39 protein-coding genes and 3 pseudogenes (1 of these 42 only partly in view) are annotated in these 57,671 nt (G+C 56.5%); 9 read left to right on the top strand and 33 right to left on the bottom strand.

Annotation, left to right across the window (positions count from 1 at the left end):
* Positions 1 to 1,133: the final stretch of an AAA family ATPase gene (locus P0D84_RS30075; protein WP_408342648.1), read on the top strand. 1,366 nt of this gene lie to the left of the window's left edge; the window shows 1,133 of its 2,499 coding nt (coding positions 1,367-2,499); its start codon lies off the left edge, out of view; the stop codon is at positions 1,131 to 1,133.
* A gap of 588 nt (positions 1,134 to 1,721) precedes the next feature.
* Here P0D84_RS30075 and P0D84_RS30080 read toward each other — a convergent pair.
* The 5 genes and pseudogenes from P0D84_RS30080 to P0D84_RS30100 form a co-directional block, all read right to left on the bottom strand.
* On the bottom strand, positions 1,722 to 2,288 hold the full coding sequence (locus tag P0D84_RS30080) for a hypothetical protein (protein WP_408342650.1): 567 nt from the start codon (positions 2,286 to 2,288) through the stop codon (positions 1,722 to 1,724).
* 257 nt (positions 2,289 to 2,545) lie between these two features.
* The gene (locus P0D84_RS30085; protein ID WP_408342652.1) at positions 2,546 to 7,459 is read right to left on the bottom strand and encodes an nSTAND1 domain-containing NTPase; all 4,914 of its coding nucleotides are present in this window, start codon (positions 7,457 to 7,459) and stop codon (positions 2,546 to 2,548) included.
* Positions 7,456 to 8,619: a hypothetical protein gene (locus tag P0D84_RS30090; RefSeq protein ID WP_408342654.1), complete on the bottom strand. Its 1,164-nt coding sequence runs from the start codon at positions 8,617 to 8,619 to the stop codon at positions 7,456 to 7,458. The genes P0D84_RS30085 and P0D84_RS30090 overlap by 4 nt, the downstream gene beginning before the upstream one ends.
* Before the next feature lie 748 nt (positions 8,620 to 9,367).
* Positions 9,368 to 9,496 (bottom strand): annotated as a pseudogene (locus P0D84_RS30095) (hypothetical protein); the annotation flags it as partial.
* Between the two features lie 24 nt (positions 9,497 to 9,520).
* A complete protein-coding gene (locus P0D84_RS30100) occupies positions 9,521 to 9,739 on the bottom strand; it encodes a hypothetical protein (RefSeq protein ID WP_408342656.1) in 219 nt (72 codons plus the stop codon).
* 81 nt (positions 9,740 to 9,820) lie between these two features.
* On the opposite strand from P0D84_RS30100, the gene P0D84_RS30105 reads away from it, so the two are divergent.
* A complete protein-coding gene (locus tag P0D84_RS30105) occupies positions 9,821 to 10,177 on the top strand; it encodes a hypothetical protein (RefSeq protein WP_408342658.1) in 357 nt (118 codons plus the stop codon).
* Here P0D84_RS30105 and P0D84_RS30110 read toward each other — a convergent pair.
* From P0D84_RS30110 to P0D84_RS30125, 4 genes are all read right to left on the bottom strand, one after another.
* Positions 10,125 to 11,876 carry an ATP-binding protein gene (locus tag P0D84_RS30110; RefSeq protein WP_408342660.1) on the bottom strand — a complete coding sequence of 584 codons (1,752 nt, stop codon included), beginning with the start codon at positions 11,874 to 11,876 and terminating at the stop codon, positions 10,125 to 10,127. The genes P0D84_RS30105 and P0D84_RS30110 overlap by 53 nt on opposite strands.
* Before the next feature lie 283 nt (positions 11,877 to 12,159).
* Positions 12,160 to 14,709 carry a hypothetical protein gene (locus P0D84_RS30115; RefSeq protein ID WP_408342662.1) on the bottom strand — a complete coding sequence of 850 codons (2,550 nt, stop codon included), beginning with the start codon at positions 14,707 to 14,709 and terminating at the stop codon, positions 12,160 to 12,162.
* The gene (locus P0D84_RS30120; protein ID WP_408342664.1) at positions 14,702 to 16,348 is read right to left on the bottom strand and encodes a hypothetical protein; all 1,647 of its coding nucleotides are present in this window, start codon (positions 16,346 to 16,348) and stop codon (positions 14,702 to 14,704) included. Before P0D84_RS30120 ends, P0D84_RS30115 begins: the two co-directional genes overlap by 8 nt.
* A gap of 176 nt (positions 16,349 to 16,524) precedes the next feature.
* Positions 16,525 to 16,698 carry a hypothetical protein gene (locus P0D84_RS30125; protein ID WP_408342666.1) on the bottom strand — a complete coding sequence of 58 codons (174 nt, stop codon included), beginning with the start codon at positions 16,696 to 16,698 and terminating at the stop codon, positions 16,525 to 16,527.
* 1,035 nt (positions 16,699 to 17,733) lie between these two features.
* On the opposite strand from P0D84_RS30125, the gene P0D84_RS30130 reads away from it, so the two are divergent.
* On the top strand, positions 17,734 to 18,729 hold the full coding sequence (locus P0D84_RS30130; protein WP_408342668.1) for a hypothetical protein: 996 nt from the start codon (positions 17,734 to 17,736) through the stop codon (positions 18,727 to 18,729).
* On the opposite strand, the gene P0D84_RS30135 is transcribed toward P0D84_RS30130, so the two are convergent.
* From P0D84_RS30135 to P0D84_RS30150, 4 genes are all read right to left on the bottom strand, one after another.
* On the bottom strand, positions 18,691 to 18,939 hold the full coding sequence (locus P0D84_RS30135; RefSeq protein WP_408342670.1) for a hypothetical protein: 249 nt from the start codon (positions 18,937 to 18,939) through the stop codon (positions 18,691 to 18,693). The two genes, P0D84_RS30130 and P0D84_RS30135, sit on opposite strands and share 39 nt — an antisense overlap.
* A 640-nt stretch (positions 18,940 to 19,579) precedes the next feature.
* Positions 19,580 to 19,855, bottom strand: coding sequence for an HU family DNA-binding protein (locus P0D84_RS30140; protein ID WP_408342672.1), 276 nt, complete (start codon positions 19,853 to 19,855; stop codon positions 19,580 to 19,582).
* A 195-nt stretch (positions 19,856 to 20,050) separates the two neighbouring features.
* Positions 20,051 to 21,982, bottom strand: coding sequence for a hypothetical protein (locus P0D84_RS30145; protein WP_408342674.1), 1,932 nt, complete (start codon positions 21,980 to 21,982; stop codon positions 20,051 to 20,053).
* A 202-nt stretch (positions 21,983 to 22,184) separates the two neighbouring features.
* Entirely contained in the window at positions 22,185 to 27,302 is a 5,118-nt protein-coding gene (locus P0D84_RS30150) for an NACHT domain-containing protein (RefSeq protein ID WP_408342676.1), read from the bottom strand.
* Positions 27,303 to 27,575: 273 nt separating this feature from the next.
* Here P0D84_RS30150 and P0D84_RS30155 point away from each other — a divergent pair.
* Positions 27,576 to 28,100 (top strand): annotated as a pseudogene (locus P0D84_RS30155) (transposase); the annotation flags it as partial.
* 23 nt (positions 28,101 to 28,123) lie between these two features.
* Here P0D84_RS30155 and P0D84_RS30160 read toward each other — a convergent pair.
* From P0D84_RS30160 to P0D84_RS30180, 5 genes are all read right to left on the bottom strand, one after another.
* Positions 28,124 to 29,044, bottom strand: coding sequence for a hypothetical protein (locus P0D84_RS30160; RefSeq protein ID WP_408342678.1), 921 nt, complete (start codon positions 29,042 to 29,044; stop codon positions 28,124 to 28,126).
* A gap of 17 nt (positions 29,045 to 29,061) precedes the next feature.
* The gene (locus P0D84_RS30165) at positions 29,062 to 29,763 is read right to left on the bottom strand and encodes a hypothetical protein (RefSeq protein ID WP_408342680.1); all 702 of its coding nucleotides are present in this window, start codon (positions 29,761 to 29,763) and stop codon (positions 29,062 to 29,064) included.
* Between the two features lie 3 nt (positions 29,764 to 29,766).
* Positions 29,767 to 29,997: a hypothetical protein gene (locus tag P0D84_RS30170; protein ID WP_408342682.1), complete on the bottom strand. Its 231-nt coding sequence runs from the start codon at positions 29,995 to 29,997 to the stop codon at positions 29,767 to 29,769.
* 598 nt (positions 29,998 to 30,595) lie between these two features.
* Positions 30,596 to 30,817: a hypothetical protein gene (locus P0D84_RS30175; RefSeq protein WP_408342684.1), complete on the bottom strand. Its 222-nt coding sequence runs from the start codon at positions 30,815 to 30,817 to the stop codon at positions 30,596 to 30,598.
* Positions 30,818 to 31,154: 337 nt separating this feature from the next.
* Positions 31,155 to 31,613 carry a hypothetical protein gene (locus tag P0D84_RS30180; RefSeq protein ID WP_408342686.1) on the bottom strand — a complete coding sequence of 153 codons (459 nt, stop codon included), beginning with the start codon at positions 31,611 to 31,613 and terminating at the stop codon, positions 31,155 to 31,157.
* 806 nt (positions 31,614 to 32,419) lie between these two features.
* Here P0D84_RS30180 and tnpB point away from each other — a divergent pair.
* Together tnpB and tnpC are read left to right on the top strand one after the other, a co-directional pair.
* Entirely contained in the window at positions 32,420 to 32,683 is a 264-nt protein-coding gene (gene tnpB / locus P0D84_RS30185) for an IS66 family insertion sequence element accessory protein TnpB (RefSeq protein WP_408342688.1), read from the top strand.
* Positions 32,684 to 32,821: 138 nt separating this feature from the next.
* Positions 32,822 to 34,395 (top strand): annotated as a pseudogene (gene tnpC / locus P0D84_RS30190) (IS66 family transposase).
* Between the two features lie 1,074 nt (positions 34,396 to 35,469).
* On the opposite strand, the gene P0D84_RS30195 reads toward tnpC, so the two are convergent.
* From P0D84_RS30195 to P0D84_RS30240, 10 genes are all read right to left on the bottom strand, one after another.
* Entirely contained in the window at positions 35,470 to 36,633 is a 1,164-nt protein-coding gene (locus P0D84_RS30195) for a DUF3800 domain-containing protein (RefSeq protein WP_408342690.1), read from the bottom strand.
* 95 nt (positions 36,634 to 36,728) lie between these two features.
* On the bottom strand, positions 36,729 to 37,211 hold the full coding sequence (locus tag P0D84_RS30200) for a hypothetical protein (protein ID WP_408342692.1): 483 nt from the start codon (positions 37,209 to 37,211) through the stop codon (positions 36,729 to 36,731).
* Positions 37,212 to 37,548: 337 nt separating this feature from the next.
* Positions 37,549 to 37,803, bottom strand: coding sequence for a BPSL0761 family protein (locus tag P0D84_RS30205; protein WP_408342694.1), 255 nt, complete (start codon positions 37,801 to 37,803; stop codon positions 37,549 to 37,551).
* Positions 37,804 to 38,174: 371 nt separating this feature from the next.
* Positions 38,175 to 38,789: a hypothetical protein gene (locus P0D84_RS30210; protein WP_408342696.1), complete on the bottom strand. Its 615-nt coding sequence runs from the start codon at positions 38,787 to 38,789 to the stop codon at positions 38,175 to 38,177.
* Positions 38,790 to 39,668 carry a hypothetical protein gene (locus P0D84_RS30215; RefSeq protein ID WP_408342698.1) on the bottom strand — a complete coding sequence of 293 codons (879 nt, stop codon included), beginning with the start codon at positions 39,666 to 39,668 and terminating at the stop codon, positions 38,790 to 38,792. It lies immediately after the preceding gene.
* 22 nt (positions 39,669 to 39,690) lie between these two features.
* Positions 39,691 to 40,473, bottom strand: a complete 783-nt coding sequence (locus P0D84_RS30220; protein ID WP_408342700.1) for a metallophosphoesterase — start codon at positions 40,471 to 40,473, stop codon at positions 39,691 to 39,693.
* Positions 40,474 to 41,873: 1,400 nt separating this feature from the next.
* Entirely contained in the window at positions 41,874 to 43,223 is a 1,350-nt protein-coding gene (locus P0D84_RS30225) for a TniQ family protein (RefSeq protein WP_408342702.1), read from the bottom strand.
* Between the two features lie 10 nt (positions 43,224 to 43,233).
* A complete protein-coding gene (locus P0D84_RS30230) occupies positions 43,234 to 44,268 on the bottom strand; it encodes a hypothetical protein (RefSeq protein ID WP_408342704.1) in 1,035 nt (344 codons plus the stop codon).
* Between the two features lie 163 nt (positions 44,269 to 44,431).
* Entirely contained in the window at positions 44,432 to 46,480 is a 2,049-nt protein-coding gene (locus tag P0D84_RS30235) for a hypothetical protein (protein ID WP_408342706.1), read from the bottom strand.
* 211 nt (positions 46,481 to 46,691) lie between these two features.
* On the bottom strand, positions 46,692 to 47,399 hold the full coding sequence (locus P0D84_RS30240; protein ID WP_408342708.1) for a hypothetical protein: 708 nt from the start codon (positions 47,397 to 47,399) through the stop codon (positions 46,692 to 46,694).
* A gap of 408 nt (positions 47,400 to 47,807) precedes the next feature.
* Between P0D84_RS30240 and P0D84_RS30245 the strand changes: the two genes are divergently transcribed.
* Positions 47,808 to 48,098, top strand: a complete 291-nt coding sequence (locus tag P0D84_RS30245) for a DUF6471 domain-containing protein (protein ID WP_408342710.1) — start codon at positions 47,808 to 47,810, stop codon at positions 48,096 to 48,098.
* 96 nt (positions 48,099 to 48,194) lie between these two features.
* Here the strand turns inward: P0D84_RS30245 and P0D84_RS30250 are convergent, their stop codons facing one another.
* Together P0D84_RS30250 and P0D84_RS30255 are read right to left on the bottom strand one after the other, a co-directional pair.
* On the bottom strand, positions 48,195 to 48,470 hold the full coding sequence (locus P0D84_RS30250) for a hypothetical protein (protein WP_408342712.1): 276 nt from the start codon (positions 48,468 to 48,470) through the stop codon (positions 48,195 to 48,197).
* Positions 48,471 to 48,549: 79 nt separating this feature from the next.
* Positions 48,550 to 49,263: a hypothetical protein gene (locus P0D84_RS30255; protein ID WP_408342714.1), complete on the bottom strand. Its 714-nt coding sequence runs from the start codon at positions 49,261 to 49,263 to the stop codon at positions 48,550 to 48,552.
* A 1,001-nt stretch (positions 49,264 to 50,264) separates the two neighbouring features.
* Here P0D84_RS30255 and P0D84_RS30260 point away from each other — a divergent pair.
* Positions 50,265 to 51,476, top strand: a complete 1,212-nt coding sequence (locus tag P0D84_RS30260; RefSeq protein WP_408342716.1) for a site-specific integrase — start codon at positions 50,265 to 50,267, stop codon at positions 51,474 to 51,476.
* A 527-nt stretch (positions 51,477 to 52,003) separates the two neighbouring features.
* Here the strand turns inward: P0D84_RS30260 and P0D84_RS30265 are convergent.
* The 3 genes from P0D84_RS30265 to P0D84_RS30275 form a co-directional block, all read right to left on the bottom strand.
* Entirely contained in the window at positions 52,004 to 53,221 is a 1,218-nt protein-coding gene (locus P0D84_RS30265; protein WP_408342718.1) for a cytochrome c, read from the bottom strand.
* 84 nt (positions 53,222 to 53,305) lie between these two features.
* The gene (locus P0D84_RS30270; protein WP_408342720.1) at positions 53,306 to 55,525 is read right to left on the bottom strand and encodes a xanthine dehydrogenase family protein molybdopterin-binding subunit; all 2,220 of its coding nucleotides are present in this window, start codon (positions 55,523 to 55,525) and stop codon (positions 53,306 to 53,308) included.
* Positions 55,525 to 56,001 carry a (2Fe-2S)-binding protein gene (locus P0D84_RS30275; RefSeq protein WP_408342722.1) on the bottom strand — a complete coding sequence of 159 codons (477 nt, stop codon included), beginning with the start codon at positions 55,999 to 56,001 and terminating at the stop codon, positions 55,525 to 55,527. Before P0D84_RS30275 ends, P0D84_RS30270 begins: the two co-directional genes overlap by 1 nt.
* Positions 56,002 to 56,812: 811 nt before the next feature.
* On the opposite strand from P0D84_RS30275, the gene P0D84_RS30280 reads away from it, so the two are divergent.
* The gene (locus P0D84_RS30280; RefSeq protein ID WP_408346143.1) at positions 56,813 to 57,640 is read left to right on the top strand and encodes a glycine betaine ABC transporter substrate-binding protein; all 828 of its coding nucleotides are present in this window, start codon (positions 56,813 to 56,815) and stop codon (positions 57,638 to 57,640) included.
* The last annotated feature ends 31 nt before the right edge of the window (positions 57,641 to 57,671 follow it).

Genomic DNA, 57,671 nt, shown 5'->3' on the forward strand with positions numbered 1-57,671 from the left:
CGTTTAACGCTCTTCTAGTCGCCACGAGAAACTGGCAACGGACCGACGCCCATTTTGACGCATGCAGAGGCTCGACTGATGACGAAGATGGCAAACTGATTGATCTCGTACAGAAAGGCCTAGAAGTGGTCTTTCGTCACGAACCAGGGCCTCAACAAGCAACCGTCAACGCCAAACCAGACGCGCGCATTACCGTTCCCTATGCGCCGTTTGGCAAGCTCAAGCTATTCGAGTCCGATGAGATTGAGAGTTTAAACAGCCTGGCAAAACTAATAGACAAGTATCTCAACAGTCCAACGTGGCGTACGCCGCTCTCTATCGCCGTCTTCGGACAACCTGGTTCTGGGAAGTCATTTTCCGTAAAGGAAGTTCTCCAGCGCGTGAGCCCTGATAGAAAGAGCGACCCCTTGACGTTTAACATGGCTCAGTTTGTGTCTGTCGATCAGTTAACAGAGGCCTTTCACAAGGTTCAGGACAAGGCGCTGGCATCGTCAGAAGTGCCCTTGGTCATCTTCGACGAGTTCGATGCTGCGGTGGACGACCGGCCACTGGGATGGCTCAAGTACTTCCTTGCTCCGATGCAGGACGGAGTGTTCATGGGCAAGAGCGAGGAGTACCGTGTTGGACGGGCAATCTTTCTATTTTCCGGCGGCATAAGCGAGCGATACGCTGACTTCAGCAAAGAGACAGGTGCGAACGCCAAATCGGCAAAACTACCGGATTTTGTGAGTCGCCTCAGAGGGCACCTCGACGTCGGCGGAATCAATCCTCTCTCGGACGAAGAGGCCAAATTGCCTGTCGCACGTCTGATTCGGCTACGCCGTGCAGTTGTCCTTCGCTCCATGCTCGATCAGCACGCCAGCGCGATCATACGGGCATCCGGTGGTGGCCAAAGAGTGGCCCGCATATCCGAAAACCTGATCAGAGCTTTCCTGCACACACGAAAGTACGTCCACGGTGTTCGTTCGATGGAAGCAGTGATACAGATGTCACGCTTCATTGACGGCCAGTTTGTTCCGGCTTCCTTGCCAACTTATCGACAACTGGAAATGCATGTTGATCAGGCGTCGTTTCTCGAGAAACTAAGAGAACCGGTGTTTTCTTCTCAAACATTGAGTGAGAAGACGCCGTGACTCAACCGCCTCCGTCACGATTGAAAACATGCCAAAAACTGCTCATTGCCCCATCGATTTGCGTGCTCACGCCCCCCTAACATCATCAACCGATGCCGGGCTGCGAACTCAGACTAGAGACATCATATTTGTAGTTACCGGGGAGTGAAGATGGTCGTCCAATTGCTTAGGAATGCGTCCTCCTGATATGAGCACGCCCCCATATTCTTTTCCATCGCGTAGCTAGATGTTTCACTCACAGGCGCCCCTTGCATCGGCCACTACACTGGAGAATTCGGAGCGCTTTTGTAGGCCCTTCAGAGCGTCCGCGAGATATGCATCTAGCGGCACGATGGAGCTGAGACCTTCGACAATCAAGGACCTTCCTGTCTCAAGACCTCTACGTCGCTCGAACCGAAATGTTGTTGCTCTATTGGCAACCACGACATCCCGGAAATCCACTGGGTGACCGACGCCAATGAGGCCGCAATATTCAGGCCTCTTGTGAATAGTCCAATTGGCATTATGGGAAAGCGAGCGTCAGGACTTCGGGTCCCGCCGTAACCTTCGATAAGAACGACTCCGCTCACACTCCAGAGGCAGCCCTCTTCAGCTGCTTGCTCGCATCCAAGCGCCCTCTGCGCAATAGCGTCCGAGTTGTTTGCGACCCAATCGGACTTTCTTCTTTCTTCGTAGCTGCCGCACCTTCTTCAGACATTCGCTCTTACGGCTGCGTACCTCTTTAGGGTCAGCCGGTGGCAAAATCCGACGAAGTTCGCATACGAGAATATGGTGCGACACCTCGTCGATCAGAAGAACGTCGATTTCCTCCTCCTTCCCTCCGCCCCTGAACGTTCTATTGACTAGCATTGCGCAGTTGGCCGGCACCGACGCCGTCGCAGCCAGTCGACCAACCACCCCCTTTTCGAAGAGACTGCTCTGAGAATTGAACTGAACTGTTTCGGTGCGGGCCATCAGGCTGAGCACGTTGCGCTCAGCATGCGAAGATAGAAAATGAATGCACGGGATAGCAAGCATTTTCGCCCCAAGAGGCACAATCGGCTGCAATGCAGGGTCAGGCCACATTGCCGACGAGACGCTGACATTCTTGCGGAAAATCAGTTTGAGTCCTATCACTACACCAGTCAGCCGACAGCACGGCGACGCGATGTCCAAAAAGATCCATCAAAATCGATGAGGAGACGTTCTCTCGTGGATACCCAAGCCCGATGCGAGAACTGCATTGCAGAATCTGGCCATCGCGTTTGACCACTACAACGGGTCGCATTCGCACAGCGCCCTGAAATACAACGCTCCGCAGGAGTTTCACCAGCACCCATCTTCACCAACTACGCGCGACCGAGCGTCCGCTTACGATAATGCTGGGGCGAGTCCACGACCGCGATTGACATATTTATCCGAGAAAGCCGGCCCTACCACTCACCATCCGAGTAGTCGGGAGGGTGACTTACGAGTACCGGCGGTCGACGACTTGCGCTACTCGCCGCCGCAACCACATTTGACGGCCAGCTCGATTTAAAGACACCGATAGTTAGCTTACTTTCGATTGGAGCAGAGCTTTCTAGAATGGCAATTGTCCGGACATCCTCGCTAACACAAACGATATTCAAGTCGTTTTTGACATGACGTATTTGACCAATCTCGCGAGCATCGGGGATGGACCAATAACGGATGCAAGAATCGTCGGAAAGCGCAGTCATGAGAACCGACTTGTCATCGCTTATACGAATGGCAGCTCGCCCCTTCAGCGATCGAAAGAGAAGAAATTTCTCTGGTTGTACTTTGCCTACACTGAAACTCTGAATCATCTCCCCCGTACTTATTTCCAGCAACTTCACCCCACCGAGGTCGCTGGCGAAACTACACCATTCGTCATCGTTAGAGAAACAAATACAGTATGCGCCGGCACCGTTATTACGGTAGACGACCTCACCGAATTCCGCATCAAGCAGCAGGAGTTTCCCCGCTGCGGTGCAAATCCCTATGTACCTGCCTGTCGCTGATAGAGATACGTCGCGAACGACATCCATCAAACTGTGTGCTGCTCCATCCAACTGGCCGATCGTAGACGAAAACAGAGGTTGGGGATGGCTTAAACTAAACATATGGCAAACAACGTTTTCAGCGTCATCGACGGAAATCGATGCCACAGATCGGCTTGCGGCTCTTGAGGCGATGCGATAGACCGTGCTGTTCGTATTGACCTCGGCCAGCTTAGTTAGGCTACGCTTTACCATATCGAATAGATAAAGAATTTCATCATTTTCAAACGCCCAAATCATCTCATGGTCGGTCAGCCAGCGTGCGGCAGATAAAGGCTGGAGATCAGAGAAGGTAAAGTGGTTTCCCGAGTCAGGAATCCGTACGACAAGTGTCCCTCCCGTTGGGCGCTGGGATATAAGCATCGCAAGTGCGCTCCCGTTGGGACTCAATTCGGCCCAAGTGATGCGGTATGGTTTTTGGGGCATGCCAAGCATTGGCCCCCTAAGCCCCATTAAATAACCTGCGTGATCCTCAAAGTGCAGTATGTCTGGTATCTCTCGAGAATCGAACCGCAGATGACCATCCACCTCTGCCAAATGAAAAATAGATGCCTCTTGCTCGTAAAACCCTAAATCCTTTGTGAAGATAAATCCTCTATCACTAGACGCTCGGATCGCAAAATATCCAAATTTGAGGCCGCTTGAGGTCAAATACACGTGAACTCCCGAGCGATTGACCAGCGCTACACACTCACCGCTCGGACTGAGTTTTGACATGGAGATCGCGGACTCAGAAACTATCGTCGTTATCGCCTTTTCAAGGAGGTTGACAATCACAACTTTATTTGGCTCAGCACGAACTAGAACATGGCTTTCATCATCACTGGAACTCGGACTGTCATGGGGCATGGCAATGTCGCAGGCGACGACATCCCGGCTGCCCGTCTTACAGCAAACGATCTCAAAGCCCGTGGGGCTAACGATAACGAAGCGACTTACATCAACGTGAAACAGCACAGCGTGTGTGCCTTCGGTAGGCGTTCGCTCCCCTTGAAAAAGCATTTTTTCTGTCACCAAATCGAAAACTCTGAGGCTTCCATCTTTTGATGTGTACATGAAGTTGCCCGCACACGATAGAGCGCCCGCCTCTTCGACTAGGACCTCCCGGCGCGTTGGCGGTTGTCCGGGGGCGCACCAGATCAGATGGTCTTTCTCGATTACCACCAGGTGATCCCCACTCAAACATGTGCAAAACTGACTTGCCCGCTCATCACAGACGACAAGCGTCGCTTCGCTTACCCCATCAAGGGGAAGACGCCACCCGATAAGCCCTGTTACGGTTTGCAATATCACCAGACCTTTCGGCGTCACGACAAACTTCGGTAATTCTCGTTGCATATTTTCGATCAAAGCGGCCAGCCCGTCGCCCACCCTGCGTTCTTCTAGGACGGGATAGCATTTTTCATCTAGCTTCGCCTGGCGTACAATTCCGGTCGATAGACATATCCACAAGAGATTGTGCTTCGTTACAGCAACAAGCCACTGCGACGTTGGAGAGAAGGCTAAATGAAGGACAGGCTCTTTCGTTTGCACCAAAACTTCTTCCCGCACAGATTGCGTGCTCCAGCAGCGGACACGTTTGTCGTTAGCGGCCGCGACGTACCTCCCATCCCCACTGCATGCGAATCGCTCAAGAGAGTCCAAATCAATGTCGATGATCGCCAACGCTGGCGGGTAAGTACGCCGCTCCCACATCGCGCGATACGCAGTAACTGTCGAATATGCCTGGTACGATGCGACAGCAAGCGCAAGGCTGCGGGCGGTGTCGATTGGATCAGTTAACTCCATCGCCTCAAGAGCCGTTTCATATGCCTTGCCCAAAACCCGGCTTGCCTTCAGCAATTCCAATCGCTGACTGTCAGCGATGCAAGCGTCGATGTACTCAATTTCAGCACCAGTCAGCGGTAGCTGCCGTTCGGTCCGCAATTCTTCGGCCGCTTGCAGCCGAACGCCCCGGTGGACCAACCGACTATCATCGTGGGGATCCTTCTGCCAATCTCTCGCTGCTTCGCCAAGATCCGCCCGGATGCGAAGGAGAGCCCGGTCTTCGTCTAGCCAAGACCGCAATTTATTCCAATGTCGGATTAGCGCTTCATGGCAGACTTCTACTTCGTTTTCGTTGGTAACACTGTTGAAACTAGTCACCAGCAGTCTCGCGACAATGAATCGGTTTACAAGATTTCGAATCACCTCGGGGGCAACGCCTTGTGGAACCAATTCAGAATAACTGAGCCTCCGGCGCGTATCACGTTGTTCCTCTGCTATGCGAGCGTCTTCATCAAGCCGGGTAAGCCGTAAAAAGATGTCCCGAACGCGAGTTTGGTCCGTCGCAGAAAGTTCTTCATACAGCCTCTCGGCAGTAGCCGCGATGGATCCTTTCACTCCGCCCAGCATGCGATACTCGTCAGCTTTCAGCCAGCATCCGCATCGGCGCTCCCAGAGCATCGACAAGGTGTACTGCAAAATCGGCATCGCACCCGGCTCGCCTGCCACCTCATCGACGATCGTGTTACTGAGCTCCGGCTCGAATCTCAGCCCGACTTTTGCTGCCTGTAGCTCGATTGCGTGTCGAAGCTCGACGGCAGTCATTGGCGCGATAAGTTCTTGCCGAGCCTGCATCCGCTCCTTCAGGACGTGATAAGGGGCGCATTCTCCCCAGAAGTCCGCGCGCATCGAAATCACTACGCGATTCTGATTGGCCCGTAGGAGGATTGCGTCGATGAAATCGTTCCGCTGTTTCTCTTCCCTGCACAGGGTGAACACCTCTTCGAACTGGTCCACAATGTACAAGACCGGACCCGCGTCTAACCCCTTCTCCTGGGCTTCCAGTTGGGACGCCGGGGTACTACCCGGGGTGAAGGTAATCACCCGGAGAGCTGAATGCTGTTCGCTTAACCGGGACGCGATTCCCGCCAGCGCGAGCGACGACTTTCCGCATCCTGACGGCCCCAATAGCGGCAAGAAATTGTCGGCGTCGAGTCTCTCTAACAGTTTCTCAACTAATTTCTCACGCCCAAAAAAGAAGTCCTTATCATCCTCTTGAAACGGGGATAAACCCTTGAATGGAGGCCGAGAATCATACGGCGGCGGAACCCCTCCTTGCGCTAGTGCATGGAAGGTAATTTCCACGGCGCGCTCACACAACTCATCCACTCGTGCCAACGCCTGCTCATGTCGATGTCTGGCTATCGAAGTCTGCGCTTCGAGATCCACTTCCATAGTCTCTTTAATCGAATGCGCTAGCTCGGCAAAACGCTCCGTCATCATCGGCGCCCTCTCGAGCAATAGATGCTCGAGTCTCTCCAATCCGTTGCGTATCTCTGGAATTGTGAGTGGCAGCTCCATCGCCAGACGTGGCTTCACTCGCAAGCGCAATAACGGAACTGAAGCTCCTTCAATCTCCGGACGGCAGAATTGGCGGTAAGCCGTTGCCTTGTTTCCTTCCTCCAACAATCTCCGGACGGTCGATGCGAGCGTTACACTGTCAACATCCCATGTCCCCGAGTCTCTATGGTGTACGCCACAATTTCCTGAAAGGGCCACCAGCAGCGCCTCTGAGAACCTTGAGGTTTTTCCCTTTTCAAGGGAAAATGCAAGCTTTCCTTCCCCCGTAGCCTCAATGAGCGAGACAGCATTGGCAATTACAGGGTCCCTCTTGACAAATGACAACAGTGCTCTCGGTTCACCACCTTCAATCGAGTTCATATCCCGCGAAATTTGCCTGCAAGCGTCTATAAAGAAGTAAAGGCTTCCTTTGGCTGCCCTCATTACCCCTCGGATAGTCCTCGATATATCAATAGCTCCGCCCCACGGATCGTCCGCGTTCTGGCCAAAGTCTTCAGCCAGTAGATAATGGCTGTTGACCATAACTCCATGACCGCAAAAATAAAAAACCCCAATGTTTGCGTCGTTGCTAATTACGTGAGAGCGCCAGCGGGCGAAAGCGGTTTGAATGTTGCTTCGAGTGGCAAGGCCAAGTTCTGCGGAACCAGTTGGGGTGTCGACTACGACGGGAGCTTCGCTCGAGGCAAGCCCCTCAAGCGATAACAATGGACTGTCGGGGTTCTCAAAGCCAGCCGCAGCTGGATCAAACAGCGGCGCAAAGCACCAATCAATGAATGCTTTCGCCGAAACAGGAGGCGAACTCAGTTGACCCAGACCCAGTGGATAATCGGCCAAAAGTCCAGGCGTCCCGTCTATTAGGTACGGGTACCTCCCAACTCCAACTACGAGGATGTGCGTACCTGCGCTGGTTGGAGTACCTCTCTCGTAGAGAATGGTCACGGGATGTCCGGCGTGCGCAGGCGCGCAGCAAGACGCGTGTAAAAGCTTGGGCGCAGAAAATACCCCCCGTGTGCCTGAACGGAGTTATAGCCCGTGTCGTACTCGACGTCCACAGCATCGGTGAAAATCGGTGCAACGAGATAACTCAGAATGTCGTTCGGGTCGAACACGTTCAGCCAGCGCTTCAGGTTGGCCGGTTTTGGCACCTTTTCTTGTGGCGGATTGCTGGGTATTTGTGTACTGCTCGCGAGGTAAAGCTTCATCTCCTCGAAAAGACCAACCTGAGACCCTACAGTTATCAGTACATCGACAGATATGCTGGGATCAAAACGGGTCAGAATGTCGTACACAATTTCGCCGCCGAAACTGTGCGCAATCACTATCAATTTGTTGTCTTGTGCAGTCCTTGCCGCGCTCGCCTTCTGCAACTCTGAAAGGACAATGGTGACAATGGGGCCCGGCGAGTCAGGGGTTCCTCTGTTGACAAGATAGGTAAAGACATCACCGGTAAATCTCGTTACCGTTGAGTTAAGCTTCTTGCGCCCCATGCGCGCCAACAGTTCTGTCCCAGCACGAGGAATTGCATCACTTAAGCGAGAAAATCCTTCTTTGAGATGATCCAACACCTCACCCGCGCCGAAACTCTCCGGGCCCTCATGGATGTGTTTGTTCAGAACGTCGGCGAAATTTCTCTCCGATACGTCGTCTAGCCACGACGGCTTTGGGTTGGCTGCGGCATAACTCGCAGCCAACAGATACGACGCTGCGATTTGCCGAGCTTCGCGCTCACTCCTTGCTCCAGCTAGTGTCGCCCCATAGATTAAATCCACGAACCCTGGAAAATTTCGGCGGGCATGCTCGAGGAGATTGCCCGTCACCGGCGACATGGCGACCAGCTCCACAGTTTCGCGAGTTGCCGCTGCATCGTCGTCCGCTCCGAATTGCTCAAAACGCGTCGATGCGTCTGGCAACACGGCCATGTTCCACGCGAACTGTGCTGCATGTGCACCCCAGTATGGACTCGCGAGGTAGAGTTCATCGGACGGTAGCTCGAGGGCCGGGGCGACTATTTCGCGAAGAAAGCCGTTGCGGCCATTCTCGTTGTCGCGGTACACATCGCCTTCACGATTATTGACACCGTGAACGAAGACAATTGGCATATTAGTTGACTCCCGTCGGATATTGACTAGCAAATGTCGGGACAGGCCGACGCCGCTTGCATGCCGAGTTATGCCCTTATCGACTCCGGGATGTTCGCGCGGCGCGGCGCTAAAACATGGTGGCCATAGATGTCGTGGAGATCGGCCTCGCAATGCCACACAGTGTATTAAGTTCCTATATCTTGCCGCGATTTTTGGCACGGAAACTGCCGCAAAGGTGACACCTGTCGAGCGCTACCAGACCACCGACGGCTAGGCAGGTGGGCGTAGTAGAAACTAATATAGTGTCTGGCTGGCGATTTGGCGAGGTCAAATGAAAGTTTGCTATAGGGCGCGCCTGATGTACACCCGCATCTAAGCCTCCCTTCGGGTTGTTCGCGCGATGCTCCTTTCTTGTCAACGGGGCGATGCCCCAGTCGCTATCAACGCAGACGGTAGGTGGTCCGAGGCAGCTTGACGTTTCATATGCTCAATCTACGATCTAACCGAATGGGTGTAGATGACTGCCCCCAAGGTTCGCCCTATGGTTCCGGTGCGTCGGCTATCACGAAGAGATAGTCAGCAGTGCTTGCCGACGGCTCTGCGCCTATCGGTGACGGCGCTGATTGAACAACCTTCCTTAAGAGAGGTGATCGCCACTCCTGTGTCAAAATTCGCGTGCCGTTGCGCAATCGCAATTATTGAGTTAGCACAATTTGACGGCACCTCATTGCGTTATGCGCTCCAATTCCCCGGCATCAGGACTGATTCAGGTGCGTAGAAATACGTCGGTCCAAGGGAGCCTGTCGCCGACAACAGGATGCCGCAATTCGTCTTCTGGTCGGCCCACCTCCCTGCGACCACACTCCAGCTCTGCTAGCAGGCGCCTGCAACTACTCGCGACGTCCCCGACGCCCTTCGCTCACAGGTAAAGCTCGGCTCGCAGTTCGTTTTGTGCCTTTGGACTGCTCTCAGTTTGTTCGTTTCCGATATCGACCTTCAACGTAACCATCTCTTTGAGTAGTCGATATGCCGGCGAATCTGCGGCATCGGCCCTTCCCGCATCAAGTGCACTCAATAGATATTTTCTAAGGATGTCGTCGCCTGCCTTCATCTGAAAAACGACGCGGCTGGCGAGCATGTCGGCCCGGCCTGATCCGGCCTTCCGGCAAGCTACCAGGAAAGCATATAAGTTCTCCTCGAGTCATTTCTCGCGTGTCGGGTGCCGGATAAGGTCGGAGAGCTGTATCAAAAGCTGCAGGGTGTTGAATACGATTCCAATAAAAAGACGAGAATTCGGCGGTTCCTGCACACCTACTCGCACTTCGACCAGATCGCACAACCGGAGCATGATCTGTCGGTCCTGGCCGAAACCCCCGCCATCTTGCGCAAAGTGCTGGACTTGATACGCCACTGCGATCCGGGGCACTTCACTAGCATGACTGCGCTGGCGACCCAGCAGACGGACGAGTATCTTATGCTCGCACGGCCGGCGATGCCGCATAGGCAAGGCATCGCTTTTGTGGTCACGTCAGTTGCCGCAATTGCCAGTCGAGTTGTCGTCTCGCCGTACCGATGACATCGAGGAAAGTAGCGGCGAAAACATTTGGCTCGAGATTGGTAGTCGGATAGTCTGGCGACCGGTCACCTCCGACGACCACGACCTTGATCGACTTGTTCATGTGCTTTGCCAGATCGTGGCGGTAATCGATAGCCTGCGCGTAGTCTTCCCTGTTCAATGAGTGCGATGGCCTCTTGAACTCAAGCAGAAGGCACTCCCCGTTCAGGTTCTCATTGAGCAGGAGGTCGGGACGCTTGCTCGCCCTTGCTCCAATGAATTTTTTCCCGAGAAAATCCTCAACCTGTCGTTGAAGCGTCTTGTTCGAACTGAAAATTGAGAATTCAGGCCCAAAAATCCAGAGATTCTTTTCGATTGCCTTATGCATCTGGGCCTCGAGCGTCTTGGCGTCCCTCGACAACGCTTCGAGATTATCGAGAAACTCCTGCCGAGCCTTCGCCTGCTCGACAAGATGCGCCATATCTGCCAAACCGAATTCGTCAAGCGCGTCAGCGAGTGCGGCAATGTCTTTCTGCCGCGCCTGTGCAAGATGGCGGACGACTGCACCATAATCTGACCGCTCAATGGCTTCGAGGAGCACGTAAACGAACGGCTCTACTTTCTCCGGCGGCTCCCGATAGAACCGCCCAAGTATCTTCTTGATTGCATTTTCTGCGTACTCGCGTCGATGCTCGGGAAGAGCAGCGAGCCTTTCGTTGATGTCGCGCCTCAGACGTGCATGCGCAAGCTGGATCTCCCTGCCGTGTGTTTCTTTGAATGCAGCAAGGACAAGGGGCGCGACCATCTCTTTTACCCGCGCCAGAAGTTCGCTGTTTTCAACAAGGCTGTCCCAACCAGCAGTCACATGGTCTCGAAGACCATCGGCGTCGATTTCACCATAAAGGCGCTTCAGTAGCTTCGGCGGAAAGTCATCCTGTTCATCAAGACCAAAAAAAGAGGGTTTCCCGACGACCTTCCCGTCCACTCGAATAACAATGCCGGGTTGGCGCGACACAGATTTGTTCTCGGCTATTGCAAACCGTAGCCTCACGTCACCAACACCCTGGACAGACAGACTGCTGTCCTTGAATGTCCCTACAACGTCGTCGACTCCAAGGGGCTTGCCGTCGACAAATATCGCGAGGCCAGCTTCCCGACCGTACTCCTGCAATAATATCTGGCGGAATCTTTGCGGGTCGGGAAACATCAGTTGCTGGTCCAGTTCACTCAGCGTAATCCTGGTGCCATGCGTCGAAGCATCGCATGGGTCAGCCGTAAGATCGATAGGCAATCGCTCAATGTCGTCTGCTTTCAGCAAATCATGGAGGCGCAACGTAAAACTCGTCCGCATGCCTCTCGCATAGGTTTCAAGCGTCATCACTGATGCAGCCATCAACCCGGCGAATTTTCCAATGCCCTTCCTGCCTTTTACGAGCCGTTGTTTTCCGGCGGTACGCTCGCCACTCCTCTCCCGCCGATCAGAAGCAATCGAGAGGTAGTGATTCTGCAACTCATCCGTGGTCATGCCCGTGCCGTCATCGAATATGACTATCGGTGTGTCGCTCATCGGCGCAGGTAGGGATATCGTCACCTTGTCAGCGTCGGCGTCCCACGCATTGTCAACGAGTTCCTTTAGAGCCTTCTCGCTAGAAGCGTATTCCTGGCTCAGTATGCGCGCGAGCCGTGAATTGACTTGGAATCGGGCCTTACTTTTCTTCATATTCTAGAACCCTAGCGTGGCGATCCGGCGAATACTGAGTGAGCCAATATGCCCAAACCTGTAGCTCACATCGGTTGGAGATTGCTCGCCCAACATATGCAATGTGAATACCGAGCCCACTACAGATTGCACTTTATACCAGAGAGGGACAAACGATACTCGACGCCTGCCGACTGCGCGATGCGCATCCCATTAGTAACTCGGACGCTGGCAGCCGCTGACATCAGTCTCCTGAGACGGCCATGTTCCATCGGTGATGGCGTGATCTTCCCGCCGACCCGCGTCAAGATGACGCCTCGGGCCACACAGGTATGACGCGCGAGGTCTGAAAAGAGCGGATGCCACCGTAATCCCAAAGCCCGACAATGCCATCCTCTGTCCTACAAATTACTTGTGGATAGCTGCCGTCTCCGACAATACAGCAGCCTCCGATTTCGATCTCTCCCGCGTCGGCCAAGTCCCTGCTCCATGCCTCGCCAAAGGCAATGACTAGCCGCATCCATCTTTCGGCTCTCGCGGCTGCTGAGGGATTCTGCCGATGAGTAAGCGCGATGTGCCGTCGAAGGTCGTTGCGCGCAACCTCGTCAACGGCAATAGGCGGCGTCAAGGCCAGGAACATAGCTTTTGCACGTACGATCTCCTGCTGGTTTCCGGCATCGAACGCGTCACCTGACGATTCCGGGACTTCGTCACCCAGGCTCCATGCGAGCCACAGCAGCAACACGCGCAATTGCAGCGCTTCCTCAGTTTCCTGATGCGTGTCATCCGACACAGCGTTGATCAGTCTGGTTTTAGAACCGAAAAGGCAACTGACAGACTCATCCAAGAGGTAGCGACGGTCATCTTCACGAACAAGAAGCTCACGCGCCGCTCGCCACCGAGGAAGTCGCTCGATTCGCAGCAATTCTTTCACAAGCGCAAGCACTGCGATTAGCTGAACAATCGCGCGCGCCTTCGCATCAGGATCCTCAGCAGCCTCCAGCTTGACGAGTATCCGGTTGACGAGTTTTCCTACTTTTCTGGCTACCCTCTTCGCGATTTCTGCATCGAGCAGGGCCTGAGCCTCGGAGTCGACGAGCTGTTTTTCGTTGGACTCGTCTGCGCCATCGTCCTGATTGACCTGCTCCTCTTCGCTCCGCCCCAAGCTGTCCACCGGCACCGGTGGCTGCGTGTCTAGGTCCTCGCCGATCTTGCGTGTTAGCAGCTCAATAAGTGTCACGATGTCTGCCGATTCAACCAGACGGCGACGCTTCTTTTTCTGACGCAGTTGGGTGACGCTAATTTCAAGTGTTTCGGGCCGACCGCCCACCGCACCTGCTTTCTCAGAACTGCGCCGGGAGCGCAATTCGTTCTCCACCTCTTCCTCGGTGGAAGCATCGAAGATTGCATTCTCAACCGCCTTGAGCATGTCCGAAATGGTCTCTCCGGACGGATCGAGAGCACCGAGCGCATCACGGACCTGCCGATGCGACGATTTGGTCGCTGCTGACAACATGTGCGGATGCGCAATCATCGCTCGCGCAACCCGCTCGCCCTCAAAAAACACGTCGCAGGAGCGCACAAACTTCATGTCGACGGCGACGGGCACGCTGAGAACGGCGCCCGTCAACGTGACGGCGATATCCGACTGGAGAATTTCCTGACCGTCAGTCAGCAGATTGACGCTGTCAACCTCCATGTCCACGCCATAAGTTGAGATTTGCAGCTCGTGTGCGCTTGTTGCGACACCTATCCAGAAGCGTTCATGCGTTTCAACAGTGTCCGTGCTTTCGGCAACACTTCGCACCGCCGTCGCCTCAAGCTCAGCCGCCGAAAGCGGCTGCAACGCGAACATAGCCGATAGCCCCAATGCCTCGGCCGTTGACTCCGCCTCTGAGCCCATACGAAAAACTACAGCCTCGACGTTTGCGCTCGTTCGCGTTCCCATCCACGCCGGTCTGCTTGGATTGGCGCTTCCGGAAATCAAAACATTTCGGTTTGCCGGCGCCTGCTCGATGTATAGCGCCTTGGCATGCAAGTACTTGTTGCCCCCTTTGTCGGATTTCGCCCAGAGAGGTCTGGCGTCGACAAAACGGGCATGCACTTCACGCGTGCTCGGCATATGCACCGTATCCGGGTCTATCCCGACGACGATGTCAGCTTGCGGCCAGCGCTCGTGCAGATGGTCTACAAAGGCCAGGTCGCTATCGAAGAAGGCCCCGGTGACGCAAATTCTGCGAACCTCTCCCTGTACTCGGCTCCCAATCTGGTCAATGAGGGAAGAACCGCCAGGCCGCTGGTGTATGGCGATGGTTTCAGCCGGCGGCTCTGACACCGACAAGGGCGCTACGCTCTGAGAGAAGGAAAGCACAGCTTCGATCAGCGAGGAAGGTACATCGCCCTGCACAAGTTCAATCCATTCGCGCACCATGCCCCAAACGGCACCCAACAACGCGCCACCTTCCTTATCCGCGCTACCGGACACCTGAACCCAGTTCGTTATCTCGCGGTTATAGCCGAATCCTGAGAGCGTCAAATTGTGGCTACCGACGAGAATTGCCGCCTTCTTTTTGCCCGCGAGGATGCAGACCTTGGGATGGAATGCGCCTGACACCTTGACAGGCAGGAGTGAGTATGCGGCACCAGCAAGCCTCGGCCGTGTCGCTTCCGACTGCCAACTGACCGCACACTGAGCGTGGTCCATCAAGACGATGTTCTGCTGGCAGCCAGCGGCCACTAGTCGGCGAAGCACAACCTCTTCGTAGAAGGGCAAACTCGCGTTGAAGGTAGTAATTAGAGATGCGTCAAAGCCGCCCTGCTTGATGACGTTGAGAAGAGATATCGGCTCAGACACTGACCGCCTCCATTAACTGCTTCCCCTCAACACTAAGCAATATCTGCCCGTCGTCATCGCGCACAACCGCTCCGATGTCGACCAGAATCTGGAACGCCTGACGGAAACGCGGCGTCGTGCGAGACGGTGCGGGTATATCCCCGTCCGTTAACTCCAAACCGCGCTCGGACGGACGGAACCGGAACGTCGCCCGACTGGTGCGATGAAGCTTACGCAATGAGACTCGCAAGTGCGTGTTCATGCACCAGGCGACGAGGTCATATACCACTTCATCAAGCGGCATTCCGCGCCACGCCGCCACTTTGCGCCGGAATGTATATAGGTTGATTGGATAGTCGTGCAGTGCCTGTGGCGTAATCGCAAGCCCTTCATACGGAGCGCGGGACAAATCGTCGCGAATTGCAAGTATGGCAACCACACGCATTGCCCGGTCCAGCAGTTCCGCATCGCCAGCGCGCCCCCACGACGAAACCAGGCTGTCAGCCAGCCACATCTCGTGCTCCTTCGATGACCACTCGCTGATAGCCGGCAGCGCTGCCTCCATGTCCGCAAGCCAAACTCCGAAGGTTGCGCAACCGACGTTGTCCACGAGAGCGGCGACCTCATTTCCCTCTTTGAACCCTTCCGCGAAAGACTCGACGGTGTCAAAAACATACTGGTCGTCAGCGGTCTGCGGCGCCAGCTTGTTTAAGGCTAGCGCGAAGATTGTCTGTGCCGCTACCGACAGCAGGTCATTGCGCACATAAATCGCCCAGTTGTCGCGAGTGGACACAAGATCTGCGGGAACGGCCCAAGGAGATGAGTCGGGTAGTGAGCTGCCATACGCTGCCGCCCGAAATACGAATTCAGAGAACTCACTCCCGGGGGGCAGGTTTTCGATCAGTCTCTGGATCAACGCCAACGAGCGCTTCCGTTGCGCTCCCTCCTCGTCGTACGCTCGTTGCCGGTCATAATAAATATCGACGAGTTGCCTCCGCTCATTCGAACCAGAACTTCGAAGGTGACAGGGACAAAACGCATGAAGCCCTTCCAAATCAGAAGCGGTTACTTCTCCCAGCTCAAGCAACTCCCAGAACGCGTCTGACGGGACTGACGCGTTAAAAGCTTCGGCCAGCGGCTTACCAACCTCTTTCGTGAACTGGAACCACGGCTTTTTGGCACCTGTGAGAATTCCGAGATCCGCCAATGTGCCGGCGTAGTACTGAGATAGCCCACCCATACGGTTCATGAAATACCGTTGGTCGGAGTCATCGGCGGTGAACGTGCGAAGGCTTATCGCCCCACCGCCGATTATGCGCTGCACCGCACCAACCAGTTTCTGCCGTCCGACCATCGCCGCGCCGTGGCGCTCGTTTATCTGGTCAGTACATCGGGCATGGTGTTCAGCAACAAGCGTGAAGAGACAGTCAGCCCGACGAAAGCGCTCGACGAAAGTAGCCTCATCAAAGTCATCCGGAAAGCGCTTGTTTATAGACCAGATTACCCAAGGATAAAAAGAGTAATATCGGGCACGGTCTGTGACGTTCGTGATGCCCGGCAATAGCTGCCCGTAGATTAGGACGCACGGTGCCTGTGCGCCAAGGTGATCCAATCCCCCGATTGAAGACGGTGGCTCAACCCACGCAGTTTCGACTTTCAATTTTCCCTCGGCGCCTTTCTATTATGTTTCTTAACCCCGACACACGCGCAGGAACTTTTGCTGCAGATACCACTGGCATCATAAATCTGAAGCCCTTGCTTGCAAACAGCGCGAAGCACAGTGCCGTGCTGCGCTGATTTTTTTCCGAATGCCGCATCCGATGAGGAAGCTCACAGTCATCGCAATTCCGATAAAGGTCTATCCATAGCATCCGCCACGAATTCCTTAGCGAACTTGTATTCATCGCGCAGACGCCCGCGCTTTCCGGTCCACAGGTCATAGAGAAACTTCACGTTTCCGGCGACACCAACGGCGACCATCGCAAGCTTGCAGAAGACTTCGATACTCATTTTCATTTATCCCATACCCCTGACCACTCGCGGCGATAGCCGCACCCCTCCCGGCGCGAGGCCAACCTGTGCATGGCTGGAATGAGCCAAGCGACACGGCGATCATGTCCAGCCGCCCGCTCTCGACGAGTCGAATGTCTTGTCTTCCTATCGATGGCCGGGGGTCACGCTAGCCTAGATAATTCCGCCGCCGAGCACGTGACCCTTGGACGGGCTTTTTGAACATGAGCTTCCGGCGCTACCAGTTGATCCGCAGTAGATGCACTTCTTAGGCCCGGCATCGACCACGTGGCCCTTCGACGGGCTTTTTGAGCAAGAACTTCCGGCACTGCCAGATGAACCACAGTAGATGCATTTCCCAGGAACATACAGGACGTGACCACCCGTTGGGCTTTTGCTGCACGAACTTCCCGCGCTACCAGATGACCCACAGTATTTGCACTTTGACATCATTTCTCCGCGTTGTTGAAGGACGTCACGATGGACGTGCTAAAAATTCAACCCATTGAAGTGTTCGCAAAATCGCTCACGCTACAAGCTGCTCTCGCCGCGCAACATACATCTGTTCCGCCCTACTTGGCGCTGATTTGAAATGATTCGGCAGGCGCATTCTCCACACGCTCAAGATAAAACTCAGTCAGTACTGCTTCGGCGGCTATCACGCCCAAGGTACACGACGACCGAGAGCCGGAACTGGCCGGCGTGCGTTACGGCGTTAGCGGCCATTAACCGTGATAACGGCACGCAACGTGAATCCTTGAGGCCGCCCGATGATTCAGGCCACGCGCGTAATGATGGCACCGGCCCGCACCGGATCGTCGCCTAGGATCCGCTTCTCAGCTGACAGGCTTCCAAAGCCCACCAGCCTTCGGATGCAGTACAGGTCTGTGCCGCTGAGGCGAAGCTGTACCGCGAGCCGCCACCGCAGCCTGCACCGGCTCTCCGCGTGATGAACTCGGTCAGGAAGCAAATGCCCGTTGTTTGATAGACTGTTTCATCGCGTCGTTGCTGGAAACCGAGAATATATTGCACCCTATGGCCGAAACTCCTTTCAGCGACCTTGAAACCGGCGATGATAGCTGCTTCCTTTGTGGAACTAAGTCCGGTGCAATTACGCAGGAACATGTCTTCCCGAAATGGCTTCAGCAGCGTTTTGGCCTGTGGAATCAACGGATCGGCTTGCTGAATGACACAAACATACAGTACCGAAGCTTGCTGATCCCATGCTGCGCTTCCTGCAACAACGAGGACTTAGCGCGACTTGAATCATTGATATCGTCTTCTGTTTTTTCCGGCCACGATGCGTGCTTGAACTTGGGCCACTGGCGTCTATATCTTTGGGTGGCCAAGCTGTTTTACGGGACACTCCGTAAGGAGATTAACTTAGCGCGCGACAGGGCTAGACCTAGCGAAGGAAACATAATTCCTTCCACCGTGTTGAACTCGTTCTCGAATTTACATTTGTTTCTTCAAGGAATTCGAGGGCGACACAGATTTTCAAGTGCTCCGCCATACTCAGTACTTGTGTGCAACCTGCATGACCTGGCTCACCCTCACAGCTTCTCCTTTGCGGACAATCCGATCTATATGACCGCAGCTATACGGATGGGGGACGTCGGCGTGATCGTAGCGCTTGAAGATGCTGGACTGACTACGCAATCTTTCGGACGTTATGTAAGTGCGGTGAAAGGTAGAAAGTTGCACCCGATTCAGTTCGACGAGCTTTACGCCAAGGTGACATATCAAGTCAGCCTTATTGAGACGACTGTTAAATACATCTCATCGCGCGTTGGTGACGACAGCAAGTCAACTCGGACCGATGTGCTTGGTGGAGGTCGCCTCCGTCAGTGGTCACAGGAAGAGTTCTCTCATGTCTTGCGCGCTCATGTCGGCTCATGGCTCAAGTCACCGCAAGCTGATGAATGGTTTGCTCCCCCGGATTTGGTTCCAACGTGGATGGTTGACGGAGCTGGAGAACTGCTGTGCCAGCCATTATCCTCTTGGGAAGGGCTCGGCGAGCTTAATCCCTAAACCGCGTCGGCGTTGCCAAGGTTCAGGCTTTGCCCCCACGCCTTGGATCTCGACGATTAGCACGAACGCCGCTGCCGCAATCTTGATGCCGTCAATCGCGGCAGCGCCGTTGTGCTTCTCCTGGTACTGGCGAATCAACCGGCGCAGTTGGTTCGCGTTCACGCCAGCTTTGAGTGCAATGCCGGCCACCGCCCCCCGGCTGCGGATCAAACTGGCATCGCCGACAACAATGCTGTGTGCTGCCGACTACAACTTGCGCTGGTTACCGCGAGCAATCGTCCGCCTGGGCCTGAGGTCTGTATTTTGCCCTGCGTTGCTGAATCGGCTCGCAAATGTCACGCCGCATCCATTGTTTCTGCATCGCGACCACTTCCAACGAGCGAGCTTCCCCTCGCCGACAGACCGCACGTTCGCCGTCGCTCATCACGCAAACTGAATTTTGCAGGTCCCACCCTGACATGACCTCAATCGCCGTGGCCAGCGCATCGCGGTCGTCGGGCAGAACAAGGTCTGGTTAGTACACGCCGACAAGCCCTTCGATGGCAATCCCCATCACCACGGTCGCGCCTGGCGAAACGTAGGTGAGCCGGCCGTCGAGATGCTCGCGCGTCCGCGTATCCATCGGACGGCACCGACCGGATCAAGTTCCTGATCAACCAATGATTCTTGGAAGAGAACGACGGGGCCCGCATCGGAACACGCAAGCCGATCACGCTGCATCCTTTCCCTACCGTCCCAGATCGGACTTCATAGGCCGAATACACTCTGGCGGTCCGCGCATTCGACCATCACTGCCCTAACGGTCGAGCGAGCATTACGCGGACGTGACCCTGGACCATACCGTCCGACCTTACGCGTTCACCAACTCCTTGAAGGATTTTCCGGCCGTGAATTTGACCGTCTTCGCTGCAGCGATGTGAATTTCCGCTCCAGTGGACGGGTTGCGGCCGACTCGCGCCGCCCGGGCACCGGTCGAGAATGAACCGAACCCGATAAGTTGCACGTTTTCGCCGTTCGCAACTGCCTTTGAAATGGTTTCGATGATGGCGTCGATGGCCTCACCCGTTGCTACCTTACTCTCGCCCGTTGTGGCCGCAACCGCGTCAATCAGTTCCTGCTTGTTCATCTCTTCTCCCTTACCCAATGAGCAGGCGCGGAGTGCGCCGCCCGGCAGCGACAGACTATCTCATCAGTAGCGCTTTTTGCAAACCAAGGCGCACCGTATCGCAGCCAGCACGACGCCGCTGATACGACTCCGACTTCGCCTCAAGCAAGGCGACGGTCGTTTGGACCCTGCATCCGATTAAGGCGTCCATTCTGTTCACCGGACTGAGAACGCGGCGCAAAGAAGGTCCTCCCTAACCCGACTCGCAATCGTTCGCAAATGGTCCGACGCATGGTCAAGTTCGGACCGTGGCAACGAGGGCATGTTTTCAACAAGCGTCAACAAACAACGAAAAGCGATGTCCAGATCAACGGCAAATCGCCCAGCTCGCAACCCCGACTTCGCCAGAGCCTCGATTTCGCTCGCCAGAGCGTCACCATCGAGGTGAAGCTTCATCGCAACAAAATGAGCACCGTCCACGTCCGCATGTTTCAGGTGCCTCTCCACAAGCAGCAAGACGTCTGAAATCATACCCGGCGGAATTTGCGCGGCACCGCGATGCACGTGAAAGTACGATTGGTAGAATCTGATGCATTCCTGCAGGTCCTTAACTGTCCCAAAGCTACCGACATCCCTCCGGTCGAGAATCGGGATAGACCACATATCACATGCAAACACCGGACGTTCCCGTCGGGGTCTCAGGCGCAGACGCGGCTGACTCTCCCGTTGTCCCCCTAGCCAATCCTCCACCCATTTGCCCAGAACGTCGAGCAGCCAGTCGTGGGTAAATTCAGCATCCCACACTCCAGATGGACCGATCTCAGATGCAAGACCACCCTTCTCGAGAGGAGCCTCCCACGCAAGAATCACCCGGCCTTCCCAAGGCAATGTCATACCTGGCTCAGAAAACGCTCTCAACAGCAGGTGATAGCCACTGCGCAAACCATGGCGTGGATGGTCGACGTAGACTTTCAACATTCCGCTTGACGCATCGAATATGTGTTGCTCACTGGTCCCTTTGCTATAGTCGTGCGCGCGGGCGAACTGAAGCATGGCAGACCATGTCTCGCGCGATGCTTTGATTATTGAAAAGCCTGCCTCAACATCCGGCAATCGCGGGAAGCGCAGGAACCTCCACTTCCGGTCCAGACTGTCAGCGCTTGCTAGGAAACGCGGCCAGGCTTTCCTTATGATCCAGTCGAGCTGCTCGACCTCATCTGAAGTAAGTGTCAATCGTACGCCGCCGGCTGCAAACACGAATTTGCCGGCGCTAACGGTCGACTTACGCGCATAAGGCCGTTCGTCGTCATCTTTCGCCCAGTTCCTCCACTGCATCCATTCCACGAGCTCCGAGCCGCTCACAGCGAACGAGACACCGGTGAGGTCGCGCCTAGCGAAACTAAGAATCGCACCACAGTAAGTAAAACGTTCACCAGGTAAGTTGATGCCCGCGTGAATCGACTGATTTTGAAGTGTCAGTTGCGAGTCGAAAATGTGTTCGGACTCTTTCTCGAACTGGGAGGGAAAGGCATCTGCGAAATAGGCGGAATGACAAAACCGCTCGGCGTAGTGCAGTCCAAAGAACCGGCTTACGATGCCTGGAAAGGTTCGCAAGCGCTTGTCCAATTCAGCTGCGTCCCAAAGCCACACGGAAACGCCTTGGACCTCCAGTCTGGACGCAAACTCGCTCCAGACATTCAGCACGCTTGGCTTGGTGACATGGGTACCGACACAGAGTATGTAAATTTCACAGCGTGGTACGGAGCTGCTATTTTCAAAGCCGGTGAGCCACTCGACCATGAGTGATGGCGTTATCGTCTGGACCCGCTTGCACTGCGCCATAACCAACTTGTCGCTCCCCTCCCGCCTCGCCAGAATGTCTATTTCGTCCTGACAGTCCCCGGAGTCACCGTATTGAAACGCCTGGGTAATCTGAAGTTCGGCAGATTCGGCCAACAGATGCGCACAAAGCTTTTCGAACTTTTGCCACGCAATTTTCGGATAAGGCAACTCGTCAACCAGAGGATCCAGAAGGGGGACTTGTGCAGGTTCGACGATGTCGAAGAGTTCTTCGACCTGCAGCTCTCGGGCGCCAACCCTCTCGAAATGCGCATCACCCGGGTGCTCGTTAGGTACTGAACCTTCCATTGCAAATCTCGCTTATCCAATGATGTTGTTGGTCCTGCAGCCGCGATCAAACCGCAGTTGCCGCCGCGAGCGTAGTAAACGCCATCAGGAATTTGTTGTACGCCGCAGGCCTCTCCGGCTCAATCTCAAGCAGCTTCCCGAGATCGTCAACGAACCGATGCAGGTCTGCCTCAGAAGTGCCGCTAATTGAGTGGATAGGGTATCAAACCGTTCGCACATCCTTGAATATCTCGCTTGTCTGGATCGCCGCCGCCCGTCGGTCACCCATGTCGACCAAAGTATCAAGAGCACGAAGCATCGCTTTGGCCATCTCTGCCGGCATTGGCTGCGTCTTCTCGGAAAACCGTTGAATGAGTCCCGATATACGACTCGGAATCATGCTCCCGCGCCACCCGGGCAGCATACCAACCTGGCGATACAGCACCGATGATAGTTGCGCCAGAAACTGTCGTGCGGGGTATGCATCGACGGACCGTTCGCAGAGCGTCAGGAATGCATTGATAACGGTTGTTGTTCCGCCGGCCTTCTGCAGGAAACGATCAATCAGTGGAAGCACCCGTCCGATTTCTGACCAGTTGCCGTTGGCGAACCGCGCAGCCCCGCCGGCATGTTCGATAGCAACGAAGAAGAGCGACTGGACAATCTGGTGTAGCGCTGTGTTATGCACGACACCGTCGTCCCAGGAGGCACGGTCCCAGTCGTCATGTTCAAGCAACCGTGGAAGTGTTGCTTCGACAATCGTATAAACAGACTCCGGAAAAACTTCCTGATCCTGCAACCGGGCAGCAAGAGCGTCGAGAAATGGCTCGGCGAGCGATTCAAAGACCTCGTCGTCTGTGCGCACAATTGGCGTGATGAACCGCGAAACAGCTTCCGCTGGGTCCATATATATGGCGACCTGGGCGAGGAACCGATACAGATGCCGGCGCCACTCATACATGTCAGTCTTTTTCCGCTTAAAGACCGCCTCCCCACTCTGCTCGTCACGTAACCATAGCGAGTCAAGGCGATCGACGGTCCACGCAACCGCACTATCACACCACGCGAGAAACATCTGGCGGTGCGGATGGCTGGCCAGCACGTCGGCAAGAGGGACCAGAGACAGAATGCCCTTGAGAAAGCGCCAGTCGACGATCACGTTCGAGTAGCCCCATTCACCTTTTTCTGAACGAATCCATGCCACAGGCAAAGACGGCAGTGGCTCAAGCTCGTCACCGGCCGAAGGGGTAGCCGACAGAGTTGAGGCCACTAGTTGCTCGATATGTCGGGCCTGGTGGTGCTCGAAGTTCTGGAAGTTCTCTTTCCCATCGGTGCGTGGCACAAGCGAAAGACCTACTCCCAGCGAAAGGCCCAACCAGGCTAGATGAGACTGGGTCTCCCACTGCAGCATAAGGCTCTCGATGGCGGCCAGCGAGATCTGGGCGTACGGGTGTCCCGCCAGCCTCATGATCTCTTTCAATACTTCCAGCGAGTTCGGTCTGATGCGAAGCGCTCCACCGAATCCGTATGCCGCAAATAGAACTGGGTGATGAGGTAAGACAGATTCGCGCATGTATATGCCACCGCCATTGCCCGGCGTGCGGCAGGCACGCATACACACATCATTCGCCCATGCGAGATCTTCGCCTGATACATCTGCGCCGAACCTCAGCACTACGGCAGCCGCGCCGGCTACGGCGCTCTGCCGCTCTCCGTCCGGCTCGATTAAATCGTGGGGAATGTCGAAGAGCCTTTTGTCGTCCAAGGCACGTGCGCGCAGGATGGCCTGCTCGATCGAAAGGTCGTTGCCAACCTGGAGCGAATCGAAGCTTTCCTTGATCCAGTTCAGCAGACGAAAGTGCTCGGCCATCTGGGCCTGTCGCCGGTTGATGGCATCAATATCTGGCCCGACTGCCTTAGGATTTTTCAGTTCGATGAGCGTGGCGCAGCCATCGTCGGTTGGTGTGGCGGTGTAGTTCGAGCGATTTCCAACCTCGGCCCAGATCTCCGCAGTGCGCTGAAGCTCGGCAACATGTTGCTCATCACTTCGTTCCTCATGGAAGTCGAACGGTAGTTCAGCGGCAAACCTGCGGATCGCAGCCGACGCGGCTTCGGAAAGGCCGCCGCCTCTGAGAATGCATATAGACGCGAGGTCGCGCAGATTGCCCCGCCGACTCGGTTTTTGATTTCCGGCCACGACTGCGTCCCGATGAGGCACGTCCGACTTTCGCATGAAGCCCATCAGGTTCGTCTGCATTCCACGGTCCGCAAGGCAGCGCGCAATGTCCCAAGCCCACAACCGTTGATTGCACAAGATTGCGAGGGTCATCGGGGAATACTGCTGAGCCTCAAGCATGATGGCGGCAACTACACCAAGAGCTGCAACGCTGTCGTGCCCTTCGAGCACCAACTTAACCACTTCGTCGGCTGGGCGCCCTGCCGATATCTGCTCCGAGGCCCAGACTTCGAGCGCCATCAATCCAGATTCAACCACGGCAGGCCCTTCCCGACCGCGCGACCAGACATAGACGCGACTGTCGCCCCAAAAAACCTGTTTCCCCCACGGGAAGGACAGGACAACAGGAATAGGCGTACCACGGCGCCGCGAGCGCGGGACCACCCGATGAAGTTGCCGCCACGCCTTGACCGCATGATTAGCAAGGTCGCGGACCAGCCTTCGGGCTTCGTCCGGAGCAACGGCGAACAATGACGCAAACGGCTCGCGCGTCGGGGCGGCCGGCGCAAAATTGTGTTCTTCGTGGATTGCTAGACGTTGCCAGTCATGGTCATGGAAACTACTGCGATATCGACCGTCGTGGCCATTTCTCAGAAGGCTCACGGGGTCGTCGTCTGGCAACTGGCCCAGAACGAAGTCCACAAGACTACTCGGCACCGCGATGGCCAGAATCCGGCTGCAGGCTACGACATGATCAAACGCGTGTTGCGGAAGTGATTCGAGGGCGCCGAGCGCATGGAGGTATGCACCGACCTGCGTCTGGTATGCCCTTGCGGCGCGTAGCACCAGTATGCGCAAACGCTGCTCGAGTTCGTGCAGTTGAGAGTAGTCGATGTCCGCCCACACTGTTCGCTCAGCTTCGGATGATTGAGCGGTCTGCAGCGAATCAAGCCATCTCGCCGAAATGAGCAGCATGCTATTTGATAGTGGCCCCGGTAGATCGCGGAAACCGTTTTGCCAGACTTCGAAGACGGTCAGAACATCAGGGCGACACGCTACCGGCAAAACCTGCTCGTGCCTGACAAGCCAGAAGCACAAGCGCGTCCAGGTCAATAAATCCGACGGCCATGCGCCAGCGTCAGCAAGCCGGATGCGCTCAAGTGCCGACAGATTCGGAAGCAGTACAACGTCGAACGCGCTCGGATTCGGCTTTGTCTTTTCGGCCTGGAACCAGAGGGCAAGCTTTGACACGCGCGTCCCCGCCTGAGCAAGCATCGCTTTGTCGAATTCGGCTGAACGAGTCGGAAAATCGGGTGCAGCAAAAACACCTGTCAGCCACGCACGCAGCCACTGCGAGCGAATGTCCTTGGCCGCCTCGAGCTCTTCCAAACGTACCGCCCAGTCCTCGTCATGTACTAACTCGCTCTGGGAAAGCAACTCGACAGCTCGCCCAAGAACTGGAGGTTCGCCCACCTGCCGGATAACGTCGAGCCACTTTTCTCCTTTGGAGACCAACGCCTGAAGGAAAGACCATTCGAAATAGATATCATGCGCGAAGCGGTACGTGTGTCCCTGTCGAACCGGGATAACGATGCCATCTTCCTGAAGTTCCGCTAGCGCATCGGGGTCGATTTCCAGTCCCGGGATCCGCCGTCCAAGCGTCATTGCACCATCGAGCGCTAACTGTAATAACGCTTTGCGGCGATGCCCTGCGCGCCCAGCAATAGCGCGGTAACCGCCGCCATTCCACCACGCGGTCGCAAGCTCTACTTCGGATTTTGGGACTGACTCCGCGCTGTTCTGGTTGCGGACGAGGACACTGGCAAAAAATGGCCTGCGTACGATTTCACGTAGCTGATGCGGTCCAAAGAGAAGCGGCTGGAGCGCGGGATGCTTTTCAGCAAGGGCTTTTGACTCACTATCGCCAAGAACACCTACTTCCACTATTGCGATCCCGCTGCCAGTACGCAGAAGCGAGAGCCACGTTCGCACCGGCTCAAGGCCATTATCGCGAACCGTCGCAACAACTTTCCAGTCAGATAGGAGCTCGGAACTGAAGATTGTCTGCACGAGATCCAGCACTACGCCCCGGCACCGAACTTCGATGCGGTCTAACCCGTCGATGAACACGGTGTTTGTGCCGACAGCACGAAGCTCGACGAGAAGTTCCTCCAGCGCGGTGGCCTCCATGCCGACGGCCGTGGCATATTGACTCCAGGACGCGCCAGCAAGGCGGTCTGCCTTGAGAAACAGCACCGCTCCGCTCTCCAGTGCCTCGTCAATCATTGACCGAAGAACAGCAGATTTACCGGTACCGGGAAGCCCACTGAGCAGGACGACGCGATGTGAGTCCAGTGCGTCCTTCGCGCTCTTTGTCCGAACGGGACGAGCGATGTGAGCGCCGCCGATCTCATTCTGGATCTCGGCTGCAGCAAATCGAGCCTCCTCGGTGAGACGCCTCAGAGTCGCCTGGAGTGACGGTGCGCCCTGGAGCCGGAACGCGCCGTTCAATCGCGCAACGAAAGTCTTGCGGTCGAAGTCGGCCGCGCGCCCCTCGGAGACACGAACCAGTGAAAGCACCCGGTGGTAGAGGTCACCGGCATGCCCCCGCTCAGACGGCTGAAGACACTGGGCAAGAGCGACTATAGTGGCCGCCGCCGTCGGCGAGCCCTCGTGCAACAGGTCGAACCGGACAAGTACAAAACAGGAAAGAAGCCGATACGCCGCTTCGGGGAGTTCGTTTGTCGGAACCTTTTCGCCGAGAATGCTGCGCACGGCATCGAGTTGCGCCCTATGCGTATTGCTCGCGACGCCTTCCGTTGCAACTTTAATGCTGAAGGACAACTCGTCTGAACTGGACCGAGCCCATTCGCACAATGCTTCGAAACTGCGCCTTGCCCCCTCGGCTATTTCGCCGGTGATTACACCAACACGGTCGCGGTCGCGGTTAAAGCCCTCAGCCGCCACTGTGGCATGGGCGCGCAGAATAGTTTCCCGGAAATCTTTGTTGGTAGCAGCATCGCTAATGGTGAGCGAGCGTTTTACCTGCAAGCTCACCCGAGCTGTCATCCCGTCAGAAGACACCCCGTCAACAATCAGGTCGTCGAGCGGCTCGCCAAATGATCCCTGCTGCACAGCAAATCGGATTACAACACGCTCCGACATGCCCGGCGCCGTAGTCTGCGATAGAAGCGCAGCAGCGTATATCGCGACGGCGCCATCCTCAAACGAAAAACCCGCGCCGCCGGTCAACTCTGGACTTGCTGGCGCTGGCTCACCTGCCGCTCTGTTGCTGCCGCCGGCAGATTGACTATCTGGCTGATTAGGATCGGTTGGAGTCGACATTATCGGGTTTGGAATTCCGCCGCATCCGTGCGCCCCGGCCGGCGATGGGTGAGCCAGGCTCAATCATACAGTCTCATGTTCTTTTCATCGGATCGCGATCGATCTGGATCAGGTGTGAAGTTCAATTCATCGATTGTGCCGCCGTATGTGAGGAAGTCGCCGCGCGTGAGTGCCGCGCTGCCGTGGCTGTATCTCAAAGGCATTTCGACCGGCGATATGAGCAAAGCGCTGAGCGTGCTGCTGGGCGAGGACGCCAAGGGGTTGTCGGCGAAGTGGTAAGCCGCCTGAAGGCGCAATGGCGCCGACGAGCATACCAGTTGAAGCCGGCGTGAACTGTCGAAGTCGCGCTACGTGTACTGGTGGGTCGACGGCATCCACACGGGGCTGCGCAGCGAGAACTCGGACGGTCAATGCCTGCTGGTCAGCATTGGCGCGACGCCCGAGGGCCGAAAGGAGGGTGTTGCGATCGGCGACGGGTACCGGGAGTCGAAGGCGTCATGGCAGGAGCTGCTGCTCGACCTGAAGGCTCCTGGCCTGCAGGCCGGACCGCTGCTGGCAGTCGGCGACGGCGCAATGGACTTCTGGGCCGCCCAGGAGGAAATGTTTCCTACGACGCGCGCCGACGCATACGCCGCGTTCGATCACTCCACCGTTGGTGTTGGCATGCCGTTATCGCTCGCCACATTCGATCGTTCGTGCTCCAGAACCGATGGCAGATGAGTGCCGACAAACGCCAACAACGAGAAAGCTTTGAGGCTGTTCATCTCTGTGCCGTAATCCCAAGACTCGCCGTGCATGACCTGATGGCGATTTAGCGCAGTGAAGGCTTCGCCAGTGGTTTGCACGGCGAGCTTACGTGCGTCAGTGCTTTTCATGAAATCCAGTTCGTGCAATTTCAGAAGCGGGTGGATCAAATCGAGCGATTCCTGATCTGCCGCGAGTTGCTCTCGTAGCGCCTTCGAAGCTTGCAGCTCTTGCTGTCCTCGTCCCTCTTTCATCAAGGCGGATCTCACCTTCGTGATCTCGGTCAGTAAGCCGTCCGCCTGTGCGATAAAGACCGGGATCGACAAAAAATATCCGTCGCCGCCGACTGTTCTGTGCGCATTTACCGCCGCCTTAATCACGGGCGCTCTGTCTGGATGGCGGCTGACCAACTCATCCGTCAAAAATTGAAGGTTCTCGCGGTAATACTGTGCCATGACCTCATCTATCGTGTGCTCTCGCGTTACGTCGAGCTTTTCAACCAGCTCCATCACACTCTGCAACGAATCGTTCCAGCCAAAGAACCAGCCTTTAGCTGCGGCAACAGTCATTGCCGCCTTAGACTTCGCCGGCAGTTCGTCTACCCGTCGCATTGCCTCAGTCCAGTCAATTTGAGCCAGTGCGCCGAAAAGTGGGGCGAGCTGCGGACCGATCTCCTGGGCGATGGTTAGCAGCTTCAGGTTGACGGAGTTCAGTATGGCCAGCCCGCGAGCAGTAGCCGGCGCATAGGTTTCCAAGCCTTGCTGAATTTGGTTTGCGGCCTCGACGATGTTCAACTTTACCGGGGTCTCTTGCGCCACTTGCTTTCCTTTAAGTGTCATTGTGCTTCGCCCACCGTCAGGTTGACGTGCTGCTGGGCTTCGCTACCAAAGCCGACAAGCCAAACCTTCTGAGGGCTTGCCGCCTCCCTCGGGTCAAGCTCGTCAGACCATTCCAAACTCACTACCGCGTGATGCCGCATGAGTTCCCGAAGAAACTGGAGGCACTTGCGAATTTCCTCGCGAGCGCCGTCATACTTGGCTCGCTCCGCGCTCACAAGCTTTGCGAAGTCTTTGCCGAGCGGGTTCTTGGCGTGCAGGAAGCCCCCGCATTTCTTGTAGATTTCGATAAGCCTGCCGTGCGTAACCGCAATGTTCGACCTATCCAAGTGCCATGTTCCCGGGCCGGTCCTGGCGATCGCCTTGATTGGTATCGGTAGAGCGTGGACGCCCATTTTGGAGAGCCGCTTCAGGATTTCCGCCGCTTCCCAAGCCTTGGTGTGATCTCCATGGTCTCGCTTCCTCTCGGTCTTCTGTATTTCTCGCAACTTCTTGTATCGAGCCTCTTCGCTCAGCGCAGCCGAAAACGTTATCAGCTCGACCATTCTCCGAATCTGGAGAAAGCAAAATTCCACGTCGAGCGCGACCAGTCCTGTCATCGGTGACTTCGACTGCGAAATACTTTCAGCCCGTTGCAGGCGCATCTTGAACTCAAGCATGTGGGTTCGATAGATTTCGTACGGAGCGATGGAGAGGGTCATGGCTCACTTCTGATCGGTCGGCGCGGTTTCCAGCTTCAGATCGGCTGCGAACTGCTTATGACGCTCGCGCAGCGTCCTGCGTTTCTCTTCTGAGCGAGTAATGTAGTCGGAAAGCTCCCTTTCGAGGTCCGAGTCTTTCGCGCCCGGCTTCCATTGCACCACACCATAGTTGCGGCGCGTCATCCGCGCCAGTTCGAGTGCTTGCTTCGCCGCCTTTGCGCATTCGAATTCCACTTCGTCGGAAATCTCGATCGGGTCGCCGTATCCCAGACGGAACCGAGGTATTCACGGGTGGAGTGAAGCGTGGCGGGGAACTCGCGAAGCCCGAAGTCCCCTTGTGCTTCAGCCACTTCCACTCAATCTTGTCGGGGAACGAGAAGTCAGGGAGCTTGACGCCGCTAATGGGTTGATAGGTATTGGTGCGCATCGCTTCATTGGACGCCCAGTCTGCGCGGTGCATCATAGCTCTACAAATGCGGGCGTAGCCCTCCAGGGAGAGCGCCACGGACAGCGCCGTATCCTTCCTGTCAGCTTTGCGCTGTCCCGCGTCCCTCCTGGCGTTCCATCCGATTGAGATGGTCGCACTGATCACGCTCGACGGGCCAACCACCTTCAGGACGTCCAGCCAACCACTCTGCTTCAGATACTCCAGCCACTGCTGCGCCATACCTCACCTCCCAAGACCAGCGTCCGTTACAGCCCGGACCCTGCATTTGCCGTTTACAGCCTCTGACCTGTTAACCCCAGCCGTCAAGATTGTATAAGGAGTCGGTGAAGGCGGAACGTTCCCGGAAATATAGGGAGTCGCCGAAGTGAAGGGCTGGACCATCCGCTAGGTCCGCAGCTTTTCACGCCTCTGCCGAAAAAGCTCAAAATCGTGCGCATATGCACACGGGCCTTCGCCGTCGATCACCGGACACTGGGCCAACCTGAGCCACGCCCGAAACTCTGTACGCACAGGTTCAGGAATTTCGTCAACCCGAACGTAGTGCACGTTATCTTCTGATACCGAGTGGTTTTGAGACAGATCGAGCAGTTGCTGGGAAAGGGTCATCGGGGTTTCCTGCCGGTTTCCGGACTCAACAAGGGGAATTTGCAAAAAAACGACCAGCAAGAACCTGGGGGGAGTCGGGCACGACTTCGCGAAATCACGATGGTTGACTGTGGGTCCGGGCATGAACCAGTTCGACTGGTCGAAACGATTCAAGAACGAGCGGCCATCGTTTTATCCGGGAAGGTTCGCGACGGCGGGAAGAGGCGGCTTCAGGTTTACATGTCACGACGAACAATCCACTGCCAGAAAAGGAACTTTGATGGCTGTTCGGGCCGACAACGCGACGACCGATTTCTAAGCTTCCCCACAGTTCGAACCGGCACGTCAGTATGCGTCGTCATCTCCTACCGGCTAGAAAATCCTCCCAGTCCCACAGATACGCACAGTCCATCGGGTCAGGATCATGATCGATTACGGGACAGGTCGAGAAGGCAATTCTCCGTTTAAATAACGTTCGGGCAGGCTCGGGAATTTCTGCGAACCTGACATAGGGTACCGAGCCGTCACCGTCGCTTTTGTGGACAGGGACGTCAGGCAAAAGAGGTCGTTCGGGCAATTGCTCCTTGCCCGTAAGCGCAACGGCGATGCCCCGGCCAACCAGATCCCAGATAGTCGTGGCCATCCGAGGATATTCTGTCAGAAGCGAGGTGCCGATATCGCCGAGCACGTCATCGAAGAGCTGGACCCGATAGCTCGCGAGGGCTCCGGGCTTAACGTTTGAAATGTCAGCATGCGCGAGGATCCGCTTGCCATTCTCGCTCCCTCCTGGAAAGAGCTCCACAGTCACACGCAACATGCTTGGCCTCCATACGTTAAACCCACTCTAGTTGCTGGCGCCGCTCGCGCGACTGGCCGCAGGCCGGCGTCTGGGTCCGGAGAAGTCCACTATCATCTGGGAGGCAGGCGAAAATCCCCAAGAACCTCTCCCATGAAAACAACCGCCAACCGCTCCGCGCTCACATTCGAATGGGGCGACGCCGCTGGATCCGGCTCCTCCAGCTAGAAAATTCGTATTGCTTTTCGCTACATAGCACACTCTCACACGTCCAGAGGTTTTCGGGCACGATGACGTCGCGGAGAACCACACCGTCGGAAAAATCGGGGTATTGCGGGAACACCAGCAACAGCGCATCAGGGTCAACTGTAAGCGCCTAGCCATCCCATCTTGAGTTGTGTTGATTGTCTTGGGAGCATCGTATCCACTAAAAATAGGTGGACACGTGAGCACTATCGAAGAAGAGGTCCCACTTGGCCGGCGTCGACGCCGTCGCTATAGCGTTGAGTTCAAAGCCGAGGTGGTAGCAGCCTGCTAGGGGCCAGGAATATCGCTCGTGGCCATCGCGTTGCACCACGAGCTGAACGCGAATCTGCTCCGACGTTGGGTAGAACAGGCCGAGGGGAACGAGCGCTTTCTCGTCGCACGTAGCGATGTGGCGGTGCAGTCGGCAGTGGCGCCGGCATTCGTACCGCTCCGCTCGACACGAAGAACGTGCGCCCGGCTGAGATCCGCGTCGAAGTGCGCCGCGCGGACCAGTCGATCACGGTTAGCTGGCCGACATCAGAGGCAGCACAATGTGCCGCCTGGCTGCGAGAGTGGCTCGCGTGATCCGCATTGATGAGGTGTGGCTGGCAGTCGACCCGCTGGACATGCGTGCCGGCTTCGATACGGCGCTGGCGCGGGTGGTCACGGTGTTCGGCGCTGCGCATCCACACCATGCCTATCTGTTCGCCAACCGGCAGGCCAACCGCCTGAACGTGCTGGTTCGCGACGGAATTGGCATCTGGCTGGCAGCGCGACAGCTGAACCTGGGGCGGTTCGTCTGGCCTCACGCTGGTAGCGAACCGAAGCATCACGGGCTTACGTAGGAACAGCTCGCAGGTCTGGTGGTGGGTTTGCCGTGGCAGCGCATCGGCCCGAGCGGTGTGATTCGCGTCGTATGAGGCTAACAGGGACGTAAACAGTTCTGCTTCCACGGTGCCAGGGGTTCTGGCAGACTGGTTTGCATGAACCTGCCTGCCGACCTCAACGCCCTCAGCCCTGAACAGTTGCGCGCACTCGCAGCGCAACTGATTGCCCAGGTGCAGGAGAGAGACCGGGGGATTGAGGAGAAGACGCGTGAGGTCGACGAGAACGAACGCGAGCTGCATTACCAGCAGACCCGTATCGAGCAACTGAGCCACGAGATCTCAATCCTCAAGCGCCAGCAGTACGGCCGGCGCAGCGAACAGCTCAGCAGCGATCAGATGAGCCTGCTGGACGAAGCGGTCGATGCGGATCTGGCCTCTATCGAACTGGAGCTCGCTTGCCGGAAACCGCCGCCGACCAGTCACGCCAGCAACGGAAACGCGCATCGCTGCCGGCACAGCTGCCGCGCACAGAGATCCACCACGAGCCGGACAGCACCGTGTGTCAGTGTTGCTGCGAGCGCGTGCGCATCGGCGAGGACATCAGCGAGAAGCTGGACTACACGCCAGGCGTGTTCACGGTCGAGCGGCATATCCGTGGCAAGTGGGTGTGCAAGAACTGCGAAACGCTGATTCAGGCGCCGGTGCCCGCACACGTCATCGACAAAGGTATCCCGACCACGGGACTGCTGGCCTCGGTGCTGGTTGCCAAATACGCGGACCATCTGCCGCTATATCGTCAGGAACAGATCTTTGCGCGGGCGGGTGTGGCAATACCACGATCGACACTGGGTGCCTGGGTCGGCACATGCGGTATGCAACTGCAGCCGCTGGTCGACGCACTCCATCAGGAAATCCTGCAGCAGGCAGTGCTGCATGCGGATGAGACACCGGTACAGATGCTCAGTCCCGGCAAGGGGAAGACACACCGGGCGTATCTGTGGGCGTATACGCCCACGCACTTCAGTGAGCTGCGCGCCGTGGTCTACGACTTCGCCGTCAGCCGTGCAGGTGAACACGCCCGCACCTTCCTTGCCGGCTGGCAGGGCAAGCTGGTGTGCGACGACTACGGCGGATACGAGGCTGGCTTCCAGCAAGGCATCACCGAAATCGGATGTGCGGCGCACGCGAGGCGCAAGTTCTTCGATCTGCGCGCCAATCACAGCAGCCAGATCGCTGGACAGGCCATGCCGTACTTCGCTGCTCTTTACGAAATCGAGCGCGACGCTGCAGTGCTGGATGCCGAGGAGCGCCGCAGGCTCCGCCAGAGCCGGGCCAAACCGGTGTGCGATGCTTTTTACGAATGGATGGTGGCGCAGCGCAAGCTGGTTTCGGAAGGTTCAGCGATTGCGAAAGCGCTGGACTACAGCCTCAAACGCTGGGAGGCGCTCACGCGCTACCTCGACGACGGGCACGTGCCCATAGATAACAACTGGGTCGAAAACCAGATACGTCCATGGGCCATCGGCAGGGCTAACTGGTTGTTCGCCGGCTCGCTACGAGCAGGCCAGCGCGCTGCCGCCAGCATGAGCCTGATACGCTCGGCTCAACTCAACGGGCACGACCCGCGCGCCTACCTGAAGGACATCCTCACGAGACTGCCGACCCACAGGGCCAGCGACATCGCGGCATTGCTGCCTCATCGCTGGCAGCCAACTGTGACCGTCGGTTAGCTGAGTCGGTCAAGACGGGTTCGCTGGCCGCTTACGAATGTGTTAAGTATGGCGTCCTATTTTATGCCATGCACGAAGCCGCTCACCTCCTTCGGTACCACGAACGTGTGGTGGAGCATCACGCGGGCAACGATGACATCCGACGATGTGCAGAGGTAGATGCGGATGTTGTCGCCGGATGCTGGCTGGGTCCTCTTTTTATGACTGAGCTAAAGATGGAAACTAGAGGGATAACACCGGATGAATTGCGCGCGATATGTTGGTGCGTTACCTACGGGATAAGCGTGTTGCTTGGAGCATTCGATGTTGACCGATATCCCTACGCACGCTTCAACGAAGACGAATATCTTCAGCCTACCGCTCGATTGATGGTCGCGACTTCGCAGATGATGCACTCCGTTGTAGCACACTTCAGCAAGGACGCCATCCAGCATATTTGCTATGAAGGGTCCACAAGTGGGGGCATGGACTATTTACACGGTATGGACGCGTACTGAATCAGGTGTGGGACCAAAATGTTTCATCGCCCTACATTGCTTTATGTGGCCGCCCCTCTTGGGACCGGAATGGAAAACCTCCCATCTAACCTAGCCAAGCTGGCACCCGAAGCTGCACAGTGGCGTGACACCTTCCAGGCTGCGCATACCCAGATGTTCCCGGCTCCGGACAAGGCGTAGGGAAGCGCCGCCAGGTTAGGCCGCGTACACCCCACCGTCTTTCTCAGTGGCACTTACTTCGGCAGAGGACATTCTCGCCGCAGGACGTTGCCGTCTGGCAGCAGGAATCCCCGTCCTTTTCGCGCCCGGCGTGACAGCCGCAGGTTGAGGTCAGGGAGAAAGTCAACTCAGACCAAAGTCACAAGCACGCCGACCATGACAAGCCCGTCCGGCCAGAGGTACAGCAGGATGTAGACGCAAAAAACAGGGGGCGATGACCGTCGCCGAAACGACCAGTCTTCAGGTCGACTGCAACGTTTATGCAATGGGAATCCACCATTTAATCCCCTCGATTCGGTCCGCCTGAAAAGTTGGGCGCAGGCGGTCCCGCACCGTCCGGAGCAACTCGTGCGATTCGCTAGCCCATGTATTCGTCCGGGAACATGAATATCCCGTGCTTTCTATGAGAACTCGCGGGCATGACATAGTGCAGGAAGTGTTGGCACTCTTGGTCGCTTTTGTCTATGACACCCCCCATCAAGCCTAATGCTTCCATCTGAAATGGGTTGAATGAATCACGCATCGCAACGAGCGTGTCGACAGAGTTGCGCTCGATAAACTCGAAGTATTTTGCAAAAAGCCCCGCCACGACGTCTGATATCTGGGTGAGTGGGCTGTTCAGCGAGTTCACAAACCGGTGACTGAATTCAATGCCTGGGTCAGCCTCATGAAGCAATGCCAGGTCATCGTCTACGGAGAACTCATCGTCAAACACGTGGGTAGAGTTTGCGAACAACTGCCCTCGATGTTGATAGAATACCGAGAGACCATCGATCAGCGCGCCGGCTTCATCGTTGACTGTCATCCCCATATCGTCGATGTCGCAGCAGGCGGTTAGCAATTCGCTGAACGCGAGGATGGGCTCTAACTGATCGTCTGCCGGCCCGGCGCTCGACCGGAGCACCCCAATTCTGCTCCGTGACAGTTCGAGCAATGCTCGAATAAATTCCCTTTCCTGACCCTCGATCGCCGGATAGTTAAATCGGCGCATCGTCGCCAGAAATCGTGCCTTGTCGCTCGCGAGCAGGCGATAAAGCGCATCTTTCTGAAGGTTGATAAAGGCCAACGCTTGTCCGTCAGGAACTCTCAGCCGGTCACTCTGAACGCAGTGGTAAATGCAATCGTCGACGATATCCAGAAACGCCCAATACTCCATGTTCAAGCTGAAATAGTGAACAAACAGATCGCCTTCAAGGATCCATTTTAGAATCTGCTTGATCCGCGCTGATTTCAGTACGAGGTCGAAACAACCCGAAGCAACCTGCTCGAACTTCAACTCTTTCGCTGTTTTTTGCAGCCGCAGGCTGGCAATCAGTTCCTGAGGATCCGCAGTGCAGGATTCCCCGTGATGCGCGAGACCTCCGAGCATGAAGTTGGTCGCAGCAACCTGCTTTCGACCTGGGTCGTTGTCGACGTTGTAGCTATCGTGACCGCTGTTGATGTAGAACTTTCTGTGATTGTTGGACTCGTCGTAGTACAGCGTGTAGGAACGCTGAGATGAGTCAAAGATTGATCGAAACAAAATGCCCCCTTGTTCTTGACAGGCTTACACTTCAACCGCAAGACAGCCGCTCACCTGATCAAACTAATCGGCAAGTCACCGGCACACCGAAGCATTCACCAGGCTATCTCTGCTTTTTTGCCGACTGTGATGCCTTTTCTTCGGCCGCGCATACCCAAAGCAATATCGACTGGCTCGAGATCAATGCGCGGTTGACCTGCCACCAGCAGGCTTGCGAACGCGCGATTTCCCTCCCGCGTCAAATCAAGGCGCGCTATTGGTTCGCCAGCATTGTCGTCAGCCGGATTCATCTGTTCGACGCATACAGTCATCGAAGAACCCACTTGCGCAAACGGTGTCAGCGGATATCTGCTGCTGCGACGGTTATTCAAATCTACGACCATTGCAAGCAAGCATCGCTGTGCCTTGTCGCTCTGGATTGGTCTGCTTGCTTCTTTAGTGATCTTGCCACTGATTTCAGCGACGAGCGGAAGGCTGGAGCCGTGCTCCAGACACTCGCCATCGTAGGCCTTGACCCGCCATATGAGCGGTCCGACTTTCCTACTCTTTCGCGTCATCGCCTGGCCCCCCTGCTTCACCTCCGACACTCCGGCCCTTCAGCCGCGTCGCTGAGGCAAGCGCATCAATAGAACGCGTAGTAGCAGATCGCTCGAATCTGGAAACGCGAGCCAACCGGTACAGAGGCTGTCTGAATAGTCGGACATGCCGTACGAGGTCAACATCAGTTTGTGCCGCCAGTTCGCCAGCAGCACGCAAACAGGTTCTCATCCGCGTGACGTCGTCGGCGACGTGGCTGTCGCTCAAGGAATGCTCTAACCATCGCTCTTTCTCAGGCAAAGCAGGGCATTCAAATCGTTCAGCCGGTGGACTCGTCGCTCTTGCAAGCGTGGGACAGTCAGTTCATGTCCCACACATCTAGTCATGCCACTTCGCGTCAGGGTCACCCCAAATGCCCGAAGCCATCGCCGCCGAAAGACGCAGATGCACAAGGTCTGGATAATGTCGGAGCAGCGTACGCGCCCTCTCCCGCAACACATCTAAATTTACGTCGTGTGGTGCGGTCGCCAACTCCGTCAAGAGGTCACGTGCTCTCAGCACCGCTCGAGTACGTTCATCCGGAACCGTCATCGTAATCCTTTTCAAATTACTTCTAGCGTGTCGATGTTCCATGCCTACACTGCCCGGCTCCTAGATGATTTGTGCCCTCGTCGAAGCCGGGACCTGCGAAAGAGCATTGATACCTGTCACTAAACGTAATATCGGCTCAACTTTGCAGGTCAAACGACATATAGGTGTGTTCGCCAGGGCATCGCGTTGAGTTAAGAAAAAAATGACATTGAACATTACGGGATTGTCAGCGTTGGGCATGTCGTCGTCTGACGCCTCGTCGCGAGCGCTGCGACACTCGAAGCGAGCAGCGCAATGCACTCTTGAATCGATGGCCTAACTCCTGATCTGACATCGCCTGGAGCGCTGAGAAAACTGGTTCGTCGACAACGATTTGTCGAACGGATCGCAAGAGTCGACGTTTCTCGCCGAAACTAAAAACTGGAATAACTTTCGGCATCGTGCTGATTTTTCTGCGGCTCAACTTCAATTCGCCCTCCGATCATGCAATGCCTCCGCGCATCGTCTTCGCATGTTAGCGACGTGGCCTCGGAAAGCTCTTTTGAACGTCCGGCGTTCCTTGCACAAGCCGGATTCCTTGGTAGTGCAAGCAAGCGGACAAACACCGACCACGCCGTGTCTCCGTCCAGCACAGAAATGGTCGACAGGAGCCTCTCAGGAGCCCCTTCCACCAAGATTCCCGCATGAGCAGCACGACCGTCGCAAATGAGGTCAAGCCGTGCGACCTGACTCCACGGATCTCCGCGTTCGCAGTCGGTTTCGTTGCGCGTTTCAATCGCGATCGTCATGAAGGGTCTTAGTGCAGTAACCGGATTGAGGTCGCTCATGGGCGAAGACTCAATCTGCACCGCGATGACGCGATGAACATGCCACACGATGCGCTCGTTGAAGCTGTCACCTGTCGACAAGTCGGGACCGAGCGCAGCCGTACCAAGGACCTCCGACACTTCGGGCGCTGGCGAGCCAGGACCGAGCACACTTCCCTGATACGCGCGTGCACGCCATATCACTAATTGATTGCGATTCATTCAATAATCCATGCGGGAAATCAAGCCAACGTCACCCCAATCTGGCAGCATCCGGAGCACTGCATCCCAGACTCCTCGTCGTCTGCGTAGTGATACGGGTCCGTAATTCAGGTCAGGATGATCCGCGATTACCATTCGTCCGCTTAAGCTTCCGTCATGGACGGTAAGATTAAGTCGGGCTACCTGCTCGCCGGTTTCATCGTTCACGCGAGACAAATTCTCGAGGATCACGGTCATGCAGGGCTGAATATGCGAAATCTCGTCGATCAACTGGGCTCGCTTCAATCTTTCCGTCAACAGAACTCGCATTGCGACCAGAAACTGCAATTTATTATTAGCGGGAACTGGGCGAAAAAACACAATTGAACCATTTCCATTAATAGTTGAAATCGGCTCGGAAGTATTCACCTTGTCACCATAGCGCCGCGTGTAGACGCTCGCTCGATATCGCACTGCATCTACTCGAAACCCGTCGTTCGATTGAGCGGGCTGGGCAGTCAGGTCCCAGTACGACAGAAGTTCGCCCTCGCTGTCCCCGTGGTCATTTCGCTTGCATTTTGGCAGCCACATGCGCCAGTCGGGCACCAACTCTGGTGTAACGTCTCTCCAGTTTTTTACCTTCCACGCTCTCGCTGCATGGCCCCACACATATTCCCCGTCGCTGTCGCGGCCGGCTCGCCCGACCAGCGTGTAGGTGCTTCCGCTTTCTGTTGTGCCCGTGCGCGAGTCTGGGTCGAAATTCACTATCGGGGTGCTGACGCGGCCCTCGTTATTCACGAGGTTAAAGCCAACGAAGTGCCTCGCACCCGTGTCGGTCTCTCTTATCGACCAACGCTCGAGCACTACATCGTCGCGGTATGTATAAACCCCAATCGTCATCGCGTGACCTCAAAGAGTGTGATTAAATCTCGACGGTCAAAGTCGGATCGAAATCTGCGTTCTTGTACGGAACGGCCGGATAGCTTCGGTTTCGCCCGGGGCGTCCTCGCGGATTGCATATGACACGACATCTGCCGAGTTGATAGTCCACGGACCAATGAACGTGTCCATGGATCCACAGATCGGCTCTCTGCACCAGGAGCTCGAGGTTGGATGCGTATGCAGGTGCAAGTTTGTGTTCCCTGTGACGGGGCTCGATGGACCGGCCGCTTGGGCAATGATGGGTGACCACAACGGTTTTGCCGGCAAATGGTGCATCCAGTCGCTCCCGTATCCAGAGCAAAGTCTCTTGCTGGTGCGCAATCGCGTCTTCGGGATGAAAAGGCCGATTATCCCCCGTTCGAATCAGCCGATAGTCGGCGACGGCGCGCCTGGCATATTCAAGCGAATCGTTGAATCGAAGCGGAAAAAGCGCGTAGTCGCTCCACATACACGCGCCCAAAAACCTGGTACCACATATGAAGGCCTCATCGTTCTGCAAGAACCTGATGGACGTTCCGTACGAACGCTCTTCCAGCTCGTCGATGAGTGCCGGATAACTGTGGTGCATCGGTTCATGATTGCCATGGACGTACACGACGGGAATTGGACAGTCCCGATAGAGGTCGATAGCGGCTGTGCCCTCATGAACGTCCCCGGCGAGTACCAAGACATCCGCGCCGCGTGCTGGAGGCAAAGGGTCTGCCAACGCAGAGGAAGTGGCTGCGAGCTCGTGATGGAGGTCCGAAGCGACTTGCAATTGCACGGTTACTCTCCTGACAACTCAAAAGATTTGGTCACATGACATGGCGACCAATCCGGCGCGTGCCACCAAACGCGTTCAAGCCACACCCGACACTGAATGAAACGGCGACCGATTTCCCGCCGAGTCGGCGGCACAGAATCGCGACTGTGAAACGTCAGGCGCAGGGCATCGAACGTATTTGTGGCAATGCATCGGCAATCTGGTCGAGGCTTACTGCTTGATTCGTTGCATCAAGAGCTCCCAAACATCGACGCTCTGCTCGCAAGAATGCCTTACGAATGCAAAAACACTTACGCGCATTGACGGGAAGCACTGCGCCTGCGACATCCCGTCGCGCCCAAGGGCATAGACAAGTATTGTACACTATTTCCAGTGTATTTTAATCAAGTGATCACTTTTCCCTGCAACGATCCTGACTCGGTACTGCTTCGTCCTACGGAATCGATAGACTGCTCGGACGCACTGAAGGCATTACCGAGCCTTTCATGGCGCTCCGTGGCGAAACGACTCGACGAAGAAAATCTATAGTGCTGCTGATGGTTTTTAAGGTGGCCCGGTTTGCCGACGCGTGTCAACCGCGAAGAGATCAAGTGGCGCTGCTTTAACGATCAGTTCGTTCAGAGCAACTGCCATTTTTGTCTCGCTCAGATCAGGCAGATGTTGGCTGTAAGGTTCAAGGCGCGCCCACGCGTCTTGAGCCGAGCGTTCAACACGCCCACGGATATCATGCAGTGGCGCCATCAGGCGTCCGGATTGCCTCGGGCACGCAGTAATTTTGTGATCGGCGGCAATTGTCCGTCTCGCTCGAACGCGCAAAGAAACCTTGCAAGTTCTTCAGCTTCCGTCAAGCCGGCAAATCCTCAGTGAAGTTCGGATTCGGTTTCGCCTGCCGTGGGCGAACCGAGAAGCCAAGGTATGCATTTTGCCGCACCGCCCAGAGAGACCCTGCACAAATATCTGCCCCTCAATTTCCGGAACGGACGACCAGTGAGCCACGACGCGGCTCGATAGGCGGGAGTCTCTCCTTGCCAAGCTGGGGAGAGATCGGCGAAGGATACGCGAGAACATACGCCCCATGCCCGGTCAGTTTCAGGGCGCTCCTGGTTTGCAAAGGAGGATGGTTCTTGGCGCGGTGGGCAACCCTTTTGCCGCAGCAGGTTTTTCGCACCCCGCACATCATCCGGTATGGCGTCTCACACGCTGAGACGAACACGAGCGAGAAGCGGGTTTATGTCGCCCTCACTTCGAACGCGGACGTTCACAATGGGAATCATCGACGCAAGCTCCCCGGCATTGACTCAAAGAAATTTGTTCCTTCGAAGGAGCTACACCGCTCAAACGTCCGTCCCCCGGGTTCGTCCAACTGACTTCCTCATGCGGGGGCGATGAAAATCGCAGGTTCACTTCAAGTGACGCATCGACGGCCACACGGTGTCCAGATTGAGGTTATGGATGGAAGGAAACATGACGAGCCCTTGGGAACGCTCGTCACCGGCGGGCGACGGATACCCTGGCTGATAGACCAGGGGCACTAGCGAGGGAATAGTTGGCCGCAGACCATCCAGATGGAACGCTTCACCGGACGCTTGCTGACGCTTGGTAATTTCGAGCATTACAGCAAACACGCCGAGCAGGATTGCCCGCGCCGGCAATCGTTGAACGTGTGCGCCGATGTGGCGCGCGCGAAGTCTTCCCGACCAGGTTGCGCGTCTCGTGTTGATCCACTCGAAAGGCGTACTGCTCGCATCTTCAAAAAGCAGTCTAAACCATGCTAACGCAAGCTGGTTGGCTTCTCGGTTTGTGCCATCTATAAATCCCTTTTCCCGAAGTGCAAGCATGTCGCCTGCACATCGGGCGCCAGCGCCATCGGGGAATGCCCAGGCGCACAAACGCGAAAGCATGCTAGCGTACAAAGCTTGGCCAACCGACGAATAGGGCAACCGCCCTCGTGAACTGTCCGTATCCCTCCACCGCGAGCTCGTAAGCCTGATATTCCACTGCAACAACGTAATCTGGCCTTGTGCGTGGGCGTCGGCAAACTGCTGAGGCATCGGTGCAAGCTCAGTTGTTGCGCGCCGGAGGAAATCCCTGGCATCGCACCAGACATACCACGTCACCAAAGTGTTCTGAACAACAAGTTGCTCAACGATATCCAGTCCGCTATTGGAGTCGCACCACCATGCTCGTAACGAACCGAACGCCTCGTCGATTTGCTTGGCCCGGCTGCGCAGGATGTCATGCGCGCTCCATGAAAACGCGCGGCCCCCGAGCGGTCGACCGCAGGCCTCGCATGCGTAAAACGCCGACGCCTTTCCTGGCAGGTCCGAATAGCCGCCAGCAAGCTGACCACAGCACTGGCATTTGTCCGCAATCGGAGTCGTATGCAATGGGCAGGTTTGCACGGATTCCAGCTGAAACCAGAAAGAATGAAAACCGCTCTCAAGACAAGTCGGGCAAAAACGCACCCGTGAAGCAAACAACCAGGGTACAAGTACGGGCCTTGACGTGAGCACAGTTTTCTCATCCCCTGGGAGCTGCCAACCCGTCTCGTGCGTAATTAAATCCTCCCGAAAACCGAAGCCTCGCGCAAAAGTGTCGGTGCTTGCATTCATCCAGAAGCCAAGCTGCTCGCGCAGCGCCCGCCGATCGATGCCATTGAGGCTGGAAAACCGCCCTATCAACGACGGCGTAGATTCGTGGGGCAATGGTCCACAATCCAGCCCGACCCATTTACTTTTGTACTCTGCCATCCTGCCCATCTCATGCCTCACCTGTTGTCGTAAATTGACCCTCGCAAGGCTCAGGCATGGAGCCATTTCTGACACCATCAAGGGCTTTGTCCTCAACCAAGTCGAAGAAGCCAGAATCGTGCAACGCTGTGGCCCAAAACGCCCTCTTCATTTCCTCGTTAATTATTCCGCCATCGTTTTCGGCAGCGCTATCCAGATAAAGCCGGACGCTATCAAAAAAGGCACCCTGCGGAATCCCCGTTGAAAAAATTCTGTTCACGTTTTCCTGGCTACCCAGGCAACCAACGAAGTTGCCAACCTCGTTCGCCAACAAAAATCCGCGTGCAGTTTGCTGAGGAAGGAAAAAAGATGTCCAGGTCTCACCAGTGTCGTCGCTTGTTGTTGTATCGATGAGCGCGAGAATTGCTTTCAAATCGGCCCTGGAAGCGATTGGAGTGAACGGCAGCTCAATCCCCGCGAGTTGCTTTCTCACGCTGGTTTCAATTCCACCGCTACTCATGTTGTCAATCCATGTCCGCATGCCGAGACTATGGCCAGCCGCTAGTACAGTCAATGAAATGCCATTTCTCGCCAGTTCGTGGCGAAGGTCGTCAACGGCTAGCACATCTTCTGGGACACTGTCCTGCACGTTATCTGCGAGGAGGATAATCAGAGGTTTGGGGCTGACTCGTCCCGCTGAAACGAAACGCTGCGACGCCCTAATCCGAAGATCTTCTGTCTTGCCAGTAAGTAACGTGCAATTGCCTGACTGCAGAAAACTCAAATATGCGTGCCGAAGCGGATCTGCGCGCTTGCCCCGGCTGAAACTGTGATAGGCCGTCACAACTCCTGGTATCGCCCGCTCAACCATGCTCTGCAATGCAAAGAGCGTGCGCGTAATTCCGTCCCTGTGTGCGCCGACGAAATACCGGCCTGACAAGCCAGTCCTCAGGGCCCTCATCGCCTGAGGAAACATACGAACCACCGCAGGTGTCGCTAATGGTTCTTTGGTGCTCTCACACAATGGATGGGCTGACCAGTCGCCACGCCAGGCCGGCTGTTGCACTTCGGCCGTTGCCGGCGAAGCAACACTGCGAAGGTCTGACGCATTCCGATTTGAAGGTCTTTCAAAGCTAGGCGTCGACTCCCGGTCTGTGTCTGAACTGCTGTGGCGACTCTCGGCTGCCGCTGTGCCCATATCAAGCCCCCATTCTCAATGCGTTGTCACTTCAGAATCCTCGTCCGCGATTGCGAACGTCGCGCTTGAGCCCAATCGGGACGGCGATAGCTGGCGTCTCGGGCATTTGAACCGGCGCCGGAGGGCGGACAATGAATGACTTAGCAGGCTGCCCGGCCGGGACGACAACCTCGTCGGTCGCGGGAATGCTGTCATCCGCTGGCATCTGCTCAATTTTTTGGTAGAGATGGGCCAGACTCAGCCCTTCGCGCCCGCCTCCATGATTCTCGGTCGATCGCATTGCCTTGACACGTTCCTCGACGTAAATACGCGTATTCCCCGGCCGCGCAAGGGCATGCCGCTGTCGACGCACAAAACTGTTGACTCGCTTGCGCAAATAGACAGGTAGTGGAAACCGACGGGCGTCCTTATCCGGGACGAGACGACCCAGATACTCGTGATCGTCTTTAGTGATAGCGCACGCGATATTTGCATTTTTGCGGTGCATGAACACGATTACGCGTTTGCCCAGGAGGTCAAATCTCCTTGAAAGAGTCGGTGACGTATAAATTGTGTTATCTATTTTGATAAATGGCCTGGTACCGCGCTTTAACGCTTTAAGCTTGCCGCCGCACTTGCTGCCGCAGATACTTGCCTCCACGGTATGAGCCATGTGAGTCCAGCTATCCCCATTTGCATCTGGCAATGGTTGTGAGAATACGCCGCTAGTCTTGTCCTTTAGCAACGCACGAATCATATCGACTGGAGTCTGACCGGCGGTCTTTTTGCTCGGCTGGCGAGTGTTGTACTCCTCCATAAAGTCCCCGTAAGTTTCAACGAGGTCATCAATCCTGATGTGCATGCGCTGCGCCATTTCGACTGGCTTATCTCTCATCGGATCCAAGGGGCTCGAGCCATATGAGCTGGGGAGCTGCTGACCGGTCTTACGCGTAAAGATGCCGAAGAAATTTTCCACCAAAGCACGCGTCCACCATTGGGCTATTGGCCCTAACTGGATGGCACAGCCGATTACGTCCATGATGTTCGAGATGGTGTCATTCGCGATATTGCTTGACCCGCTGTCCATCCTGAGAAGACTAAAGCCATTCGCCCACAATTGCTCGATTTTGGCTCCGATTACAACGTCTCCTCGTGGCGTGAGGGACATACGCGCTGAGCCCGGGAGCTTTGGATACAGACAACTTTCAACCACCTCCAGGACGGAATCGGCCGACGGCGTGGCCTCAAGGACAATGGCATAGCCAAAGACGACAGCAGGGTATTCGCTGACCATCGCGCCGAGATGAAATCTTTCAACCGGGACGCAAATTTCGGCACCATGCGGATCAGTGAACACGATGACGCAGGCGCAATCCACCTTGTGGAAATCTATTTCGCGGGCGCTGAGCGGGCGCAGGTTCTCAACAAGGCTTGGCTCACCGGTCCCCTTCCTCAGATTCTTGTAGGCCTGTCTGCCAAAGCGCGCGAGAATGTACTGCTCAGGAAACTCGTTGAGTAGGTCATGCGCCCAGCGCCTGATAACTTCGTAGCCTCCGTCCGTGCTGCATAAGGGCCATTGCGTATCCTTCAACCCCCGCTTGCGGGCCATTTCGCGCATAGTGGCGGCGAGGGACATAAATGTGATGCGCTTCTCAAACGGCCCTTTCCCGCGCTTGAGGTACAGGCGAATGAGCTCCTCCTCAATCTCAGGGAACTGGTCAAAAAAGACGAGCAACATCCCACACGGGTTGCCTTTCTTGTAGTTGCCGTTCTCGTCCGGCTTTTTCGAGAATCCCGTAAACGGCGTTCGCCGGGTGTAGGGCTTGGCACGAGCGCCAGGTACGCAGGCATGGAATCCTCGAATACCCCTCGTTTTTGGATCGGTATCGAGACAGTTCTTTATGAGGTGTCGAACTCTGCGATCCCCAACACCCGTCTCAGCGACAATCTTTGAGTACGGCTCGTTTGCGCAGTACATCTCGACGGCGGCCTTCTGCTGAAGAAATCTCATTCGCTTTGCCATCGGAACCGCAATGTCTTCCGGGCACGGCCATTGGCTTGTGTCTCTCAGCCTGAGTGGAACGCACTTGCCTGTTGACATGATTGGTCTCCTTGCTTCTGATGACTCGTTGGTCGGCGGGCGTCGAATGCCGAGGCAAACTCAAGTCGTATGTGGCCGCGATTCAGTGTAAATTTGCCGGCCTTCAATGCGAGGCCGTGTGCCACTGACTGATAGCGTTCATCGCGATATGCGGCTCGCGTTGTCTGCCGGATGCCAGGCATTCATCGATCTGTCTGTCAGACAGGCAACGTCAGGCGGTTACCCCAACTGATGTTGTCAGCGGTGTAAGAAGATGGATTGGCTCCAGATTGAGATCGGCCGTGACACGTCCTGTATGGATGGCCCGGCCAACTGACGCCAGCATTTTTGCGACATCAATGCCCCGCTTGCCCAGTAAGTCATCGAGACTGGTACATCCTTCGTCACTCAAAACGTCGTCGAGAATCCGCCGCTCGATTCGACAGGTAAAGCGATCCATTGGAACACGCTGTATGAGCGAATTGAGAAAAAGGCAGTTTTCGAAACGCACGGCAGCAGCGAGGCCATCAAGTCTCGTAAAGATGCGATGCTTCGCGCCGCTCATCGCGGCGTCAAGTTCACGGCACTTGGTTGCCGCTCGAGCCTCGCTCGATTTTGGTTGTTCCTGGATACACGTCTCCCACACACATGCGCCGTCGCGATACCTACTGATAACCGGCGCCGATGCATCGTACGCGGGATTATCGGCCGTCACCTCGCGATCTCCCTGCCCCATCCAGAATGTCTCAACCGCAGGATCCCATTCCTTGAGGACGAGGGAGACAAGCAGAAGCTGGCCGTAGATGACGAAGCGCTTAGGCACCTTTTCGAAGTCAATAAAGGTGACTGTGTTTATTCCGCGATCCTTCGAGGTAGCCGCCGCGTGACTGTTGACCCGCCGCGCAGGCCGCAGGTGCAGAAAATTCTCAACCGCACCCATTTTGGATGCCTCCTTCCCAAGATGGCCCGTCCGGCAGATTCACGCACCCCGCGACCGGCCCTCAGATGCTGCAGATGAAATGCAAGTAGCGCGAGGCCCCAAAAGGACGTGAACGCGCCCGCCTAGCAACCCGCAAGTCCAAGGCGTAAAATTACAACGGGCAGTGCAAAGGTCTCAAAAATGAGACTTTTAGTTCGAGGAGAGTTAAGTAGCCGTATGTGAGTAAGACTAGATCGAGAGTAGTTCACAACCAGGGAGGTTTCAACTCGATTTTCGGCGAATGGGCGAAAAGGAAGGACTTACCATGATAGAGGGCAAAATTTGCAAAATTTTTGCGCTGCTCGGCAACTATAACGAGAAGTTGTTTAATTCTGCGTGCATTGCGGAACGAATCGCAAAGGTGAGGTTATGACGCAAGGGCCAAGCTTGTTGGAAATAGACTGGGAATACGAATCGAAGGAGGTACTGAAAAAGGAGCTACGCAAGCAAGGAGTTACGTATCGCAGGCTCGCAGAACTGTTGCGCGAAGGTGGGCTTGACGAAACCGAACGCTCGGTGACCAACAAGATCACTCGAGGCAGTTATCGCATGGCGTTTTTCCTGCAGGTGCTCAAGATAATCGGTAGCGATAAGATAGTTTTGTTCGCTCCATTAACCTCCGATCAAGAGGCGAAAATAAAGAGAGTTGAAATAGCGTAGTCGTACTAGATTTATCTGGTTGTCCCAATCCGGTCGTGCATCGCACGGACGTGGCCGTCCTTTGCCTTACTTCAAGTCACTCTTGACTCCTGGTTCTCATTGCATCGAGCCAGAACCCAAGCCAGGCAAGCTTCTCTTCGCACGCGACAACGTGACTTGTAATTTCGGCCGCTGAGGCTGTCGGGCAAAAAAGTCAAATAACAGTGGGAAACGCTTGAATCCACGACGGTCATCCAAAAGATTTTCGAAGTTCACAAGATTGCGGATTCCCGCAACTTTAAAAGATGGAGTCATGCCCTGCTTAGTGACAGTGAAAAACCCGAATTTAGCGAACGAAATAGTTAAACGCGCTAGCGTAATAAGCGTATGCATCGTCGTGGATTTTGCTACGACATTTGGCGCGCTAAGCGTTAGCCGTCTACGTTGTCGACCGGTCCATAGTTAATTGCCTTCAGCCGTCTCCTTTTGACCAGACATCAACCCCTGGGTCGATATAGAAAACGATCCCCTCAGAGACACGACCGCTCATTGCAATGCCATCGAGCGCCGGTAGATAAGCCATCGGGACACTTCCGCCAATCCAACGCCCGCCAGCTTCAATTTCGCTTGCTTTGAACCTCGCACCGTCAGCCCGGGCAACCATCTGGACCAAAACACAAAAAGCGGCTGTGAGCGCCGCCCGCTGAGCCAGATGAGACATTCTCTTTCCCGCATAATTGCCGGGCGGCAAAGGTTTTAGAGCAATACCAGCAGGATCCGGGATTGCCCGGCTTACAAGAGGATTCCATTCAAAATAGGTCCGGAACAGAGCTAAAGCTATTTCTTGCGGTGCGCGTTGCGTTGAATCAAGGCCCTGCCTCGAGATCAGCGCAGATATGTCTCCAGACAAAGAGAAGCTGCGATTGTCACAGTACACAGCGCGTGCAAGCCGACGGAAGACGCTCGCGTAAACCGCTACATTCTGGCAAGAATTTGCGCGCCCTTTGGTCTCAAGCCTCGTATCCGCAGACGCGCAGCGAGCCTGGTGCCAATTCGCTACTTGCACCGAGACCTTCACGCGGTGAGCGACCAAGTCAGGCAGGGGATGAAGACGGTGAATAGCACCCCACAGAAACTCGGTAGGATTTGTCCACCAACCCCAGCTGGCTATGTCGTTTTGGGTCACCAGCTGCTCCACCGGCCAGAGCTTCGATTGGGCACAACGTAGCCATTGATCCAAGGGAGCGAAAGCGGCCTCAATCATCGGCGCCTGATGTCGGAATCTCACATGCCGGTCGAGGAGAAATTCCTCTCCGCACGGCGGCCCACCGCAATGCTCACATCTAAAAAGGAGTTTGCCGAACAACTCAAAGTAGCATCGACGTATATCCCGTCGACGCTCCATGGAACAAGTTAAGCAGCGTGTTGTCAGCTCTTCATCGTGGATGGGACATCGATCAAGTAGTTGAAACTGATGCCAGATGCTGTGATAGCCGCTTCGTAAGCAGCGCTGGCAGAAGCGAGGCTTGTCCGAGAACAGAAGCCCGGCAAGATTAGGAAACGCACGCGCCGCGCAGGTTTGTATATCGCTTAGCAGCATTCCCGTTTCTCGTTCAAATTCCGATACGTCAATCAGCGGAACGAGTCCGAATGGGCTCTTTTGATACCTAGTCCCGAGTCGCACAACTCGACAGTCCGGCGCCCACCCTAGAACGTTCACGTGACAAAACCTTCCATAGACCGAGTACACCGATTCGTGCGGCATTTGCTGCCAACGAGCGCCGGTCCATCGGTCAGCGGGAAGTCCGCGCGCGGTGCGTGAATCGCCAATCGGCTCTACGAACGCCGTATCGTTTCTGTCCCGCGAGTCATGGAAGCGCGAGTTCTGCAGGACGTGAGATAACTCGATGGGCGGCACAAAAGCTTCGACTATGCGCTCTTGCTGTCGGCTATCCAGCCCAGTCAACAACTCTATCTCTTCACAGGAGGCCCCCACACAAAGCAGTTCCCTGATATGCCTATTTCTTAGCAGAGTTGGCCATTCGCTAGCGGGGACGGTCCCGAGCGGGGGGTAGGGTTCGGCGAGCACGAGTTTCACATCGACCATCCGATCGAAAACTTCACCCAATACTAGCAAAAAGTCTCAAAAACGAGTAGTTTTAGTCAAATATCACGGGAGCGACATTCATGGAAACGAAACCCGATGGCCAATGGTTTCTCCCGCTACGACATCCCAAAGAAATGTCGCCACCTGACAATCTCACTGGCGAGACGGGGGTCAATCGTGCGCCGGCTAGCGGCCTGCGAATGTCGGCGAAATGCGATTGGCAGGCCGCCGAAGAGTATCTCGAATCTATAACGCACCATTGCAACGGATGGCAAGACTCTTCGCGGCGAGCCATCGAGCGCCTGTTTCTCTGGTCCTGGATCGAGGCACGCAAACCCGTATCCTCGTTGCTTTACACCGACTTTCAGGAATACGCGCAATTCCTGCGGGCCCCTCAACCGAGGGATTTCTGGTGCGGCGCAGGAAGCACATTCAAGCTAGCAGACGAGCGGTGGCGCCCGTTCTGGAACTACTCATCGGGAAAGCGGCCGGCAACGGATTCTTCGGCACTCATAGGACTGTTCAACTACTGGGTTGTCAATGGTTATATTATCGGGAATCCCATCGGCGATTGTCTTCGCGTAACGAAGAGGATCCTACGGAGGGAACGCGGGTTGCCTCAGGGGAGTTCAGACACACCGCTCCTCGACTCCGATACGTGGCGAGCGATGGCGCTGGCATTGGAAGAGCTCCGAGATGGCCGGGAGGCGAACCATTGTTTCTATGAGCGCACTCAGTTTGTTTTAAAACTAATCTATTTCCTGGCGCCGAAAGCTAATGAACTCATACTATCAACAATGAACAGTTTCCGCCGCGAGGGCAACCGCTGGTGGTGGCATGTTGGGCAGAACCTGAGGCCCGGGCAGCCGCCACTGAAGATGCCGGTGCCTGAGGACCTTCTCGCCGCATTGGAAAGATATCGAAGGTTTCGAGGACTTGAGCCGCTTCCGAGTTCCGACGATTATGCAAGTCTTATCACCAACGCGAGATCGGCTCCCCTATCAAGGCATACATTGAATACGGATGTGCAGTCGATCAGATTTCGCGCCGCAGACCGATTCGGCTCATCGCTTACGTATAAGGCCAACCACTTGCGTACTGCAACGATAGCTTCGATGCGATCCATTGCATTTCAATTCATCAACTCTTCGGGAACTCTTGTTCGTTATATCGAACGAGACTGGGCCGCCGTCGGTCCCGGTCGGACCTATAGACCCTTCATAGGAACGGAAGATGAATGTCATGACAAAGCGCAGAAGCAGAAATGGCCAGATCTGAACGCAACGCCCTAGCTGAGTGATCTATTTTTTTCGCTTGCGTGTCTCACGTGTCGGCAACCGTAGGATCGACATATCTTCGTCGACGCAAATCGTCAGCAACACCCCCTCAACGCACCCGCCTCGATTTCCGCTCTGGATTCGCTGCGGCGCCAGCTTCGCATCTCTCGCCAGACGTCAAACGACGCCCTCGTCCAAACTCCCAGCCGGCGCAAATGTCGCGAATTCGATGTCGTGACTCTGGCTCCGACGGCGCTTATCGGACCGAATTCCGCCACGCGGCGCGAATGTTACGGTCAAAAAACCTCGTCATTTCAGCCGCTACCGCCACGAAGAAAAACTAGAGTCATTAAAATCAACCACTTACGTGAAATTTCACCGGCTGCAATGGCAAGGAACCGCTACGAGCACGATTGCCTGGCGACTGTGAGTGACGAACGCACGACGACGCCGAAAGGGTGAGTTGAACCGGAGCTAAAGCGGGAAGCAACTCTCGTATGACACCGGGCGAATGCGAGAGTGCATGACGCTAATGGACCGACTCACGGCCGTGCATCCGCGACGTCCTTTGGCGTGACCTGCCCCTGCTTGCCGCCAAAATGGGCGATGGCATAGTTGGCGACCGCGGCAATTTCGGCGTCGGTGTAGGCCGCGCCAAACGACGGCATGGCGGTTGCTGCGGCATGGTCCGCAGCGCTGGTGCCCTCGAGGATCACCCGGATCAGGTTGGCCCCTTGCGGATCGTTGACGGCGTGCGAACCGGCCAGGTCCGCACGCGCGGTCTGCCGGCCGTTTCCGTTCCAGCCATGGCAACTCGCGCATGTGCTCTCGAAGATGCGGCGGCCGGTACCGTCGCTTGCTTCACCGCCGGGCGACCACGTAGTCGACGCCTTCACGGCCGCGCTGACCGGGATCACGGCCGCGGCGGCATCCGCATGGCGCGGCTTTACCGTGCGCAGATAGGTGACGATAGCCTCGATGTCCGATGCGGGAAGCAGGCTCAAGCTCAGGTCGATGGCCTGGCGCATACTTCCCGAGGCCGCGCCGTGACGGGCCGCATAGCCGGTGGAAAGATAAGACACAAGTTGGGCGTCGGTCCACTGGCCGATCCCCGTCTCTTTGTCAGGCGTGATGTTCCAGGCCTTCCAGCCATCGACCACGCCGCCCGATAGCGCTTCGTCCAGTTTCCTGGCGAACATGAGGTTGCGCGGTGTGTGGCATTCACTGCAATGCGCCAGTCCGTTCACGAGATAGGCTCCGCGGTTCCATGCATCGCCGCGCGCTGGGTCCGGTGCAAACGGTTTGCTGTCGAGAAACAGCAGCTTCCATCCGCGCATAATGGGACGCTGGTTGAACGGAAAGGCGAGCGAGTTGGCGGGCGCCGGCGTGGCAACCGGTGCGAGGGTCGCCAGGTAGGCGCGAATCGCGAGGACATCGTCGTTGGACAGCAAGGCATAAGACGTATAAGGAAAGGCGGGATAAAGATCCTCTCCGTGTCGCCCCACGCCCGAGTGCATCGCCCGCGCGAATTCGGCATCGCTCCATGCACCGATTCCGTTCTCGCGATCGGGGGTGATGTTCGGTGAGTAGATCGTGCCGAATGGCAGTGTGAACGCCAGGCCGCCCGCGAAAGGCTTGCCACCCTCGGTGGTGTGGCAGGCCGCGCAGTCGGCCGCCACGGTCAGGTACTTGCCGCGTGCGATAAGGGCATCGCCCGCCGGTTGGTTGGGCGGCGCTGGGCGAGACCGGATCGAGTCCATGCGGTAAGAAAAAGAACAGCACCGCGCCAATCAGGACAATGCACGCGAGCGCCGCGAGACCATAGCCAATACGATTGCGTCGCGTCATGACTGCTTGCCCTTCGCGCCAAGCGCGCGCCGGTCGATCGGCAATGCCCGAAGCCGCACGCCCGTGGCCGCGAAGATGGCATTGGCCAAGGCAGGCGCCGCGGACACCGTGCCGACTTCGCCCAGTCCGCCCGGCTTCTCTTCGCTTGGCATAACCAACACTTCGAACGGTGGCACTTCATTCAGGCGAATCTGCCGGTAATCGTGGAAGTTGCTTTGCTGGACCCGCCCGTTCTCGAAGGTGATGCCGTTATAAAGCGCGGCCGAAAGGCCGAACAGCACGCCGCCTTCGATCTGCGCGATCACGGAATCGGGGTTCACCGCGATGCCGCAATCGACGGCGACAGTGGCGCGCCGCAGCTGAATCTCCCCTTGTGTATCGACCTCCACTTCCATCACCAGTGCGGCATGTGTGCCGAAGCTGTCGTGCAGCGAGATGCCGCGCGCGTGCCGTGGCGGCTGCGGCTTGCCCCATCCGGATGCTTGCGCCGCCCTGTTCAGCACGGCGAGCGAGCGCGGATTCTTGCCAAGGAGAGCCCTGCGATAGGCGACGGGATCCTGTCCGGCTGCATGCGCAAGTTCGTCCAGGAAACTTTCCACCACGAACACGTTATGCGTTTCGCCGACGCCGCGCCACCAGTTGAGGGCGACCGGACCGTCTTGTCGTACCCACTCGGAACGCAGTGCGGGAATGGCATAGGGCAGGTCCGCCGCGCCGGCCACCGCATCGTGGTCGAGCTGGCCTTGCGGAAATGGCTTGCGATCGTAGTAGCTGCGCACGGTGGAGCACCGGGTCCGATGGGTCCACGCGATTGGCAAGCCGTCCTTGCCGAGCGCGGCCGCTATGGTGTCGTGATAGGCGGGCCGGAACCGGTCGTGCTGGATATCCTGCTCGCGGGTCCAGATGATCTTGAGCGGATAGCCGACCTGCATACCGAAGCGGGCGGCCTGCTGGATGGTGTCCACGGCCAGCCGCCGGCCGAACCCACCGCCGATCAGATGATTGCGCACGATGACCTTCTCGGGCGGCAACCCGATGATCTCCGCGGTGACGATGCGCGCGATCTCCGGCACCTGGGTACCCACCCAGATGTCGCAGCCATCGCGGCGCACATGGATCGTGGTGTTGATGGGTTCCAGCGCGGCATGGGCGAGGTACGGCAGATCATAGGTCGCCTCGATGCGCTGTTTGCCGGCTTCCTCGATCACGCGATCAGGATCGCCGCTCAGGCTGCCGTTGATCGGGGTGCCCTGCGCGGACCGCAGCGATTCGGCCAGTGCTGCCGACGTGAGCGTGGTGTGCGGACCCTCGTCCCATTCGATCTTCAGCAGGTCGAGTCCTCGTTTAGCAGTCCAGTAGTTCTCGCCGACCACCGCGACGGCATCGTCGATACGAAGGATGTCGACCACGCCGGGCAGGCCACGCGAAGCGCGCTCGTCGAGCGAGCGCAGCCGCCCGCCGATGGTGGGACACATTGCGATCGCCGCAACGCGCATTCCTTCAACCATCGCGTCGATGCCGAAGCGGGCGGTGCCATTGACCTTGGCCGCCGTGTCTACGCGCTTCGCCGGCTTGCCGATGAGTTTGAACTGCGACACCGGCTTCAACGGTACCTCGCGAGGCATCCGCTGGTGCCGCGCGGCGCTGGCAACCGCGCCATAGGTCAGGGTTCGACCGGTCCGCTGATGCGTGATGACGCCACGCGCCACGACGCATTCGGCAGGCGGCACTCGCCAGCGCTCGGCGGCCGCGCCGATCAGCATGGTGCGAGCGGCTGCGCCGGCCTGCCTCAACGGTGTGAAGAACGCACGCACGGAGGTGGATCCGCCGGTGGCCTGGGCCTTCAGCAGGCTCTGCGTATAGGCGTGCTGGTCCGCGGGCGCGAGTGCCACCTCGACCTGGTCCAGGCCCACTTCCAGCTCTTCGGCAATCATCATCGCCTCGCCGGTGGCAATGCCCTGCCCCATTTCAACGCTGGGCACCACCAGCACGATACGGCCGTCGACACCGACGCGGATAAAACCGTCGGGCACGAATCCGTCGAACCCCGTTGCCGCCGCATCGAGCGCGCCGACGGTGGCAAGATCCGGCTCGCGCTCGAACGCACGTAGCGGCCGCACGAACGCAAATCCAACCAGGAGCGCACCAGCGGTCAGGAAACGTCGGCGCGCGTTGTCTGGTAGTGCGTCTTCGCCGATTGCACGGTACGTTTGCATCACGCCGCCTTGATCGCCGCGCGGATACGCGAATAGGTGCAGCACCTGCACAGATTGCCGGACATCGCGGCATCGATATCCTGGTCGTTCGGATGCGGATTGCGGGCAATCAGCGCTGCGGCCGACATGATCTGGCCTGACTGGCAGTAGCCGCACTGCACCACTTCCAGTGAGAGCCACGCGGCTTGAATACGCTTCCCTGCTACGGTCTCGCCGACAGCCTCGATTGTGGTGATCTCTCCCCTCACGGCGGAGATCGGGAGTAAGCAGGAGCGTACCGGGTTGCCGTCCAGATGCACGGTGCAGGCCCCGCATTGGCCGATGCCGCAACCGAACTTTGTGCCGGTCAGCGCCAGCACATCGCGCAGGGCCCAAAGAAGCGGCATGTCCGCAGGCCCAGTGACGTCGACAGTTTTTCCATTAACGACAAGCCGCGTCACGGGCCAAGGTTGGGAGGTTTCATCGATCTTCATCATTGTTCCCGGCGCTTTGATCAAGCGTCCACAGAAACAAGATATAGCTTTCTGCTCGGCCGAAACATTGCATGTTTATGTCGTCCGAGAGACGTTCCGAGAAGCGCTGATCAAATTGCGTTCTCCCTATCGATCGAGAGCGCGGCACGTTGACGGTATCTTTATGCGTCGAACCGGATCTTTTTCGACGCCTTGATGCCGCATTTGTTGAAATGAAGCCGTGCAAACGAAATCGAAGGGTAATGACATGTTACGTTTGCTGATTCCGCTCATCGTGACGGCGCGCCGAAGGCCGCGCACTGCGTGGCTTTTCTCTGTGTCGAGGGCAGCGTGGCCGGGCGTGAGCTGGCGGAAGTCCTCGAGTGGCACGCAGAGCAAGTAAGAATGTCCGCACTCCATTCCCCCGCCGCCTTAAGCGCGCGATGCTGGCCGCGTTGAAACAAACCTGTGCAATCCTTAACGACGCGCGCGTCCCTTATCACGGAACACGCGCATTCGGTCCGGTGACAGAGACGATCGCGGCGCGCGCCGCTGCGAAACATTCTTGCGAAACGTCGCGGCGAACATGTCACCGCCGGCATGCGATGACTGAATCGTCGGAACGATGATCTTGTACGCACACTGGGCACGCCTCCGGTGAGCTTTATCACAGGGACGACGTCGCCAGCATTGGCCACGTTGCTCACAACCCCGCGTATCGGGACAGCCCGATCATGAGCAAGGCAGCAATTTTCTCCCTGTGGTTCACAAGCAAAGGAAATCAATGAAGAAGGCCTTCAAAGAATTGTTGTTGTGCAGCGTGTTGGGCACCGCAATGGTTGCGACGATGAGTACATCCGTCAGTGCGACAGCGGACACCAAACCGCCGATCAAGATTGGTTATGTCGAAGGTTGGGACGACAGCGTCGCAACGTCGAACGTGGCCGCACGCATCATAGAGAAGCGACTGGGCTATCCGGTCCGACTCGTGCCTGTGGCGGCAGGTGTCATGTGGCAGGGCGTCGCGCGGGGCGATCTTGATGCGACGCTTTCAGCGTGGCTGCCGGCGACTCATGGCGCGTACTGGGAGCAGTTCAAAGGCAAAGTGACCGACGTTGGCACCAATTTCCGCGACGCCAAAATTGGTTTGGTCGTACCGGCTAGCGTGCCCGAGAATAGCGTTGCCGATCTCGAAGCGCACAAAGCGGATTTCAATGATCGTATCGTGGGGATCGATGCAGGTGCGGGTGTGATGAAGAAGGCCGACGACGCCATCAAGGCCTATAACCTCAGCCTGACGTTGATGCCGAGCTCGGGCAGCGCAATGACGGCGGAACTCGCTCGACGGATGAATGGGAGCAAGCCGGTTGTTGTGACTGGCTGGGCACCGCATTGGATGTTTGCGAAGTGGAAGCTCAAATTTCTGGACGATCCCAAGAAGGTGTTTGGTGGTGCCGAACATGTCGATAACGTGATCAACCCACAGCTCGAGACGAAGGCCGCACCTGTGGTTGCGTTCCTTAAGAAATTCCAGTGGAAACCCGGTGAGATCGATAGCGTCATGCTGGCGACCGAGAATGGCAGCGACCCCACAGCTGCGGCCGATGCGTGGATTGCGGCGCACGCGGATCGCGTGGACAGCTGGGTTGCCGGGACGCAATGACTTACCAGTTTCGTGGCGCCTGACTGATATC

Origin of the sequence: Paraburkholderia sp. RL17-337-BIB-A (assembly GCF_046025895.1) — a bacterium.
GTDB lineage: Bacteria > Pseudomonadota > Gammaproteobacteria > Burkholderiales > Burkholderiaceae > Paraburkholderia > Paraburkholderia fungorum_C.

Coding starts and splice junctions, on each gene's coding strand:
- P0D84_RS30100 (WP_408342656.1), bottom strand. CDS start 9,739: ATGCTCGCCAGCCGCGTCGTTTTTCAGATGAAGGCAGGCGACGACATC.
- P0D84_RS30150 (WP_408342676.1), bottom strand. CDS start 27,302: ATGTCGGAGCGTGTTGTAATCCGATTTGCTGTGCAGCAGGGATCATTT.
- P0D84_RS30210 (WP_408342696.1), bottom strand. CDS start 38,789: ATGAATCGCAATCAATTAGTGATATGGCGTGCACGCGCGTATCAGGGA.
- P0D84_RS30245 (WP_408342710.1), top strand. CDS start 47,808: ATGACGCAAGGGCCAAGCTTGTTGGAAATAGACTGGGAATACGAATCG.
- P0D84_RS30275 (WP_408342722.1), bottom strand. CDS start 56,001: ATGATGAAGATCGATGAAACCTCCCAACCTTGGCCCGTGACGCGGCTT.
- P0D84_RS30250 (WP_408342712.1), bottom strand. CDS start 48,470: ATGCATACGCTTATTACGCTAGCGCGTTTAACTATTTCGTTCGCTAAA.
- P0D84_RS30280 (WP_408346143.1), top strand. CDS start 56,813: ATGGTTGCGACGATGAGTACATCCGTCAGTGCGACAGCGGACACCAAA.
- P0D84_RS30270 (WP_408342720.1), bottom strand. CDS start 55,525: ATGCAAACGTACCGTGCAATCGGCGAAGACGCACTACCAGACAACGCG.
- P0D84_RS30215 (WP_408342698.1), bottom strand. CDS start 39,668: ATGACGATTGGGGTTTATACATACCGCGACGATGTAGTGCTCGAGCGT.
- P0D84_RS30125 (WP_408342666.1), bottom strand. CDS start 16,698: ATGAGTATCGAAGTCTTCTGCAAGCTTGCGATGGTCGCCGTTGGTGTC.
- P0D84_RS30265 (WP_408342718.1), bottom strand. CDS start 53,221: ATGGACTCGATCCGGTCTCGCCCAGCGCCGCCCAACCAACCGGCGGGC.
- P0D84_RS30165 (WP_408342680.1), bottom strand. CDS start 29,763: ATGACCCTCTCCATCGCTCCGTACGAAATCTATCGAACCCACATGCTT.
- P0D84_RS30110 (WP_408342660.1), bottom strand. CDS start 11,876: ATGAAGAAAAGTAAGGCCCGATTCCAAGTCAATTCACGGCTCGCGCGC.
- P0D84_RS30130 (WP_408342668.1), top strand. CDS start 17,734: ATGGCCGAAACTCCTTTCAGCGACCTTGAAACCGGCGATGATAGCTGC.
- P0D84_RS30225 (WP_408342702.1), bottom strand. CDS start 43,223: ATGGCAGAGTACAAAAGTAAATGGGTCGGGCTGGATTGTGGACCATTG.
- P0D84_RS30205 (WP_408342694.1), bottom strand. CDS start 37,803: ATGGAACATCGACACGCTAGAAGTAATTTGAAAAGGATTACGATGACG.
- P0D84_RS30180 (WP_408342686.1), bottom strand. CDS start 31,613: ATGTTGCGTGTGACTGTGGAGCTCTTTCCAGGAGGGAGCGAGAATGGC.
- P0D84_RS30240 (WP_408342708.1), bottom strand. CDS start 47,399: ATGGGTGCGGTTGAGAATTTTCTGCACCTGCGGCCTGCGCGGCGGGTC.
- P0D84_RS30260 (WP_408342716.1), top strand. CDS start 50,265: ATGGAAACGAAACCCGATGGCCAATGGTTTCTCCCGCTACGACATCCC.
- P0D84_RS30175 (WP_408342684.1), bottom strand. CDS start 30,817: ATGACCCTTTCCCAGCAACTGCTCGATCTGTCTCAAAACCACTCGGTA.
- P0D84_RS30140 (WP_408342672.1), bottom strand. CDS start 19,855: ATGAACAAGCAGGAACTGATTGACGCGGTTGCGGCCACAACGGGCGAG.
- P0D84_RS30090 (WP_408342654.1), bottom strand. CDS start 8,619: ATGCCAATTGTCTTCGTTCACGGTGTCAATAATCGTGAAGGCGATGTG.
- P0D84_RS30235 (WP_408342706.1), bottom strand. CDS start 46,480: ATGTCAACAGGCAAGTGCGTTCCACTCAGGCTGAGAGACACAAGCCAA.
- P0D84_RS30145 (WP_408342674.1), bottom strand. CDS start 21,982: ATGGAAGGTTCAGTACCTAACGAGCACCCGGGTGATGCGCATTTCGAG.